The organism is Streptosporangium sp. NPDC006930 (assembly GCF_040635605.1).
Classification (GTDB): domain Bacteria; phylum Actinomycetota; class Actinomycetes; order Streptosporangiales; family Streptosporangiaceae; genus Streptosporangium.
The window spans coordinates 1-56,581 of the sequence record NZ_JBEYID010000028.1 but is presented as its reverse complement, the minus strand read 5'-3'; the positions used below and the strand labels follow the sequence as shown (position 1 = coordinate 56,581).

Here is a 56,581-nt window from a genome sequence, read left to right as displayed (position 1 = left end):
GTCACGATCGCCGAAGGGCCTGCCTCACCTCCATCAGGGCGAACCCCAGCAGGTTCAGCCCCGGCCACAGCTCCGGCCTCTCGGCTCGTTCGTCGTCGGCCGCCAGTCCGATCCCCCAGACACGATCGACAGGGCTCGCCTCCACCAGCACCCGCTCACCGGTGCCCAGCAGGAACTCCCGCAGATCGGCGTTCTGGCCGAACTTCGCGAAGTTGCCGCGAACTACCAGGTCAAAGCGGGCCGCCGTCCACTTCTCCTCGTCGAAGCCCCGCACACGCCGTCCGAGATCCTTGACCTGCCCCGGGTCATCGGCCACCACGATCGCCGCCGCGCTCTCCTCGTCACCGAACAGCCGCGCCTTGCCCGCCATCATGAAGTGCTCCGCCGTACGGTAGACCACGCCGTCCACCACGAAGTCCGCCGGCCACCACTGCGACAGGCACCCGGTCCCGACCCCTCCGGAACGCGGCGGCCGATGCCCCCAGAACATCAGGTACTTGATCCGCTCACCGCCCCGGGCCGCCTCGGCCAACCCCGCCACATCACGCGCCTCCACCGCCTTCACCATGCACGCACCCTCCCAAACCACCCAGGCCCGGCGCCAACCACTTTCCCAGGCGAAACCCCTCAGGCGACCGCAGCAGGGATGCGCACCGCGCTGATCAGGCGCGGCTCGTGGGGCGTGATTCAACAGGCCGCCCCGGACACCGAGCGCGTCCCTTCTCCTCGCATCGACTCGCTGAACGAACTGCCGGACAAGATACGCCGGCTCAACACCTCAGGACGGGGGTGGACGAGCCACGGTGCACCTCGCCCTCCAAAAGGTCGTTTCATACTGAGTCCCGCAAGTGGCGGAGGTAGATGATGCAGGCCAGGACATGCGGCCTTTGATGTAGATCGGTTCGGTCATGCCGGCATAGATCCACGCCCTGTCCTCGTCCTTGCTTGGTGACATCGCGAGGAGGACAGGTGGATCCAGGATTTGAGGCGGACTTCCGGGAGTTCGTCATCGATCGCTCAGGGGCGCTGTTCCGTACCGCGTATCTGCTGACCGGTGACCGGCACGCCGCCGAGGACCTGGTGCAGTCGGCGCTGGCGAAGACCGCCGCGAAGTGGCGCGGCCTGCGCGACACCGCGGCCATCGAGGGCTACGTCCGCCGCGTCATGTACCACGAGCAGGTGAGCTGGTGGCGGCGCCGTTCCCGCGTCGCGGAAGTGCCCACCGGATGGCTGCCCGACCAGATCGGCGGGGAGCACGCCGAGATGGTGAACCTTCGCCTGGTGATGCGTACGGCTCTCGCTCGGCTGACACCCCGGCAGCGGACCATTCTCGTGCTCCGTTACTTCGAGGACCTGTCCGAGACCGAGATCGCCCGGCTGCTCGACCTCAGGGTGGGATCGGTCCGCAGCCAGATTTACCGGTCGTTGGAGCGCCTGAAGAAGGCGGCGCCTGAGCTGAGCACCGTAAGGGAGTTGGGATGAACATCGAGGATCTGCTGCGCGAGACTCTCTCCGACATGGCCCGTGAGGAGCAGCCTCCCCCGCCTGGTCGGTTCCTCCACGTCAATGGGAGCCGATACCGTCGCCGCAGCCTCGCGCTGGTGGCGGCGGCAGCCGTCACCGTGCTGGCGATCGGGTCCACTCTTGCGGTTCAGGGCCTGTCCTCACGGACGACGGCCCCCGAGGTTCTCACCGGGCAGGGCTCCGGCGAGACACGTGCGGAGACCCGAATCACCGTGACAGTGAACGAAGGAGAGCGGCTCTCCCGTGTCTTGAAGGATCTGTCGACCGCCACCGGCAAGCCGCTGAAGGAGTTCGAGCGGGCCGCCGGGGACGGTGAGGCGCTCGGTCTTCCCGACTACGCCAAGGGCATGCTGGAAGGATTCGCCTTTCCCTCGACCTATGAGATCTCGCCCACGTCGAGCGCCGACGAGATCCTCGCCGCGATGGTGACACGCTTCAATCGCGCCGCCGAGGACGGCAACCTGGTGGACGGTGCCAGGCGTGTCGGCCGTACGCCACTGGAGATCCTGACCGTCGCCAGTATCGTCCAGGCCGAGTCGACCAGCAGGCGCGACATGCCCAAGATCGCGCAGGTCATCTACAACCGGCTGAACCACACGCCCGAGATGAATCTGCAGTTGGACAGCACGGTCCTGTACGGCCTGGACAAACTCGGCATCAGGACCTCGAACGAGGATCTCAAGAGCCGGTCGCCGTACAACACCTATGCGCACCGCGGCCTGCCGCCCGGTCCCATCGGAAACCCGGGCACCGACGCCATCGAAGCCGCCCTGAAGCCGGCAGCCGGCCCCTGGTTGTTCTTCGTGACGACCGACCCGAAGAAGGGCATCACGAAGTTCGCCGACTCCGAATCCGAGTTCTTCAAGCTGGTCGAGGAATACGACAAGAACCTCGGGACCGGGTAATGGATCGGCGCGCCGCAGTCCTCGGCTCACCGATCGGGCAAGCCGCCTCTCCTTGTACCTCCATCGGATCGCGACGACGGAGTCGCTGCTCGGCCTCGTCATCGAGGCTTTCGAAGGCACCGAACACGCCGAGCTCTATCCGAACATCATCGGTTTTCGCGAACCCTGGGACGGCTCGCACCTGCGGCCCGGTCGTCACACACTGACCATTCGCGGATCCTCTGGCGACTTCCACACGGGCGTTGATTACACACTCGTCGTCGAGGCCGGGCCACAAGCATGAGTGCACCCTGAGATTTCAACGAATGGCCGATGAAGCCCAGCGACTATCACCTCGCCTACAGGTGCCGTCCGGCAAAGTGATGTATGAGTTGCTCTCCGAGTAATCCTTTTCCGCAGGTTAAGCGGCAAGTAGCTGCGGTGTGCCACATCCCTTTGGCAAAGAGGGGAGCACTGAAAGTATCACGGCTCTTCGCAGATGAGGTGTAGTCGAGGTCTGTCGGTTTCCGAGGTCCGTCCGCACGGTTTTTCACGCTCGGGCGCACTCCTGTGCGCGCGACGAGACGTGCGCCGGGGAAGGAGCTATGAACCGTCGTTGCCATCGCGCAGGGAATGGATCATCCCCTGCAGGATCCGGAACGCGCCTGACTGCTCGGCCTCGGTCATGCCGGCCAGCATTCTGACCTCGACGGACCGGACCGCTACGGTCGCCTTCTCGAGGCTCCGTCGACCGCGAGGCGTGAGCCGCGTGGGAAGAACCTTCCCGACAGGTGCCTCCGCAGGCCTGGTCACGTAGCCTTCTCGTTCCAGGGCCTGGAGCAGCACGTTCATCGACTGCCGTGTCACAAACGCGCCCCGCGCGAGCTCTGAGTTCGACAAGCCCGGTCGTTGAGCCAGCAGCTCGAGGCAGGAGTAGCGCGTCACGCTCATCCCGAGCGGCCGCAGCACCTCCTCCATGGCTGCGCGCAGGGCGCTCGACGCCTCTTTCAGCAGGTAGCCCAGTGATTTGTCCAGGTCGACGCCTGCACCGTTTTGACTCATGTCAGCATTCTGACATAGATTGACGTGTGTCAGAATGCTGACACGCAAAGAAGGAGCGTCGTCATGCCCGCCACCGGCCCCGACTTCATCTCGCTGCAAGCGCGTGACCTCGACGCTTCGCAGGCGTTCTACGAGCAGTACCTCGGCCTCGTCCGCTCGCAGGCCGGACCTCCGCACGCCGTCGTCTTCGAGACGAAGCCGATCGCGTTCGCACTCCGCGACGTCGTTCCCGGCACCGATCTCACATCCGTTGCTCAACCCGGCATCGGTGCCGCGATCTGGCTCCACGCCACAGACGTCCAGGCCATTCACGATGCTCTCGTCGCCGACGGGCACACCATCGTCTCCGCGCCGATTGACGGCCCCTTCGGTCGAACATTCACCTTCGCCGACCCCGACGGCTACCAGATCACTCTCCACGACCGCACCTGACAGGCCGAACGCCACCCGCTCCCCGAAGACCGCGGTGGCACCTACAGATTCGAGAATCCGGGCGACACTCGTTGGCTCCTCGCAGTTGACGGCGTCGGCCAGTCAGGTGCGGTCGTGGAGAGTTCCTGTGCGGTCGTCCTTGGCGGCGTGAAGCAGGGCGTCGATTTCGGCATGGACGCCGTACCCGTTCGACCACGCCGATGATGCCCTGCGGACCTGGTGGCGGACCTGGTGGCGGACAGGGTGAACGGCGTGGCCGTGCTGCGGGTCGGTGCTTGGCCGGGGTTCGGCTAGGCCTTGCGGGCCAGGCCGCCGTAGTAGGTGTGGTACAGAAGGGCGCTCTTGTCGAAGAAGCTCGGCTCGGCACGCCACTCGGGGAGCGGGACGAGGCCCGGTTCGACCAACTCGAAGTCGCCGAAGTACTCCGTGATCTCGTCCGTGGTGCGCCAGCGGCCGGTGCCGAGGTTCTCGTTGAAGAGCTTCTCGACCGTCGTGGCCTGCTGGGACGCCGCCGGGTGCGCCTCACCGGGATTACAGAAGTGCGAGATCGCCACGAAGCTGCCGGACACCAGCGGGGCGCGCAGCGTGGCCGCCACTCCCGCGGGATCGTCGTCGTCGTGCAGATGGTGCAGGATGCTCAGCATCAGCAGCCCCACCGGCTCGCTGAAGTCGATGAACTTCTTGACCTGATCGTTCTCCAGGATCGACCGTGGGTCGCGAGCGTCCGCCTGGATGACCGTCGTGCTGTCGTCGGAGGCGAGCAGCGCTCGCCCGTGGACCAGCACCATGGGGTCGTTGTCCACGTAGACCACCCGGGCCGCCGGATCGACCTCCTGCGCCACCTGGTGCACGTTGCCCTGGGTGGGCAGGCCAGAGCCGATGTCGATGAACTGCCTGATCCCCGCCTCGGCCGCCATGTGGTGCACGACCCGCCGCAGAAAGGCCCGGTTGTCCTGCCCGGCCTGCTGGGCTCCCGGGGAGATCTTCATCGCCGCCTCGGCGACCTGCCGGTCGATGGCGAAATTGTCCTTCCCACCCAGGAACCAGTCGTAGACCCTCGCGATGCTGGGCTTCGTCGTGTCGATCTCCGCAGGCAGCTGACCCTTGTTCAGCGTCGCCTCGTTCACATCCTCGCCGCGTTCGGACACCTCGCCACCTTCGCTCCGCTCGGGGGCCCCACTTGATCGCGGGGGACTGGGCAGATAATAACCCCGAATCCCTCCAAGAGCAGGTATATAGCGACAAGCCCATCCATAAGCACTGGAATCATGATGCGCCGATAGCTCTAAGGAACCGCAAATCACCCAATCAGCCAGCTTTCCCTATACGTATCGTCAGCCTCGGCGCGATCAGGGTGGTGGCGTCACCCCCCGTCCACCACCTCCGTGGACGCGACCCCGGGGGCTGCCGCAGGGGCGGACAGGGCCGCGCGACATCCGGCGGTCGCCCCTCACCGGACGAGCCCGACGAGCCCGACGAGCCCGACGAGCCCGACGAGCCCGACGAGCCCGACGAGCCCGACGAGCCCGACGAGCCCGACGAGCCCGACGAGAGGGAGTGTGCCCCACCGCGGAAGGTGCCGTGACGGCGCCGAGCGGGTTGTGGGCCATCACAACGAACGTCCCCCCAGTGTTGGTGTGCGGGCCTAAGACACTCGTCGCACGCTCTGGCAGCCTCGATCTCAGCGGTTGAACGAACTTCGTCGAACGATCCGGCCGCGTCTTTTCCGGCCACGTCAACGATGGTTTCCGACCGCATATCCAGAAGGAGGAGATCGTGGGCTTCGACGAGCGGAACGCACGCGGCGGCGGATGGCCTCGCCCCGTGATCCCCCGAATCGGGGCTCGGCTCAGTTACGCCCTCCACCCTCTCCTCGTCGCGAATCCCCTGTACCGGAGGTTCGGAGCCTGGCTCGAACGCAGGCAGCGGGCCTATCGCTGGTTCACCCGCGCGGAGCGGGTGGCGAAGGAACAGCTGTACGGATGCCGCATGTGCGGTCAGTGCGCGTTGCCCGACACCGGCTACACCTGCCCGATGACCTGCCCGAAGCAACTGCGCAACGGCCCGTGTGGTGGGGTGTCCGCCTCCGGCCGCTGTGAGGTCCATCCCGATCTGGTCTGCGTCTGGGTGACCGCGATCGAGCGGGCGCAGGGCGGTGGGCACGGCGCCGACCTCGACCTGCTGCAGCGTCCGGTCGATCACCGCGAGTGGGACCGCAGCTCGTGGGTGAACTACTGGCAGGGCCGTGATGACGGACTGGGGGTGGCGCCCGGCGCGGATGATCCCCGCCCGCTGCTGCGACGCGAGCTGGGGTTGAGTCCGCGATGAGCGTCCAGCCACCTGGAGGTGGGCTGCGTGCCGCGTTCGCCGCCGGCAGGTTCGCCGTCACCGCCGAGATCGGCCCGCCCAGAGGGGCCGACGCGGAGGCGGTCACGCGTAAGGCGGAGCTCCTGCGGGGCTGGGTCGACGCCGCGAACGTCACCGACAACCAGGGGGCGAACGTCCGGATGTCGAGCTTGGCGGGCAGCCTGCTCGCCCAGCGCGCCGGGGTCGAGCCGGTGATGCAGCTGACCTGTCGCGACCGCAACCGCCTTGCCCTGCAGTCGGACCTCCTCGCGGCGGGTGCCCTCGGTATCCCGAACGTGTTGCTGCTCACCGGCGACCACCCCCGGTTCGGTGACCATCCCGAGGCCAAGCCGGTTTTCGACCTCGACGGTGTGCAGCTCGTCTGGACCGCGCGAACTCTGCGGGACGACGGCGTGCTCATCTCCGGCAGGACCGTCTCCTCCCGTCCTGCCTGGTCGATCGGCACGGTCGAGAACCCGTTCGCGCCTCCGCTGGGGTTCCGTGCCCGCCGGCTGGCCAAGAAGGTGGCCGCGGGTGCGGAGTTCGTCCAGACGCAGTACGTGTTCGACTTCGAGGTGTTCGAGCGGTGGATGGCCGAGCTGCGGGATCTCGGCGTCACCGAACGCTGCAAGATCATCGCCGGTGTCGGCCCCATCCGCTCGCTGCGTGCCCTGGAGTACATGCGCACCTCCGTTCCCGGCGTGCATGTTCCCGACCACGTCGACCGGAGGTTGCGCGGGGTACCCGCCGACCGGGTCGCCGAGGAGGGGATCCAGATGTGCGTGGAGACCGTGCAGCGGCTCGCCACGATCCCCGATGTCGCGGGCGTCCATCTCATGGCGCTCGGCTACGAGCACGGCGTGCCCGACATCCTGCGGCGGGCCGGTGTCCCCCGGCCGCCGACCGCGCTTTCCGATCACAACCGCCACCACTCCATGGAGGGCATCGGTCATGCTCGTTGACTTCCGGCCTCACTCCAAACTCAGCGGCACGAGTCCCCTGGACCTGATGACCTCGCTCGCGCCCGTCGTCGAGGCGTTGCGGGAGGGCTCCACGGACCTCGACAAGGTCCGGTTCGTGTGCGACTGGGTCCAGTACAAGTCGAACTTCCGCGAGGTGGTCGACGTCCGGCCGATCCTGCCGTGCCCGCAGCCGAGCGCGAGGCCCGGCCCCGCCATCGTTCCCCTGGGCACCAGGGACGACGCCGTGGAGATCGCCGTCGACGTACGGCGCAGTGCCGTCATCTCCCTTGAGGAGGTCACCGCGGCGCTGCGGCGGGGGAGCGCGAACGGCCGCGTCCTGCTGGAGGACTGGGGACCCGGCAGCCGCAGCTGCGTCTGGGACTTCAACGCCCGCTACTGGAAGGACCTGGACCTCTGGGAGAAGTCCACCGGGCGAGGGTACGAGCAGGCACTGCCGGGCGGTGAGAGTGACGCGCACAACCGCGACGCCGCGCGCGATGTGATCGGTGATCTCTTCGAGGTCTGGGATGTGCTGGCCGACGGCGACGCCCTGCCCGAGGAGCTCTATGTCGTCGAACTCGGGGTGGGCAACGGCAGCCAGGCGAAGGTCTTCCTGGACGAGTTTCGCGCCCTCGACGCCGAGCACGGGCGCGGCTACTACCGGCGCCTGCACTACATGATGTGCGACTACTCCCAGCATGTGCTCGATCTGGCCCGCGAGGCGGTCGGTGAGCATCGGGCGCGGATCAGCTCGTTCGTGCTCGACGCGACGATGCCGTGCACCTCGCTCGGCTTCCTGAAGTACAAGGTCTTCCTCGTCTACGTCTCCAACGTCTACGACAACCTGCCGACCGACGAGGTCGCCCAGCTGGGCGGCCGAACCTACCGGGTGGAGACCCGTGCCTACCTCGACGACGCCACCGTGGCCGAGCTCGCCGGGTCGGTGGGGGCCTCGGTGGGCGAACTGCCGGCCCTGGTGCACCGGCTGCTGCGGCTGGGGCCGGGGCTGCTGGCGGAGACCGACCCCACCCGTTTCGCCGACGTGGACGCCGCCGTCTCCTTCTGGCGGACGGTGTGGGGCATGGTCAGGCTGGAGGAGCGGTACGTCCCGCTGGCCGGCCTCGACCTCTACTCCCTCGCGCCGTCCATGAGCGGGGAGCTGCTGCGGCCCCTGCTCGAATCCGGCGCCGACATCCGCATGCACGTCAGCAACGGGGCGGTGGCGAGCTTCGCCGACAGCCTGCGACTCCTGCATCCGTTCGGCAGGCTCGTCTGTCATGACCTGTTCGTCACCGACGTACAGGCCTATCGAACCAACTTCCGGGGCCCGGGGAAGTACGAGGGGTCCGTCGTCAACTGGGTGAATGGACCGCTGCTGGCGCATGTGGGCCGGCGTAACGGCTTCGACGTGCACTACGCGCCCTTCGCCCATCGGGCGGGCGGGAACATCGTCACGATGACGGCGCAGGTGAGGGACTGATGTCCGCGCTCCACCACGCCGACCTCATGGGCCGCCTGCCCCTGCTCCCCACCAGCGTCGTGGGCTCCTACCCCGTTCCCGAGTGGATGGAGCGGTTGAAGACCGACTACTACCGCGGCCGGATGAGTTACGCGCAGCTCCAGGACCTGCACGACATGGCGATCAAGGCGGCACTTCGTGACCAGGAGATCGCCGGCATCGACATCGTGTCCGACGGCGAGCTGCGCCGCGACAACGACATCGACTACTTCCTCGCCAGGATGCCGGGCATCGACATCCCGCGGACGTCAAAGGACTTCTACTTCGACTACTACGAGGCCAGGGTCACCGAGCGGCTTCCGCTCGCGGTCACGGCACCGCTGATGCTGGCCGACGACTTCTCCTTCACCACCGAACAGACCTCGGATCCGGTCAAGTTCTCCTTCACCGGGCCGTTCTCGCTCTCGCGGCGGGTGCGGAACGAGGCGTACGACGATCCCGGCGATCTCGTGATGGCGATTGCGCGCGTGCTCAACGCCGAGGCGCGTGCCCTGGCCGAGCGCGGCGCGCGGCTGCTGCAGATCGACGAACCCTTCCTGGCCGGCTACCCCGGCGAGGTGGAAACGGCGATCAAGGCCGTCAACGTCGTCACCGAGGGTGTCGACGTCACCTGGGCACTGCACGTCTGTTACGGCAACCGCTACGCGCGCCCCTCGTGGGAGGGCCACTACGACTTCCTGTTCCCCGCCGTGCTCGACGCCGACGTGGACCAGCTCGTCCTGGAGTTCGCGCGCAAGGGGTACGCGGACCTGCCGGTGATCGACAAGTTCGGCTGGGACCGCACGATCGGGCTGGGCGTCATCGACGTCAAGTCCCCCGACGTGGAGACCCCGGAGGCGGTCGCGTCCAGGATCCGGAGCGCGCTCGACCTCGTTCCCGCCGACCGGCTGGTCGTCAATCCCGACTGCGGGCTACGGAACGTCTCCGCGCCTGTCGCCAGGGCGAAGCTCGCGGCCATGGTCGCCGGCGCCGCCATGGTGCGAACCGAACTGACCGGTGCCGCCACAGGGCGGACCGAACCGACCGGCGCCCCCACGGTGCGAACCGAACCCACCGGCGCCCCCACAGGGCGGACCGAGCTGACCGGCGCCGCCCACCACCTGAACCCGCTCGAACCATCGCCCGAGGAGCCTGAGCAATGACCCAGCTGGGAATCGACGACGACTACGTGTTCACCTCCGAGTCGGTGACCGAGGGACACCCCGACAAGATCGCCGACGCGGTGTCGGACGCCGTGCTGGACGCGGCGCTGACCCTTGATCCCCACTCCCGGGTCGCCTGCGAGACCCTGATCACCACCGGCATGGTCGTCCTGGCGGGAGAGATCACCGCCCCGCGATCGCTCGACTACACGCAGATCGTCCGGGACACCGTGAACGGGATCGGGTACGACGACGGGGCCTACGGCTTCGACGGCCACTCGTGCGCCGTTCTCGTGGCGCTGGACAAGCAGTCACCCGACATCGCGCAGGGCGTCGACCTGGCGCACGAGCATCGCCGCGACCGCTCCGGCGACGAGTTCGACCGAGCCGGCGCCGGTGACCAGGGAATGATGTTCGGCTACGCCACCGACGAGACCTCCGAGTTCATGCCGATGCCGATCGCGCTGGCGCACCGCCTGTCCCGCAGGCTCGCCGCGGTCCGTAAGAACGGGACCCTCGGCTACCTACGCCCGGACGGCAAGACGCAGGTGTCGGTGCGCTACCAGGGCGACGTCCCGGTCGGCGTGGAGCAGGTCCTGATCTCGACCCAGCATGCCGAGGAGGTCTCCCTGGAGCAGATCCGCGAGGATCTCTGGCGGCACGTCGTCACCCCTGAGCTGCCGGCCGAGCTGTACGACGCCGACGCGCTCCACCGGAGCCTGCTGGTCAACCCCACCGGCAGGTTCGTGATCGGCGGCCCGGTGGGTGACGCGGGACTCACCGGACGCAAGATCATCGTCGATACCTACGGGGGATTCGCCCGGCACGGCGGCGGCGCCTTCTCCGGCAAGGACCCCTCGAAGGTGGACCGGTCCGCCGCCTACGCGGCGCGTCACGTCGCCAAGAACGTGGTCGCCGCCGGTCTCGCCCGCCGGGCGGAGGTGCAGGTGGCGTACGCCATCGGGGTGGCCCGGCCGGTGTCGGTGCTCATCGAGACGTTCGGCACCGAGCGGGTGAGCCGTTCGCTGATCCGGACGCTGGTGGCCGAGCACTTCGACCTGCGGCCCGCCGCCTTCCGTAGATATCTCGGACTGCACAGTCCCATCTACCGCCAGACCGCCGCCTACGGACACTTCGGGCGTACGGACCTCGACCTGCCGTGGGAGCGGACCGATCGGGCCGACGCGCTCCGCCGGGCCGCCGCGCTGTCCGCCGACGCCGTCCCCGCGACGCTGTGACCGGGACGGACCCCGACGTCGGCCGGCTGGTCGTGTCCTGCACCGACCGGCCGGGCATCGTCGCCTGCGTCTCATCGTTCCTGTACCGGCGCGGAGCCAACATCGTGCAGTCCGACCAGGACTCCACCGGGCCCGCGGGCGGCCGGTTCTTTCTGCGCATCGTGTTCCACCTGCCCGGGCTGGACAAGGAACTGCCCCGGCTGGAGCGCGAGTTCCGGCAGGAGGTCGCGGCGCGGCTCGGCGCGGACTTCCGGTTCCGCGCCGCCTCCGTGCCGACCCGGGTGGCGCTCTTCGTCTCGCGGTACGACCACTGCCTGCTCGACCTGCTGTGGCGGGCCCGCCGGGGCGAGTTGCCCATCGAGGTGTGTCAGGTGGTCTCCAACCACCCGGACCTCGCCGACGAGGTGTCCTCGTTCGGGGTGGCGTTCGAGCACATACCGGTGACCAGGGCGACCAAACCGGAGGCCGAACGGCGCCAGCTCGACCTCCTGCGGGGCAACGTCGACCTGGTGGTCCTCGCCCGCTACATGCAGATCCTCTCGGGTGACTTCCTGGACCGGATCGGCGTACCGGTGATCAACATCCACCATTCCTTCCTGCCCGCCTTCGCCGGCGCCGGGCCGTACGAGCAGGCGAAGGAGCGCGGCGTGAAGATCATCGGGGCGACCGCGCACTACGCCACCGAGGAACTCGACGAGGGGCCGATCATCGAGCAGGACGTCGTCCGGGTCTCGCACCGCGAGAGCGCGCGCGAGCTGACGCGGCGCGGCGCCGACATCGAGCGGACCGTACTGGCCAGAGCCGTGACCTGGCACTGCGAGGACCGTGTCCTGGTGAACGACCGCACCACGATCGTCTTCTGACCTGGCCGGCCCGCAACAGAATCCACACACCGAGGAGTAACCGTGCCCCCAGGGACCATCGCCGTGGTCGGATCGATCGCCACCGATCATCTGATGCACTTTCCCGGCCGCTTCGCGGACCATCTCGTGGCCGACCGGCTCGACCGGGTGTCGCTGAGCTTCCTGGTCGACGATCTCGTCGTCCACCGTGGCGGGGTCGGCGCGAACATCGCCTTCGGGATGGGGGTCCTGGGGCAACGGCCGGTGCTGGTGGGAGCGGTGGGCGCCGACTTCGCCGACTACCGGGCGATCCTCGAACGACACGGCGTCGACTGCGGCGGTGTCCTCACCGTCGAGACGGCCCACACCCCGCGCTTCACCTGCACGACCGACGACGACCAGTGCCAGCTCGCGTCGTTCTACCCGGGGGCGATGACGGAGACGAAGAACATCTCACTCGCCCCGATCGTGGAGCGGTACGGCGTCGAGCTGGTGCTGGTGGGCGCGAGCGATCCGGACGCGATGGTCGCGCAGACCGAGGAGGCCAGGGCGCTGGGCGTACCGTTCGCCGCCGACCCGTCGCAGCAGCTCCCCCGCCTCGACGGTGACCGGTGCCGGGCCCTGGTCGACGGCGCCCGCTACCTGTTCACCAACGAGTACGAGCTGGAACTGCTGATCCGCAAGACCGGCTGGGACGCCGACGAGATCACCGGCCGGGTCGGCCTGCGGGTGACCACCCTGTCCGACCGGGGTGTGGAGATCGCCGGGCGCGACGGCACCGCGCTGCACGTCGGGGTGGTGCCGGCCAGGACGATCGCCGACCCGACCGGCGTCGGCGACGGGTTCCGTGCCGGTTTCCTCGCCGGTGGGAACGGCGGGCTGGGGCCGGAGCGGGCCGCTCAGCTGGGGGCGCTCGTCGCCACGCTGGTGCTGGAGACGAACGGCGCCCAGGAGTGGGTGATCGACGCCGACACCGACGTGGCCCGCCTGCGCGAAGCCTACGGTGAGGAGGCGGCGGCTGACATCGAGCCGGTGCTGCGTGCCGCCCTGACCTGAGACGGTGCCACGTTCTCCCCGCCGCGTAGTCTTGTCGTGGCGCACCCTGTGCGCCACGAAGTGCGAGGAGATGCGGCATGCGAAGCATCGGGTACGTCGGCGTGCGGTCCGCGTCGGCGGAGGACTGGCTGGATTTCGGCCCGCGCGTCTTCGGCTTCGAGACCTACCGGCTTCCTGACGGCACGGTCCGGGTGCGCTGGTGCGACCGCTCGCACCGCCTCGCGATCCACCCGGGTGACTCCGACCGGCTGCTCTATCTCGGCTGGGAGATCGGCGCCGAGGAGACGCTGGAGGACGTCGCGGCACACCTGACCGCCGCCGGGTTCGAGGTGACGGCGGGTTCGGCACGGCTGGCGGCGGCGCGCTCGGTCGAGCGGCTCATCTCCTTCGAGGACCCCTTCGGCCTGCGGCACGAGTTCTTCGTCGGCCAGGAGGAGACGGCGGGCTCCTACCGGGGGCACCGGCCGACGTCACGGACGGTCACCGGGGTGCTCGGCCTGGGCTTCGTCGTGCTGCGGTTACCGGACCTCCAGCGGGGGCTCGACTTCTATGCCGACGTGATGGGCATGAAGGTGTCCGACGCGATCAACCTCGGCGCGCACCTCGGCGAGATGTGGTTCCTCCGGTGCAATCCTCGCCACCACAGCATCGCCCTGCTCAACGGGGGCGAGACCCTCGGCCTGGAGCACCTGATGATCGAGGCGACCACGCTGGAGGAGGTGGAGATCGCCTGGGACCTGGCCAGGAGTGAGATGGACGCCTTCGTCAGCCCCGGACGCCGGCTGTCGGACAACATGTTCCTGTTCCGCGTGCGCACCTCCACCGGCTTCAACCTCTGTTACGGGTGGGGTGCGACCCAGGTCGACGACGAGGAGAGCTGGATCCCGCGTTACATCGACTCGTCGACCGGCGCCGGCATCGTCTATTCCGCCGCCGCCGCCGTGACGGCGGCCGATCCGTCCCCTGAGGCCGGGCGCCGGAGGCCCGGCACGGACCTCACATGATCTCCCCGCCGAGGGCCCGGAGGTCCGGCACGGACCTCACATGATCTCTCCGCCGAGGGCGTCGATGATCTCCAGGGCCACCTGCGCGGCGAGGCGGTCGCGATAGGTGTTCAGGTCCAGTCCGGTGATCTCCTCGATCCGGTGGATCCGGTAGGTGACCGTGTTGGGATGCACGTGCAGCAGCTTCGACGCGCGTTGCGGGCTGTTGTTCTCCCGGAAGTAGCACATCAGCGTGGAGATGAGCTCCGAGTGGTGCTTCTTCTCGTGGCGCAGCACCTCGCCGAGGATGTCCGCGGCGAACTCGTGCAGCGTCTCGATGTCGGGTACCTGGAGCAGCAGGCGGCTGATGCCGAGCTTGTCGAAGGCGACCACGGCGCCGCGCCGGCCGAGCCGCCGGATCACCTCGTTGGTCCGCCGCGCCTCCTCGTACGAGCGGGCGATGTGCGCCGGTTCGCGGAACGCTCCACCGACGCCGATGGAGACGCCGACGTCGGGGAAGAGCGCTCCGAGTCGTTGCACGCACAGGGTGCCGAGCTGCTCCGCCCGGGTGGTCGAGCCCGGCGTGGCACTCTCGGTCAACACCACGACCACCTCGTCCGTGCGTACGGAGGTGATCGCGCCCGGGGACTGGGCGACGAACAGGCGGGCGGTCGCGCCCGCGGCGCGGTCGGCGATGAGGACGCTGCGCTGGGGGTCGCCCGTGGGCGGTTCGAGGATGACCGACAGGACGCGGTGGTCACGCTCGGTGTCGTAGCCGAGGTGCTGCGCCCAGCGCACGACCTCGTCGTTGTCGCGGCCCGACCCGGACAGCAGCCCTTCGACGAGGTCGTCACGCACCTGGCTCGCCGCCGAGACGATGACGCGCTCGCGGGCGAGGATGACCCCGCAGATCGTCGCGGCGTGCTCGGCGACCAGCAGGTCGATGTCCTCGCCCTGGTCGGGAACCGCCTCGACGAGCGAGACGAGATAGGCGGGCACGGTGTCGCCGACGAAGATCGGGGCCACGACGCGGGCTCGGCCGCGCGCCGGATCGGGCAGCCGGAGCGGGTGGCGGGACTTGCCGGCGTTGGCGAGCATGTGCGCCAGCCGGGGGTGGATCAGGTGGTCGTGAACGTACTGGATGGCGCTGTCGTCGCTCTGGCCGGGTGAGGCCGCGGCGAGGATGCCCAGCTTCTGGCTGATGATGGCCACCGTCACGTCGGTCCGGTGGGCGACGAGGTGGGCGACCGTGCCGATGTCGGCGTCCTGGAGGACCAGGCCGGACAGCCGGCGGTAGATCTCCACCAGGTCACGCAGGGTCCGGTTCTCCTGGCTGATCTCGGTGGACCCGCTGGTGACACTGGTGAGGCCGGTTAACGACGAGTCTGCGGCCATGTGCGAATCCTAAGGTCGAACGCCGGGGTTGCCATGTGTGTGACGACAAAGAGTACGTCTCCATCCTGTGCTGCGGCACACAGTGCTACCTCGCCCTGTCGGCTATACGTGGTAACCGGCCCACACCTGCGGCCGTCCGACCGTGACGGCATTTCGGGTGGTCACCGCCTTGCGACGGGTGCCCGGTAACGATCCCGAAACCGCCCATTTACGCAACGGCTCCCTCTTGACGCCCAGGTAACCGCAGGGCAGCATGGCGTTTACAACTATTGCACATTTTGTCCCATTATCGGACAACAGCGCAGTGGATCGATGTTGCACGAACGGAGCCGGCGAGTGTTTCGCCCGGCTCCGCGCACCCTTCGTTCCACGTAGCGCTGGACGGAGGTGGCGGTGAGCGCAGGCATGGTAATTCGCCGGCTCGGCGGCGGTCTGCTGGTCTTGTGGCTTGTTTCGATTCTCACCTTCCTGCTGGTACAGCTGATTCCCGGCGACCCGGCGGAGGTGGTCGCCGGCGAGAACGCCACCGTGGCCGAAGTGGCCAGGATCCGCGTCGAACTCGGCTTGGACAAACCCGTCCTGGAGCGGTACTTCGACTGGTTCTCCGGCGTCCTGCAGGGAGATCTCGGCAACTCGTTGTTCACCAACAGATCCGTCGCGGACACGATCATCGAGGCGGCGCCGCCGACCGTGGTCATCACCCTGGTGGCGATCATGATCGCCGTCGTGCTCGGTGTGACGGTCGGCATCTTCGCGGGCCTCACCCAGGGAAGCTGGATCGACCGGACCGTCTCCGCCCTCGCCACCCTCGGCATCGCGATGCCGAGCTTCTGGCTCGCGATGGTGCTCGTGTCCGTGTTCGCGCTGGCCAACCCCTGGTTACCCGCGACCGGATACGTCGACTTCAGGGAGGGGTTCGGGGAGTGGCTCTCCTACGTGATCCTCCCGTCCACGGCGCTCGGGGTGGCCACGGCGGCGGAGCTCGCCAGGCACACCCGAGGCTGTGTGGCCGACGTGCTCACTCGCCCGTACGTGCGCACGGCACGGGCCAGAGGCGCCTCGGGCATGTGGCTGGTCCGGCGGCACATCCTGCGTAACGCGGCCATCCCCGTGGTGACCGTGCTCGGCCTGCAGGCCGGCCGGCTCCTCGGCGGAGTCATCGTGGTGGAGGCCGTGTTCGGCATCTCAGGACTCGGCTCCCTCGCCATCAACTCGGTGCTGCAACGGAACTATCCGATGATCCAGGGCTACGTCCTGTTCAGCGCCGTCATCGTGGTGGCGATCAACCTCATCGTGGACCTGGCCTACGGCTGGATCAACCCGAAGGTGCGTACGGCATGACCATGGCCACCCGGAGCGCCCGTCCGCGACATGTCCTCCGCTCGATCCTGCGCCGACCATCCAGCGCGGTCGCCGTCGGATTCGTCGTCATCCTCGTCTTCTTCGCGGTCGCCGGGCCTCTCGTCTACCCGCACGACCCGGAGGCCCAGGATCTCGGCAACAGGTTCGCCGACGTCAGCCTGACGCATCTGCTCGGCACCGACGAGTTCGGCCGTGACGTCGCGAGCCGGATCATCCAGGCGTCGCGCATCGCCGTCGTCGCCCCACTTATCTCGGTGGGCGTCGCGTTGCTCATCGGCCTGCCGCTCGGGCTGTGGGCCGGTGTGCGCCGCGGTGTCGTCGACAGCGTCACGGGCCGGCTCGCCGACACGATCCTCAGCCTCCCCGCCCTCGTCGGGGCGCTGGCCATCGTCGCCGTGCTCGGCCCGGGGCTGGTCAACGCGATGCTCGCGATCGGCATCATCTTCTCCCCCGGCCTGTTCCGCGTCGTACGCGGGGCGACGATGTCCGTGGCGGAGGAGACCTTCGTGGACTCGGCGGTGGCGATCGGCTCGTCCACCCGGCGAACCCTCTGGGTGCACATCCTGCCCAACATCGCCGCTCCGCTGCTGGTCCAGGTCACGATCCTGATGGGCGTCGCACTCCTGGTCGAGGCGAGCCTGAGCTTCATCGGTCTCGGAGTCCAGCCACCCGACGCGAGTTGGGGCTCGATGCTCAAGGCCGCGTACACCAACCAGTTCCACTCACCCTTCTCGGTGGTGCCGCCCGGAATCGCGATGGTGCTGACCGTACTCGCGTTCAACACGATCGGTGACTCGATCCGTGACGCCGTCGGACTCAGGAGGCGTACATGACAGCAGGACCGGCACAGCGAAGCGACGCCACCGAGCCGCTGCTCTCCGTCGAGGGCCTCACCATCGATCTGCCCGGCGGCTCCAGACAGCCCGGCCTGGTCGAGGACGTCACCTTCGAGGTGCGCAAGGGCCAGGCGGTCGCGCTGATCGGCGAGTCCGGCTGCGGCAAGTCGCTCACCTCCATGGCGATCCTGGGCCTGTTGCCCGCGGCCGTCCGGGTCTCGGCGGGCTCGATCCGCTTCGACGGGGTGGACCTGCTCACCTGCGACCGGCGGCAGCTTCGCCGGATCCGCGGCGGACCGGTCGGCATGGTCTTCCAGGAGCCGATGAGCAGCCTCAACCCCACGATGACCGTCGGCGACCAGATCGCCGAGGTGCGAAGGCTGCACCTGGGCGAGCGGCGGTCGGTCGCGCTCAAGCAGGCGGGACAGCTGCTGAGCCGGGTCGGCATCCCGAACGCCGAACGCAGGCTCAGGTCCTACCCGCACGAGATGAGCGGCGGCATGCAGCAACGCGTCATGATCGCGGCCGCCATCGCCTGCGACCCGAAGCTGCTGATCGCCGACGAACCGACCACCGCCCTCGATGTCACGATCCAGGCCGAGATCCTGGAGTTGCTGCGCGACCTGCGACGCGACCTCGATCTGGCCGTCCTGCTGGTCACGCACGATCTCGGCGTGGTCGCGGACTTCTGTGACGACGTGGTCGTCATGTACGCCGGTCACGTCGCCGAGCGAACCCCCGTCGACCGGCTCTTCTACGATCCTCGGCACCCGTACTCCAGCGCGCTGCTCGCCGCCGTACCGCAGGCGGGCCGGGCCAGGACCGGTCTGACGGTCATCCCGGGCAGGGTCCCGTCCGCCGGTCAGTTCCCCGAGGGCTGCCGGTTCGAGCCTCGCTGCGTGCACAGCGTCGAGGACTTCTGCCGACGACCACAGGCCGACACGATCATCGGCGACGAACGCCACACGCGATGCGGACGCGTCGCCTCCGGCGACCTGATTCTGAAGGGGGCCGTCCGTGGCTGAGGATCGTGTGGTTCTGCGCGTGCGCGACCTGAGCAAGTCGTTCCCGCTGCGCCGCGGCCTGCTGGGCCGGACGCTGGAGAGCGTCCAGGCCGTCGACGGAGTCAACCTGGAGGTACGGGCCGGTACCACGGTCGGCATCGTGGGCGAGTCCGGATCGGGCAAGACGACGGTGGGCCGGCTGATGGCCCGGCTGCTCAAGCCCGACCGGGGCACGGTCGAGGTGGAGGGCAAGGACGTCAGCAGGGCGCGCGGCAGCGAGCTCAAGGAGATGCGCGGCAAGCTCCAGGTCATCTTCCAGGATCCGTACGGCGCGCTCGACCCGACCAAGACGATCGGCCACGCCATCGCCGAACCGCTCCTGGTACACGGCCGGATCGGCCGGGGCCAGATGCGTGAGCACGCCGCCCAGCTGCTCGGCCGGGTCACCCTCGATCCGGCGTTCGTCGACAGGTATCCGGACGAGCTGTCCGGTGGGCAGCGGCAGCGGGTCTGCATCGCCCGCGCGCTGGCGCTCTCGCCGAGCGTTCTCGTCGCCGACGAGCCGACCTCCGCGCTGGACCTGTCCACCCGCTCGGAGATCCTCAACCTGCTGCTGTCCATCCAGGAGGACACCGGGCAGGCGGTGGTCCTCGTGTCCCACGACTTCGCCACGGTCAGACACCTGTCGCACCGGATCGCGGTGATGTACCTCGGCCGGATCGTCGAGGAGGGGACCGCGGAGCAGATCGCCACCGACCCGCGGCACCCGTACACCAAGGCGCTGCTGTCGGCGGTGCCGGTGCCCGATCCCGACGTGCAGCGCTCGCGGCGCCGCACCGTGCTGCGCGGCGAGCTTCCCGATCCGGCGAACCCCCCTTCGGGCTGCCGCTTTCGCACCCGCTGCCCGGTCGTCCAGGACGAGTGCTCTCGCCTGGACCCACCCCTGTTGCAGATCGGCGCCGAGCACAGGGTCGCGTGCATCCTGCACCGGCCACCGCCGAACGACGCGCCGGTCGGCGAGCCCCAGGAGACCTCGCGATGAGCGCCTCCCGAGTCTCAGGGGGCTCAGAAGCCTCAGGAGCCCTGCACGGGATCCGCGTCGTCGACTTCGGTCACCACGTCGCAGGACCGCTGGCCGCGCTCATGCTCGCCGACCAGGGGGCCGACGTCGTGCACGTCGACCGTCCGGGCGTCACTCCCCCGGTCGACGACGCGTTCTTCAACCGGGGCAAGCGGCGCATCAGCCTCGACCTGAAGGACGCGGCGGACCTGGGCGTCGCCCGCGACCTCGTCCGGCGGGCCGACGTCCTCGTCGAGAACTTCCGGCCAGGGGTGATGGACCGGCTCGGGCTCGGCTGGGAGGAGTCGCGCGCCGGCAACCCACGGCTCGTCTACTGCTCGATGCCCGGCTTCGCGGCCGACGATCCGCGCGCCGGTGTCCCCGGCTGGGAGGGTGTCGTCGCGGCCGCCACCGGCAACTGCCGGATCCGGGCCGGTCACGCGCCGGACGGCTGGGACGACACCCGGCCGACCTACACGGCGGTACCCGTCGCGTCCAACTTCGCGGCGTTCTGCGGCGCCTTCGCGATCGTGGCGAGCCTCACCACCCGGCACCGCACCGGACGGGGTGACCGCGTCGAGGTCCCGCTGTTCGACGCGATGTTCGAGGCCATCGGAGGGAGCGGCGCCTACCCGCTCGCGCAGGGGCTGCCGCCGGATCGGGCGATCAGTTCCAACGGCAGTGGCACGTACCGCTGCGCGGACGACAGGTATGTGCAGTTCAACCCGATCGGCGCGACGCCCCGCTTCCTCACCTGGTTCCTCGACGCGGCCGGGGTGACGGCCTGGACGGGCGAGGGCCTGACCGACCGCGCCCGGATGGATCGCGACCCCTCGCTACGCCGGCTGCTGCACGACCGGCTCACCGCGCTGTTCCAGACCCGCCCGGCGGGCGAATGGGAGGAGCTCGCCAACGCGGCGGGCGTCCCGCTCGCCGCGGTCAGGACGCTGGGCGAGTGGCTGGAGAGCGACCACGCGCTCGCCTCCGGGCAGGCCGTCGTGGTCGACGATCCGGAGCTCGGCGCGACGGTGATGCCCGGCTCCGCGGTGTGGCTGTCCGCCACCCCCGCGCTGCCCGGCAGGCCGCGGCACCTGCCCGGCGCGGACCGCGCGGAGATCCTCGCCGAACTCACGTCGCCGTCCGCCGGTTCGCCGCGCGACGAGCCGGCGGGCGGCGAGCCGATGGGGAGCGAGCCGGCGCACGACGAGCCGGCGGGGAGCGAGGACGAGCCGGTCTGTCTGCCCTACGAGGGACGGCGGGTCGTCGACCTCACCCAGATTCTGGCCGGGCCGAGCGCGGGACGGATCCTCGTCGAGTTCGGCGCCGACGTCGTCAAGATCAACTCACCGCAGCGGCGCGTCGGCGCGCACGGGTTCGTCAACCGTGGCAAGCGGACGGTCCTCGTGGATGTGAAGTCGAGCCAGGGCCAGCAGATCCTCTGGCGCCTCATCGACGACGCGGACGTGCTGACCCACAACTTCCCCGAGCGGACCGCCGAACGCTACGGCCTCGGCTACGAGCACGTCCGGGCCCGCCGCCCCGACATCGTCTACGTCTCCGTCAGCTGCTACGGCCACGGCGGGCCCTGGACCGGCCGCCGGGGGTACGAGACCCAGGGGCAGGCCGCGACCGGGATCATGGCCAGGACGGGCGGCGACGGCCGACCGGCCGTGCTGGGCCCGTACAACCTCCTGGACTACGGCACCGGCGCGATGGCCGCCTTCGCGAGCGCGGTGGGTCTCCACCATCGCGAGCTGACCGGAGAAGGCCAGCAGGTGCGCACCTCCCTCACCCAGACCGGCGGCTACCAGCAGGCGAGGTTCGCGGTGCGCCCCGCACCCGGGCTCCCGGCCGCGACGCGAGGCCGGCACCGCCCCGCGGCCGAGCCGTGCGGGCCGTCGGCTCTGGGGGTCGACCCGTGGCACCGGTTCTACCGGGCGGCCGACCGGTGGTTCTTCCTCGGGGCGACCCGGGGGAGCCTGCCGACGCTCCGCGAGGTCCCCGGCCTGGAGGAGGCCCTGTCCGGCCTGGACGGGTCCGACGAAGACGCGGTGGCCGAGGCCCTGGAGACCGCCTTCCACGCCGGCACCGCCCGCGAATGGACCGACCGCCTCACCGCGGCGGGGCTGGGCGCACACCCGGTCACGACCCTCGCGGAACTGATGACCGACCCGTGGGCCCGATCGAGAGGGCTCACCGTCAGCCAGATCTCCGAGGAGGTCGGCGAGGTGGTGATGCCCGGCATCGCCATCCGGGTGCACGGCAACCCGCCGCGCCTGGGCCACCCGGTACGCCGGCCAGGCGCCGACGCGCGCGAGGTGCTGGGCCGGATCGGGCTCGCCGACTCGGCCGAGGAACTCGAGGCGGGCTGGGCCGTGCAGATGACCGCGCTGCCCCCTGGCTGGGACCACTTCTGACCGCCGACCGGCAACCGAACAGCACATCCCAGGCCCGCTGAGCGGGACGTGCCGCGATCGCGCGGCACCGACAGGAGGACTCTGATGAGCGACGACCCGGTCACCCGGTACGACCTGTTGATCAAGGGCGGCCGGGTTCTGGACCCCGGGCAGGAACTCGACGGCGTCATGGACATCGCCGTCACCGGCGGCCGTATCACCAACATCGGCAGGGACATCCCCGCCGATTCGGCCCGCCGGGTGATCGACGCGAGCGGCTCCGGACGCTACGTCGTCCCCGGATTGATCGACATCCACACGCACGTCGCGCACGGCGCGATCACCCCGGGTGTGGGCATGGAAGGCTGCGACCCCGATGCCATCGGTGTGCGTTCCGGAGTCACCACGCTGGTCGACGCCGGATCCGTCGGCGTCGCCAACATCGGTGTCTTCTCCGCCTACATCCAGCCGAACGCCAGAACGCGGGTCATCCCGTACCTGAACATCGGCAGCTACGCGCACACCATGCCCACCATGATCGACGTCAACGACCTGGCCGAGATCGACCCGGTCGCCATCGCGAAGTGCGTCGCCGCCAATCCCGGGCTGGTCCAGGGCATCAAGCTGCGGCTGGTCGGGCCGCTCGTCGCCACGCGGGGCAAGGACATCGTGTCCGCGACCAAGGCGGTGGCGAGGGAGCACGGGCTCCCGCTCATGGTGCACATCGGCGACCTGTCCGCGCGGCGGCGCCCCGATCCGCACCTGCTCGAACCGGCCACCCGGTTCGCCATCGAGCAACTCGACGCGGGAGACATCCTCACCCATCTGTGCACGCCGAACCACGGCGGTGTGATGGACGCGGCGGATCGGATGATGCCCGCCCTGCTCGCCGCCCGCGAGCGCGGGATCACTCTCGACTCCGCGCTGGGCAGGGGCAACTTCGGCTACCGGGTCGCGAGCGAGCAACGCACGCTCGGGCTGCTCCCCGACACCATCAGCAGCGACCTGACCGCGGCGGGAGAGACCTTCCACTCGCTGCTGGAGTGCATGGCCAAGTTCATGGCCGTGGGCTACAGCCTGTCCGAGGTGGTCCGGATGACCACGGTGAACGCGGCGCGGGCGATCGGCGCGGAACACGAGCTCGGCGCCGTCGCGGTCGGCAGGGAGGCCGACCTCACGGTGCTCGACCTGGTCGAAGGCGACTTCGAGTTCGTCGACACCAAACAGGAGGTCTTCCACGGCGGCTTCGGCCTGCGGCCGGTGCAGACCGTAAGGGCCGGCGAGCTGATCGCGCCCGGGTGGGGCACCCACCCGTGGGGCTGGCTGCCGGCACCGCGTTCCACCTCAGGGGCGGCGTCATGACGGGCGGGCGGAGGTTCGAGGTCGACGCCGACTGGGAGCGGTTGCCCGACGACCTGCGGCACGCGGACGTGGCCGCGGTCGACGTGGACGCGGCCGACCGCGTCTACCTGTTCACCCGCTTCGACGGCCAGGTCATCGTGTACGAGCGGGACGGCACCTTCGTCAGGAGCTGGGGAAAGGGCCTGTTCACCACGCCGCACGGGTTGACCGTCGGGCCGGACGGCGGCGTCTACTGCGTCGACGCGGGCGACCACACGGTCCGCAAGTTCACCCCCGAGGGCGAGCCGCTCATGACGCTGGGCACCGCCGGGACGGCGTCGGACACCGGGTTCGTCTCCGGCCGGCCGGTGCACGTGCACAGCGTCGAGGGCGTTCGGTACGCGGGCGGGCCGTTCAACCGGCCCACCAACCTCGCCGTCGCCCCGAACGGCGACCTCTACGTGACCGACGGGTACGGAAACAGCCGGGTGCACAGGTTCACCGCGTCCGGTGACCTGATCGGCTCCTGGGGCGAGCCCGGTACCGGTCCCGGCCGGTTCCACCTGCCGCACTGCCTGGACATCGCGGCGGACGGGCGGGTGTTCGTCGGCGACCGCGAGAACGACCGGATCCAGATCTTCACCCCGGACGGGGAGTTCATCGAGGAGTGGACCGACATCCGGCGCCCGTGCGACCTCACCATCGCCCCGGACGGCTCGGTGTTCGTCGTCGAGCTGTGGCGGCCGGAAGGCAAGAGGTCCTTCGTACACGGCGAGGCGCTGGAGGACCAGCCGGCTCGGCTGACCGTGCTGGACCGGCACGGCGCCGTGGTCGAGCGGTGGGGAGACTCCACGACGGATCGCACGGCGGCCGGCAACTTCATCGCGCCGCACGGGGTCGCGCTGGACTCACACGGAGACCTGTACGTCGCGGAGGTGACGTACAGCTTCGCCATCAGACCCGGCTGGGTCGCTCCGTCGAGCGGCCGGCACCAACTGCAGAAGTTCCTGCGCGTCGGCGCGGGAGAAGACACCTTGGCTAGGAGACACGCATGAGGCGCGAAAACGGTCGGATTCTCACCACGCACGGCGGCAACCTGCCGCGTCCCAAGGACCTGGACGAGTTGATCGCCCAGGGCGATCAGGAGGCCGTCGACGCGCGTCTGCCGAGCGCGGTGGCCGAGGTCGTCGCCCGCCAGATGGAGTGCGGCCTCGACGTCGTCAACGACGGCGAGTACGTCAAGGCCGCGAACCTGTCCGCCTACAGCGGCTACATCCACGCCCGCGTGACCGGTTGGGAGACCCTGCCCATCGACCCGAACGTCCCGCCCAAGCGCGAGTACGTCGCCGCGCGCGACAAGGCGGACTTCCCCGGCACCTACGCCTCCGGCCTCTGGCTGGCCGGATCCGGAGGCCCGGTGAGGCCCGGCTTCTCGACCCCGGGCGCCGTGCCGAAGCCGCCGACGTCGGGCCGGGTGTGCACCTCCCCGATCACCTACATCGGCCAGGACGCCATCGCGGCCGACATCGCGGCGATGAAGACCGCGGTCGAAGGCAAGGAGGTGGACGGTTTCATCGCCGCGCTGGGACCGCTCAGCCTGGGCGCGGGTGCGAGGAACGAGCACTACGCGAGCGAGGAGGAGTACATGTTCGCGGTCGCCGAGGCGCTCCGCGAGGAGTATCGGGCGGTCACCGACGCCGGCCTGGTGCTGCAGATCGACGAGCCCGAGTTCGCGACCACCTGGCAGTTCCACCCCACCTGGACGGTCGAGGACCTGCGTCGTTACCTTGAGTTCGCGGTAGAGGTGATCAACCACAGCATCGACGGGCTGCCCTCCGAGCAGATCCGGATGCACACCTGCTGGGGCAGCGGTCACCGGCCGCACACGCAGGACATCGGCCTCGAACACATCGCGGACCTGCTGATCAAGGTCAACACCCAGGCCTACGCCATCGAGTCGGGCAACGTCCGGCACGCGCACGAGTGGCGGGTGTGGGAGGACGTGAAACTGCCCGAGGGCAAGATCCTCGCCCCCGGAGTGGTCAGCCACGCCACCGACCTGGTCGAACATCCCCTCCTCGTCGCCGAGCGGCTGACGAACTTCGCCGGCGTGGTGGGCAAGGAGAACCTGCAGGCGGGGACCGACTGCGGGATCGGATCGCGCGTGGGCCACGAGGAGATCGTGTGGGCGAAGCTCGCCGCACTCGCGGAGGGCGCCGCGATCGCCAGCAGCCGGTCCTAGGCCGGTCCACAGCTCACGTCCAGGACCTGGTGGGGGCGTGATTCAGCGTCACGGCTGAAGACGGGGCACCGAGAACCACAGGACACGCGGGATGCGGGCCGGCACGTCGATGACGGAGTCGGAGAGCGCCGCGGGTCGCCAGTCATACCAGTCAAGCTCGCTTCTGAAATATGGAGGCATAAGCCGTGAAACGAGCAGCAGTAAAAACGGCCGGCGCATTTCTCGCCACCGGTCTCGCCCTCTCCGGCTGTGGCGCCGGGACGACCGACCAGCCGACGTCGAACGCCTCCGGGGCTTCCGGTGATTCCGGCGCTTTCGACAATGCGGCCATCCTGCGGTGGGCCGTGCCGGGCAACCCGACCTCCTTCGATCCCCGCAAGGCCGCGCCGCTCGACCCGGTGTTCCTCGACGTGGTCTACGAGCACCTGGTCCGCCGGAGTGCGGCCGGTGAGATCGGGCCGGGTCTGGCGACCGAGTGGACGTTCTCCGACGAGAACAAGGTGATCACCCTCAAGCTGCGCGAAGGGGTGAAGTTCCACAACGGCGAGGAGTTCAACGCCGAGGCCGTCAAGGCGTCGCTGGAGGCGTACAAGAAGAGCGGTGCGCTCGTGACGACGCTGTCGGCGCTCGACAAGGTCGAGGTCACCGGCCCGTCCGAGGTGAAGCTCACCTTCTCCAAGCCGGCCGGTTACATGATCAATGTGCTCGCCGGTGAGGCCGGCATCGTGGTCGCGCCCGGTGCGCTCGACGCCGAGGACCTGCCGACCAAGCCGGTCGGCACCGGCGCCTTCGAGATCGACACGCTGCAGGTGGGCAAGGTCACCTTCAAGAAGTTCGAGGGCTACTGGAACGCCGCGGAGACGACCATCGGCGGCCTGGAGATGACGGTCTATTCCGACGAGACGACCCGCCTGCGCGCGGTGAAGTCGGGGCAGGCCGACGGCACCTCGATCACGCCCGGCCAGATCAAGGAGGCCGAGGCGGACGGCCTGACCGTGGTCAGGGGCCCCAACACCACCTTCAACGGAATCCTGCTGAACACCTCCGTCAAGGGGCTCGACAACCCCAAGGTGAGGCAGGCGTTGATGTACGCCATCGACCGCGACGCGATCAGCAAGAACCTGTACGAGGGTGCCTGCGTCTCGGCGGTGCAGCCGTACCAGGAGGGCTTCTGGGCCCACGTGCCCGAGCTGAGCGACGTGTCCTCCTACTACGACCCGGAGAAGGCCAAGAAGCTCCTCGCCGAGGCCGGCCTGCCGAACGGCATGGAGATAACGCTGGAGGTCGGCCCCAACACGTCGTACCAGATTCTCGCCCAGGCGCTGCAGGCACAGCTGCAGAAGGTGGGGATCAAGGCCACGATCAAGGTCCTGGAATTCCAGCAGATGATCACCGCTCGCCGGACCGGCCAGTTCACCGCCACGGTGGCGCTGGTACAGGCCGGTCGGCCCGACCCGAGCCAGTTCGTCGCGGACTTCTACACGAAGGGCGGCGCGTACAACCCGGGCGGCTTCTCCCAGGACGGGATCGGCGAACTGCTGGCGAAGGCGCGGGCCAGCGACGACGTCACGGAGCGTGCGGCGCCGATGCACCAGATCATCAAGGACGTCGTGGCGGCCGGGCCTCCGGTGATCCCGGTGTGCGGCGTGACCTACGTGGCGGCCTTCCGCAAGGGGGTGACCGGCCTCGACGTACCGGTGGTCGGTGACTACCACTACAACTCGGTGAAGATCAGCAACTGATAGGGAGAGGAAAGCCCATGCGGCTCAACGACAAGGTGGCCGTAGTCACCGGCTCAGGGCGTGGCCTCGGCCGCGCGTACGCCGAGGCGCTGGGCGCGGCCGGTGCCGCCGTGGTGGTCAACGACATCGACGCCGACGTCGCCAAGGAGACCGTCGAGGCGATCAACGCCGCCGGTGGGCGTGCCGTCGCCGAGGTGTGCGCCGTCGGCACCGCGGAGTCGGCCGACGCACTGGTCCAGCGGGCCGTCTCGGAGTTCGGCCGCCTGGACGTGATGTGCACGAACGCCGGCGCGCTGCGCGACCGTACGCTGGCCAAGGTCACGGACGAGGAGTTCGACCTCGTGGTGGACAGCCACGTACGTGGCACCTTCACCTGCGGTCGCGCCGCGGTGCGCCGGTTCCGCGAACAGGGCGGCGGTGGCCGGCTGATCCTGGTCGGCTCACCCGCCGGCCAGTACGGCGGCTTCGGACAGACGGCGTACGCCGCGTCCAAGGCGGCCATCATCGCCATGGTGCGGGTGTGGTCGACCGAGACGGCGAAGCTGGGCGTGACCGTGAACGCGATCGTGCCCACCGCGCTGACCAGGATGGCCGCGACCATCCCGGCGCTGACCGAGGTCGTCGCCGCGGTCGAGGCGGGCGGCCCGGTCCCCACCGACCTGCGTCGGCGCGGCATCGGCAAGGTCGAGGACGTGGCGCCGCTCGTCGTCTACCTCGCCTCGGACGAGGCGGCCGGCGTCACCGGGCAGTACATCGGCTTCGGCGGCGACAGGTTCGCGATCTGGGCGCACCCGAAGGAGGCGTTCGTCACGCATCGCGACGGCGGGTGGAGCGCGGAGCAACTCGCCGCCGACTTCGCCGGGTTCTCCGAGCACCTGCAGAGCCACCTGCCGCCCCCGAAGTGACCTGCGAGAGCCGTCCCAGCCTGGCTGGGACGGCTCGACGCGCGTACTCAGCCGAAGTAGAAGGCGTGCGAGGCGAGCGAGATCCGCCTGCGGAACGCGGGATCGGGGACGAGCCGCGCGAAGGAGTCGACGGCGTCACGGTAGGTGACCGGATGCCGGGCGCCGACGAACGGGGCGTCGCTCCCCCAGAAGACGTGTTCCGGTCCGGCGGCCCCGATCAGGGTCGCCGCGTGACCGGCCAGCGTGTCCTGGCCGACGTCGAAGCGGTAGCCCGCGGACAACTTCACCCACACCCTGCCGGTGTCGAGGGCGCGCAGGAGCGCCGCACCGCCGGCGCCCGCGTAGCCGGCGACCCGGTCCGGGTCGCCGAAATGGTCCACGACGACCTTCACCCCCGAGGCGGTCAGCCGCTCCAGCACCGGCGGCAACCGGTCGCCCTCGATGTTCAGCTCGACGTGCCAGTCGAGGTCCGCGACCCGGAACAGCAGCCGCCGGTACGCCGGGTCGGTGAGATCCGGCAGGTCGGCGAGCCGTCGCCACTGGAATCTGACGCCCACCACGCCGTCGGACTTCATCCGGTCCAGGACGTGTCGATCGACGGTGGGCTCGACGATGACGGTCCCGCGCAGTCGCTCGTGCGCCCGCAACGCCTCGATCGTGTAGTCGTTCAGGTCGCCGAGCAGGCTCATCGCCGACAGCACACCGTAGCCGACGCCGTGCTCGTCCATCATCGACACGAACGTGTCCGCCGTCAGCTCCCCCTCGGGCCGGGTCCAGGCCCGCGCCGCGAGAGGTAGCGCGCGGGTGAACAGGTGAACATGGGTGTCCACAAGAGGCGCCCCGCTTTCCGGCAGACCGTCGCCCGCCACGGCGTCGCCACGAGGCATCCCGCCCTCGGGCAGACCGTCACCCGTCACGGCGTCATGACGAGGCACCCCGCTCTCAGACAGGCTGTCGCCCGTCACGGCGTCGCGACGAGCCGCCCCACCTTCCGACAGACCGTCACCCGTCATGGCGTCGCGATCCGGTAGAGCGAGGCCGCCGTCCCGCCGAGGACCAGGGCGGCGTCCCCGGCGGACAGGCCGGAGACCGACTCGCGGGCGATCCCGACCATGTCCGCGTAGGCGCCGGCGGTCTGGGTGACGTCCGAGCCCCACAGCACCCGCTCCGCGCCGAACCGGGAGACGAGCCATTCGACCACGACCGACGGCGCGCCGCCCGCGGCGATGATCCTGGCGAAGTTGAGCGTCGTCACCTTGACGTGGACCTGCGGCAGGTCGGCGAGCGCGAGCAGCTCGTCGGCCCCCGGGTAGGGCGCGGGGCGATCCGTCTCGACACTCGCGATGTGGTCGAGCACGACCGGTGTGCCCGGGAACTCGCGGGCCACCGCGGCGAGCGCGCGCAGGCTCTCGTCGCGGTTCCATCGGTAGATGTGCAGGCACATCGACAGGCCGAGTTCGCTCGCCTGCCGCCACACCTCGCGCGCCCGTTCGCCGGCGAACCACTCGGTTCCGGGGGTGCCACCGTGCTGGTTTCCGCCCGGCGAGGTGAGGCGAACGGCCGCGGCGCCGCGCTCCGCCCAGTGGCGTACGGTCCGCGCCGCGTCCGGGGCCTGCGCGTCGAGGACGCACATGGCGGCGAGCCTGCCGGGGTGCCGGGCCGCCGAGTCCACCACATAGCTGTTGTCGTAGCCGAACACGTGGGCGCGCTGGACGGCGACCGCACCCGACAGCTCATGGTCGCGCATCGCGGCGAGCAGCCGTTCCGCGGTCATCGGATCGTCGCGTACGGCGTCGCTGACCGAGCCGCCGGGCGGGTTGAACGGGTAGGCCGGGTCGTTGGTCACCAGGTGCGCGTGTGCGTCGATCAGGGTGGGGGTCATCGGATGCGCTCCCAGGTGAGGATGGGGGTGGGCGGCCTGCCGGGGGTTCGCTCGGCGCGCAGGGTGAGCCGGTCACCGTCCACGACGGCGAGGCGGACCAGGGTGGCGCCGATCCAGTTGGGGTAGACGGCGGTCTCGACCTGGTGGATGACGCGGTCGCCGGACCATTCGTAGCGTCCGGCGTACGCGCCGAAGGTCCGTACGGCGGCGAGCTTCTCCTCGTCGGTGGTCCAGCGCCAGTTCTCCGTCCGCAGCAGCGGGCGGTCTCCGGCCATGTACTGCACCGACATGTAGCCGTCGGGGCCGTAGATGAGCAGGCCGAGCGGTTCGTCCCCGAGGGAGCGCGCGCCGTCGTCGGGCTCGCCCTCCATGACGTAGTCGACCAGCCGCCAGGTTCCGACGATCATGAGGCCGCGCCCATCTGCTCCCGGAACGCCCGCGTCATGGAGTGGGCCGTGCGGGCGAGCATGGTGGCGTCGTTGCCCATGATGAGGAACTGGTGGCCGAGGGCGGCGGTCCCGACGGCCGACGACGCGTCCACACACGCCGCGCCGCAGGGCTTGCCCGCCGCGGCGGCCGCGGCCCGCGCCCGGTCGAGCGACTCCTTGACCACGGGATCGTTCATGCGGACCCCGAGCGCGAGGGAGAGGTCGCCGGCGCCCAGGAACACCGCGTCGACCCCCGGCACGGCGAGAATGCCGGCGGCGGCGTCGATCGCCGCGGGGCTCTCCAACTGGGGGACGCAGACGACGTCCTCGTTGCCGCCCCGGACGTACTCGTCTCTGGACATCAGCCCCCACCTGCCCGCGCGGCTGGTGCCGCCCGCCCCCCTCCTGCCGAGGGGCGGGAAGCGGGTGGCCGCCACCACCCGCTCGGCGTCGGCGACCGAGTCGACGCGGGGGGCGAGGATGCCCCGGGCGCCGGCGTCGAGGACCCGCTGGATGGTGCCGGCCTGATGGTCGGGCACGCGTACCAGGGGATCGACGCCGTACGCCGAGGCGGCGCTGATCATCCGGGCGGCGAGGGTGAGGTCGATGGGGGAGTGTTCGAGGTCGATCACCACGAAGTCGAATCCGGCGTCGGCCATGATGTCGACGCTCTCGACGGTCGCCAGCTTGATCCAGGTACCCAGCCTCGGCGTCTGCGCGGAGGCTGTCGCGAAGAACGTCATGCGGTCGTGATGTGGTCGGGGGCCGGGTACTCGTCGGCGTTGAGCACCCATCCGGCCTTGGCGGAGAAGTCGGCACGCGGCGGGCTGAAGATGTCGATGAGCATGTGCACGCCGTCGCCGACCGCCTGGCTGGTGTGCACGGTGGGCGGCGGGATGATCGCGACGGCGGGGCTGCCGACGGCCGCGTGCTCGTCGGCGCGCCACTGGGAACGCTTCGACGTCCAGGGCGTCCGGACATGGTGGATGTAGTCACCGGCGACGGTGAGTGAGCACTGCTCGAAGTCGTCGTGGTGATGGGGGGAGAGCCGATCGGGGTCGCGCGGGCCGTCCTTGGGATCCCCGAAGTTGACCATGAAGGCGCTGGACCGGAAGATGCGGCCGAACCGGCCGGGTCGCAGCGGGAAGTCGGCGTTGCGGTAGACGCGCAGGCGGTGGCCGGCGGGCGGCTCCGGCCACGGCTCCAGCAGGGCGACGCGCGGGTGGGGCTCGGCGTACTCCGAGGCGTTGCCGCAGCGTGCGAGGAGGTCGGTGGTGCGGACGTCGAACAGGCGGACCAGGTCGGCGTCGCCGTGCGCGGTGAGCTCGCTGTCGCCGGGTGGCACGATGACCACGCCGCTCCCGGTCACCGTCCGGCTTTCCGCGCCGGCCGTCACGTCGATCGTGATGTCGTCGTGGGGGAGGACGACGACGTACTCCTCCCGCTGCGCGGACGCGTCGCGGCGGAGCGCGTCGCCGGGGACCAGGCGGGTGAAGGCGAGCACGAAGTTCTGGCCGCGGACGTACCAGGTCTTGCTGCCGAGCTCGGTGACCTCGTCGGGCGGCAGCGCGAGGAACTCGTAGGTGGCGAGCGCGGCGATGGGGTCGTTCGGATTCGTCGTGGCCGGCGCCGTGTTGAGCGCGGCGCGAGGGTCGTTGGGGCCGTACATGTGGTTCGTCCTTACAGTCAGTCGTCCAGGCCGAGCAGGTACGAGGGGTGCGGACTGTCAGTCGTCCAGGCCGAGCAGGTACGAGGGGTTGACGCGGACTATCTGCCGCAGGTCCTTCTCCGGCAGCCCGAGGTCGAGCAGCGCGGACCCGACCCGGATGAAGGAGTCGACCGGCATCGGGCGGCCGACCTGGCCGAGGTCGGAGGCGAGCACGGTGTGTTCGGGCCCGACCCGCTCGATCCAGTCCATCAGCACTTCCGGACCCCACCGCACGTTCGCCACCTCGGGGTCGTACATGCTGGTCTCATGCTCGATGTAGGCGCCGAGCATGACGAACTCCCGGCACTGCGCCGGGTCGGAGCCGATCACGAAGTTCGGATGGCTGACCACCAGCCGCCGGACTCCGGCGTCGCGCGCGGCGGTGAAGACCTCCCTGATGTCGTCGGGTGCCATGTGCCCGGCGGAGAGCAGCGCGCCGGTCTCGGCGACGACCGAGATGACCTGACCGACCTCGGGGATGAGCTCGCCGTCCGGGCCGCGTACGTCGACCTGGGTGGTGGTGAGGGGGATCGTCGGTTTGGGGAAGCCGCCGCCGGAGTTGTGGTGGTCGACGTGCGCGCCGGAGGAGATGGTGGGAAACCAGACGCACCGCCCGCCCATCCGCAGGCACATCTCCACCGCGTGCGGGTTGATGCCGCCGACCTGGTTGTTCAGCGCGATGCCGCCGTAGACGGCGGTGCTCACGCCTTTCAGCCGGTCGCCCATCGCGAGGAGGTCCATCACCGTGTTGTGGTGGTGGGACTTCGCCAGGAAGGCGCGCATGCCCAGCCGCGCGCCGTCCTCGGCGGCCTGGACGTGGTCGAACCTGCGCGGCAGCGGGTTGGGGCCGGAGTGGCAGTGCAGGTCGACGAGGCCGTGCAGGACTCGCTCGATCGCGGGTGGGGTCATCGTTGTCCCTCCTGCGCGGTAGCCACCGACGAGGGCATGGCGACCCTTGACAGAAACACCACCACGATAGCATTGTTACAAATTACGGACTTACTGTACGATAAATGCGACTCGCTGTTCTGACAAGCACTTGTCCCGGCGAGATGTTCCAGCGCGACGACCTGCGCTGTCGCTCAAACCCGATTGGGGGCCATGTGCCGGAGGCGACCTATACCTGGGCGGAGATGATGGCGATCTCCATTTCGCACGAGATGGCCGACGGGGCCTTCGGCTCCGTGGGCGCCGCATCGCACATTCCCGCCGCCGGACTGCGCCTGGCGCAGCTCACGCACGCGCCCAACCTGTCCTTCTTCTGCGGGGGCAGCGGCGCGATGAACCCGAAGATCCAGCGGTTGACCGAGTCTTCCGCCGACTACCGCAACCTCGTGACCAGCGAATACCACTTCAGTCTCGACGACGTCGTGGACTTCGAGACGGCGATGCGCTTCGACTTCGCGTTCCTCGGCGGAATGCAGATCGACAAGCACGGAAACCTGAACATGGCCATGATCGGCGACTGGGACAAGCCGAAGGTGCGCGGGCCGGGCACCATCGGCCTGATCTTCCTCGGCGGCTTCAAGACCAGCTACATCTACACCCAGCACCACACGCCGAAGATCTTCGTCGACAAGGTCGACTTCATCAGTGGCGCGGGCTGGCTCGACGGCGGCGACGCCCGCTCCAAGGTCTTCCGTCCGGAGTCCGACGGGCCCCGGCGGGTGTTCACCCCCCTGGGCGTGTTCGACTTCGAGCCGGAGAGCAAGCGGATGCGCCTGATCAAGGTGCACCCGTGGAGCAGCATCGAGAAGATCCAGGCCGCGACCGGATTCGAGCTGCTGATCGCCGACGACGTGCAGACCGTCGGCGCGCCCAGCGACGAGGAGCTCACCCTGCTCCGGACCCAGGTCGACCGTGACGGGGTGCTGCGCCGCTACCCGTCCGTGGCCTGAGCACCCATGAGCTTCCACGATCGCCACGTTGTCGTCGACGGCTGCACGACCCACTATCTGGAGGCCGGGGACGGTCCTGCGCTGATCCTCCTGCACGGCGGCGAGTACGGCGCCTCGGCACAGCTCGCCTGGGAGAACTGCATCCCGGCGCTCGCCGAGCGCCATCGCGTGCTGGCGCTCGACTTCGTCGGCTTCGGGCACAGCGACAAACTGCGCGACTTCGGCGGCCAGCGCCGGCTCATGCGACGGCAGGTCGCCGGCGTGCTGCGCACCCTGCGCGTCGACTCCGCGGACTTCATCGGTACGTCCCTCAGCGGGCGGCTGCTGCTCGACATCGCCAACCGGCCGTCACCCGAGTGGCCGATCCGGTCGATGGTCGTGGTGGGCACCGGTCTGGCCGCCCCGGCGGCCGAGGCCCGCGCCGTGCTCGAGGACTTCGACGGCACGCTCGACGGCCTGCGCCCGTCGATGGACGTCCTCTTCCACGACCCGCGCTGGAGGGACAGCGAAGACTACCTGCGCCGCCGCCACGAGTACTGCATGGTTCCCGGGGCGTGGGAGACCGCCGCGGCGGGCGGTCTGCGCGCACCGGGACGTGACGGCGGCGAGCGACGGCCGCATGTTCGCCCGCCCGCCCGCGACTACGGGGGCATCACCGTGCCCACCTGTCTCGTCCGAGGGCAGCACGACCGGCTGGTGCCGCCGCCGACCTGGCAGGAACTCGCGGCGCAGATCCCGTACGCGCGGACCGAGACGATCGACGGCAGCGGTCACTATCCGCAGATCGAGCGCTCGGAGGAGTTCGTCGAGGTGGCGCTCGGGTTCCTCGCGCGGACGAAGGCGGAGGCACGATGAGCGACCTCCACCTTGAGTCCGGCGGCGACGACGGCCCCGCGGTGCTCTTCCTGCACGGCTCCGGCGCCTCGGGAGCCGTCTGGAAACCGGTGCTGGAGCGGCTGCGCGAGAGCGGGACCCGATACCGGTGGCTCGTCGCCGACCTGCCGGGGCACGGCCGCTCGGGCCATCGCGAGGACTACTCGCCCGAGGGGTACGCCGACGCGGTGTCCGCCGCGCTTGTCGGCCTCCTGGGCGAGAACGCGTCGCTGAACGTCGTCGGTCACTCGCTCGGCGGGCTGGTCGGGATGACCATCGCGGACGGGACCCACGGCGTCACGGTCGAGTCCCTGGCGGTGATCGCGATGAAGGTCGCCTGGACCGAGGAGGAACTGGCCAGGCGGTCCGCGCTGGCCGACCGGCCGATCCGGATCCTCCCCGAGGAGAAAGAGGCCCGCGAGCTGTTCGGGCGGATATCGGGTCTGCGAGGACCCGCGTTCACCGACGAGGACCGCGCCGGTGGGGTAACGGCCCGCGACGGCGGCTACGCGCTCTCCGCCGATCCCGGTATCACCAGGGCCGCCCCGGCCACCGGCCCCGAACTGGCCGCGCGCATGCTCAAGGTGACCTGCCCGGTCGAACTGGCCTGCGGCGACCACGATCCCGGCATCGACCCGGCGGACATGGCCGAGGTGCTCGGGCATCCGGTCACCGTGCTGCCCGACGCGGGACACAACGTCCACATCGAGCGCCCCGACCTCATCGCCGACCTGGTCGAGCGGGCACTCGGCCGCTGACGAACGGACACCCATGCGAATCGAGAACCTCCTGCGGCAGAACGCGGTACGACGCGGCCCGCTGCCCGCAGTCATCTGTGACCAGGCCCAGCTGTCCTGGGCCGAGCTGGACATCGAGACCAACCGGTTGGCCAACGCGCTGATCGGGCTCGGATACCGCGCGCAGGAGAGGGTCGCGCTGGTGATGTCCAACTGCCACCACATCGTGACGGCCTTCCACGGCTCGTGGAAGGCGAACCTGATCACCGTGGGGATCAACACCCGGTTCACCGCACCCGAGATCGCCAGGATCCTCACCCACTCTGGCGCGTCCCTCGTCATCTGCGACACCCCCGCCGCGGTCGAGGCCGCGAGAGGGGTGCCGGGCATCCGCGGCGTCTACACCATCGGCCTGGGCGACGACGACCAAGGATCGTTCGTGAGCCTCGTCGCCTCGGGTGACCCGGGCGACGTGCCCGAGACCGGCACCGGCGGCGACCTGCGCTCGCTGCGCTACACCAGCGGCACCACCGGCGCGTCCAAGGGCTGCATGGCCACGCACGACCAGCAGCTCGCCAGCACGGCCAACTACCTGTGCGAGGTCAACGTGCCGCGCGGCGGCCCGACCTGGATCTCGGTGCCGCTGACGTTAGGGGTCGGCGCGTCCTTCGTGACGACCACCGCCTACCTCGGCGTCCCGCTGCTGCTGCGCCGGCGCTTCGACCCGGCCGCGTTCGTCGACGACATCGACAGGTTCGGGGTCGAGCACGCCTTCCTGGTGCCGACCATGCTGGTCGACCTGGTCCGGGCGCTGCCCGACCTCGACCTCCACCGCGCGGGCGCGCTCAAGCTGGTGGGGTACGGCGGCGCGTCGGTGTCCTGGAGCCTGATCCGGTCCCTGGCACAGGCGCTGGACCTGGAGTTCTACCACGCGTTCGGGGCGACGGAGGCGGGTGGTTTCGTGGCGTTGCTCACCCCGGACGACCACCGCAACTTCCTGCGCACCGAGGCCGCCTCCATCGTCCCGGTGGGCAGACCGGCCGCGTTCGCCGACGTCAAGATCTTCGACGCGGAGGACCGCGAGGTGGCCGTACGGGAGACCGGCGAGATGCGGATCCGCGCGACCAGCGTGTTCTCCGGCTACTGGAGCCAGCCGGAGGTGACCCGCGCGGTGCTCAAGGACGGCTGGCTCCGGCTCGGCGACATGGCCTGGCGGGACGAGCGCGGCTACATCTATCTCGCCGACCGGGCGCAGGGCGTCATCCGGTCTGGGGCGCAGAACGTGTACGCCGGCGAGGTCGAGGCGGTACTGCAGGCCTGCCCCGGCGTCGCCCGCGCCGCGGTGATCGGGGTGCCGCACGAGCGGTTCGGCGAGTCGGTCAAGGCGCTGGTGCAGCGGGCGCCGGGTGAGGAGCTGACGGAGCAGCAGGTCCTCGACTACTGCGCGGAACGGCTCGCCGGCTACAAGCGGCCCCGCGAGGTGGAGTTCGTGACCGACCTGCCGGTCGACGAGGGCGGCAAGATCAGGAGAGCCGAGCTGAAGCGCGTCACCGAGGTGCGCCTGCTCGGCGAGGTGACGACCGGTGGCGACACCGGTCCGGTTAAGGAGTTCAGGCGATGAGCGCGAACAAGGTGACGACCCCCGAGGAGGCGGTCGCCGGCATCCCCGACGGAGCCACGATCGCGCTGGGCGGCGTGCACTCCCACAACAGCCCGATGGCGCTGGTGAACGCGCTGATCCGGCGCGGGGTCAAGGATCTGGAGCTGATTCCGACGCCGAGCGGCGGCCCGCCGGTGGACATGCTGATCGCCGCCGGTTGCGTCCGGCGGCTGCACGTCTCCTACGTGGGGCTGGAGTTCCTCGGCATGGCGCCGAACTACCGCCGCGCCGCGGAGAGCCGGTCGATCGAGATCGTCGAGGCGGACGAGGCCTACATCGTCTACGGGTTCCGGGCCGGAGCCAGCCGGCTGCCGTTCCTGCCGCTGCCCGCGCTCTACGAGGGGACCGACCTGCCCAAGGTCAACAAGGACATCCGGTCCACGACCGACCCGTACACCGGAAAGACCGTGACCACCATCCCCGCCCTGCGCGCCGACTACGGGCTGTTCCACGCGCAGGTCACCGACCGTAAGGGCAACGCGCAGGTCTTCGGCCAGCGGCGGTTCGAGGACGTGATGGCGAAGGCGTGCGACCACGTCGTCATCAGCTCGGACGAGATTCTGGACGAGTACGCCCCGGCCCCGGATCCGCGCCTGGTGTCCATCCCCGGCGCGATCGTCGACAGCGTCGCGCACGCGCCCTACGGCTCGCACCCGCTGTCCTCGCCGGGGCACTACGCCTACGACCGGGAACAGCTGGTGGAGTACCGGGACCTCGCCGCCCAGGACCGGACCAAGGAATATCTGGAGAAGTACGTCTTCTCGATCAATGATCACCAGGAGTATCTGGACAAGCTGGGCGCCCGGCGCCTCCTGGGTCTCCAGCAGACGTTCCGCTGAGCCGGCCCCCGGGCCTCCGGCAGACGCTCCGCTGAACCGGACCCCGGGCCTCCGGCAGACGTTCCACTGAGCCGGGCCCGCCCGGAGGCCTACCAGGAGTAGGCCTCCGGCGCGGGTCCGGGGCCGGGGAAGATGGCGTCGAGGCGCTCGAGCGTCTTGTCGTCCAGGGACACCTCGAAGGCGCGGGTGGCGGCGTCGAGCTGGGCGAGGGTGCGCGGCCCGATGATCGGCGCGGTCACGCCGGGCCGGCCCAGCAGCCAGGCCATCGCCACGTCGGCGGGGCTCTCGCCGAGCTCGTCGCACAGGTCCTCGAATGCCTGGATGGCGGCGCGGTGCCGGTCCAGCTTGATCAGTCGCTTGCCCCGGTGGGTCGCCACCTTGGCTCCGGGGAGCGGCGTGCCCATCTGGTTCTCCCGCTCCTTGCGCAGGATCCCGCCGAGCAGGCCGGCGTCGAGCGGCGACCACGGCATCATGCCGACGCCGTAGTGCGCGCAGGCGGGCAGGACTTCCAGCTCGGCGGTGCGTTCGAGCAGGTTGTAGATGGTCTGCTCGCTCACCAGACCGGGGCGGCCGCGCCGGGCGGCGGCTTCCTGCCCGGCGGCGAGGTGCCAGCCGGGCTGGTTGGACGACCCCACGTAGACGATCTTGCCCTGGGTTTTGAGCACGTCCATCGCCTCCCAGATCTCCTCCCACGGAGTCGATCGGTCGATGTGGTGCATCTGGTAGATGTCGATGTAGTCCGTGCGCAGCCGCCGGAGCGACGCCTCGCAGGCGCGCCGGATGTGCAGGGCGGACAGGCCGGCGTGGTTGGGCCACTCGGACATGCGGCCGTACAGCTTGGTGCTGAGCACGGTGCGCTCACGGCGGCCTCCGCCGGTGGACAGCCACCGGCCGATGATCTGCTCGGTCAGTCCTTCGCCGAACCGCCAGCCGTACACGTCGGACGTGTCGATCAGGTTGATCCCCAGCTCGTGGGCGTGATCCATGATCTGGGACGCGTCCTCCTCGGTCGTCTGGGTGCCGAAGTTGTCGGTGCCGAGCACCAGTCGGCTGACCGTCAGACCGCTGCGGCCGAGGTTGGTGAACTCCACGAGATCTCCTGATTCCATTTATCGGACGACGAGTCCTATATTTGAATTTTGATGGTAGCGTTCGTGAGCAGATGAGGTAAAGAGCACTGGTCCGGCAGGTAGTCGCGCTTCTGACCGCACATGCACCTGGGCCACGCCACAGATCCGCCCAAGGAGTCTCCTCGATGAGCACAAACCTGTCCGAGCACCTCGCCGTCGCGGAGTTACCGGCGGCGCACAGCTTCGTCGGGGGGGCTCTGCGCGGTGGCGGCGGGGCGGTCTTCACGACCTGTCATCCGGGCGACGGCTCGCCGATCGCGGAGGTCGAGGCGGCGACGGCCGACTTCGTCGACGAGGCCGTGGCCGGCGCGGTCGCGGCCCAGCCCGCCTGGGCGCGCACCTCCCCGCACGAACGCGCGCGGATCCTGCGCATGGCCGCCGACCTGATCGAGGCGCGGGCCCCGCGACTCGCCCACCTGGTCGCGCTGGACAACGGCAAGACGCTGGCGGAGGCGCGCGGCGACGTCTTCGTGGCGGCGGCCCACCTGCGCGGTGCGGCGGGCTGGGCGTCCGGCCTCGAAGGCATCACCCTGCCGGCGGACGGATCCACGCTGCGGATGACCTTCCGGGAGCCGGTGGGAGTGGTGGCCGCGATCATCCCCTTCAACACCACCCTCATGTTCGCGGCACAGAAGGCCGGCCCGGCCCTGGCGGCGGGCAACGCGATCGTGATCAAGGCGCCCGAGCTCAGCCCGCTCGCGGCGCCGGTGTTCGCCAGGATCCTCACCGCCGCCGGACTCCCCGACGGTCTCGTCCAGGTGGTCCAGGGCGCGGGAGAGGTGGGCCGCCGGCTGGTCGAGCATCCCGGGGTGAGCATGGTGTCGTTCACCGGCAGCACCTCGGTCGGCCGGCAGGTGATGGGCTCGGCGGCGGACGGGGTGAAACGGGTGCTGCTGGAGCTCGGCGGAAAGTCCGCGAACATCGTCTACGCCGACGCGGACCTGGACGCCGCCCTGCACGCCACGGTCGGCGGCATCTTCCGCAACGCCGGTCAGCGATGTTTCTCCGGTTCCCGGCTCCTGGTCGAGGACCCGGTCGCGGACGCGTTCGTCGAACGGGTCGCCGACGTGGCGCGCTCGATCAGGGTCGGCGACCCGTTCGCGCCGGACACCCAGCTGGGCGCGCTGATCTCGGAGGGGGAGGCGGCCAGGGTCCGCGCGATGATCGACACGGCCGTGGACCAGGGCGCACGCGTGCTGGCGGGCGGTGGCCGGCCGCCCGGCGTCCATCCCGACGGCGCGTTCATCGCGCCCACCGTGCTGGAGATCCCCTCGGGACTGCCGCGCGTGCCCGACATCGTGTACGACGAGGTCTTCGGACCGGTCCTCACCGTCCAGCGGTTCAGCGGCGCGGAGCAGGCGATCACGCTCGCCAACGACTCCCCCTTCGGCCTGGTGGGCGGTTGCTGGACCCGTGACCTGGACCGGGCGCTCACGACCGCCAGAGCCGTGCGATCAGGCTATTTCTGGATCAACTCCTACGGGGCGCTGGCGCTGGACGCCCCGATCGGCGGCGTCGGCCTGTCAGGTGTCGGCCGAGAACTCGGCCGGGTGGGGCACGAGGCCTACACGGAGCTCAAGACGGTGATCGTGGACACCGCCCCGGCCGACGCGCCCCGCTGGTACTGACCTTCAGCCGCCCCGATCCGAGGAGTGATCCATGCCCGCTCACTACCGAGGCGCCGTCGTCCGAGAGGCGCACGGGCCACTGAACGTCGAGGACATCCCGCTGCGGGAACCGACCGGCGACGAGGTGCTGGTCAGGGTGACCGCCTGCGGGCTGTGCCACAGCGACGTGCACTTCATGCACGGCACGTCGGGGACCGACTTCCCCTACCTGGTCGGCCATGAGGTGGCCGGCGTCGTCGAGGCCCTGGGGCCGGACGCGACGGGCGTCTTGGAGGGCAGCAGCGTCGTCGTCGCGCCGATGGTGGCCTGCGGGACCTGCAAGCACTGCCACGCGGGACGGCCCTCGGCGTGCGCGTCGCGACTGCCCCGCCGGCCGAAGGTCGGTCTCGGTGACGGCGTCGCCGCGACCCCGGTGCTCGGCATCGGCGGCCTGGCCGAACGGGTCGTCGTGCCCGCCCGGCAGGCGATCGCGATCGACCCGAGGGTTCCGCCCCGGATAGCCGCGCTGCTCGGCTGTGGCGTGCCCAGCGGCTTCGGCGCGGCGGTCAACACCGCGGAGACCGGGCCGGCCGACGACGTGGTGGTGATCGGATGCGGTGGCGTGGGGATCGCGGCCGTCGCTGGGGCCGCGTACGCGCGGGCGCGGCGGATCATCGCGATCGATACCAATCCCGGCAAACTCGCCGTCGCCGAGCGGTTCGGCGCCACCCACCTGATCGACGCGTCCCGGGAGGAGCCCGGAGAACGCGTACGCCAACTCACCGACGGCATGGGCGCGGACGTCGTCCTGGACGCGGTCGGCGGGCCCGCCACCTTCGCGACGGCGGACGGCCTGCGGGCCCCCGGCTCACGGCTGGTGATCGTCGGCGCCCCGAAGCGGGGGGACCTGGCCGAGGTGCAGCTGAGACGGCTGTTCCTCACCGGAGGGTCGATCCGGGTCTCGATCTGGGGAGACTGCGTGGCGTCACGGGACCTGCCCCTGCTCGCGGGCCTCTATCTGGACGGCCGATTGCCGCTGGACGAGTACGTCTCGGGAACGTTCGGCCTCGCCGACGCGCAGGAGGGTTACGACCGGTTGCTGGCCGGAGAGGCGCTGCGCGGCGTGGTGATCCCTTCGGACCGCAGTTGACAAGTTGACATGCACGAACAGACAATCAATTCAAATTCCGGACTACTTGTCCGATAATTGACACACTGAGGATCAGATGATGGCGACAGCCGACCTCCGCGCACCGCGCTCGCTCAACCACATCGCCTATCCGACGTGGGACTCCCAGGCGACGCACGACTTCTACACCGAGGTCCTCAAGTGCGAGCTGCTCACCGCGATCCAACTGGACGAGGTGCCTTCCAGCGGAGCCCGCACTCCCTACCTGCACACCTTCTTCGGACTCGGCGACGGCAGTGCCATCGCCTTCTTCGAGGTCGACGACATGCCCAACCCCGGCCCCGACTCGGTGCCCTCCTGGGTGCGGCACATCGCACTCAACGTCGACTCCATGGAGGAGCTCCACGAGTGGAAGGCGCACTTCGCGGCCAAGGGCGTGGAGACGGTGGGCATCGTCGACCATGACGGGGTCTGGGAGTCCCTGTACCTCTTCGACCCGAACGGGGTCCGGATCGAGCTGACACTGCAGACCCGCCCTCTCGACGACGCCGACGCGCGCGCGGGCGCCGAGACGCTGCGGAAGTGGACCGCGCGCGGATAGCGCACGTCCACCGACCCCACCCCCGCCCCATCCGCGCTGATCAGGAGCCGCCTCGTGCTGTCCCGCGAACTACTCCCCATACCGATGACGCCCGGCGGACGCCTGGACATCAACTCCGGTGTCGCCCGGATGAGCGGGAAGATCTGGGCCACCCTCTGGAAAAACGATCTGCGGCCACCGTCGACCGCCGTGCTGATCGTGCATCCGGCGTCCAACTTCATCGGTCACTACGCCCTGGAAGAGCTCGCCCACCGCGGGGTGGCCGCGGTCGGGCTCGCCACCCGCTACGTCGGCAACGACTCCGCGCTCATCATGGAGAACTGCCTCCTGGACATCGGCGCGGCGATCCGGCACCTTCGCGAGCTGGGCTACCAGCGGATCGTCCTGGTCGGAAACTCCGGCGGCGGCGGCCTCGCCGCGCTCTACCAGGCGCAGGCGGAGAACCCGACCATCACCCACACTCCGGCCGGTGACCCCGTCGACCTCGCCGGCGCCGGGCTCATCCCGGCCGACAAGATCGTCATGGCCATGGCGCACCCCGGCCGGGCGGTCGTCTACACCGAAGGGCTCGACCCGGCCGTCACCGACGAGCAACGCCCCTTCGACCGGGACGACTCGCTCGACATGTTCAACCCCGCGAACGGGCCGGCCTACGGCGAGGAGTTCGTCGAGCGCTACCGCCGCGCCCAGATCGACCGCAACCGCAAGATCTCCGGCTGGGTCACCGAACAGCTCGAAGCGCTGCGCGGACACATCCGCGAGTCGGCGGACGGGGAGAAGGTCGCGCCCGACGACCTGCCCTTCGTCGTGCACGGCACGGCGGCCGACCCGCGCTTCCTCGACCTCGCCCTCGACCCCTCCGACCGGCGGACCGGCACCCTGTGGGGCAGCCCCTGGGCGGCCAACTTCCAGCCGGCGTCGCTGGGTCACCTCACCAGCCTGCGGTCCTGGCTGAGCCAGTGGAGCTACGACCACAGCCGGGCCAATGCCTACGTCGCCCTTCCCCAGGTGCAGGCGCCCGTCATGGTCGTGTACGGATCGGCCGACTGCGCCGCCTTCCCCAGCCACGCCCGCACCATGTACGAGGCCGTCGCGCACGACAGGCGCGAGCTGGTCGAGATCAAGGAGGCGGACCACTACTTCCAGGGCCGCCCCGACCTGGCCAGGATCATGTGCGACCACATCGCCGAGTGGAGCAACTGATGGGCATCCTCGACGTGGCCGTGGTCGGCGCCGGCCCGGTCGGGCTCACCGCGGCCCTCGCGCTGGCCAGGCGCGGTGCGTCCGTCACCGTCTTCGAGGAGAGCGACCGGCTCAGCACCGAGTGGCGGGCCTCGACCTTCCACCCGCCGACGATCGAGATCGCCCGTGACCTCGGCGTCGTCACGACGATGCTGGAGGCCGGCATCGTCGCGCGGAAGTACCAGGTGCACGATCGCCGCGACGGGCTGATCGCGGAGTTCGACTTCGGCACACTCGCCGACGAGACCGACTATCCCTTCAGACTGCAGCTCGAACAGTACAAGTACACCCAGATCCTCAAGGACGCGATCAACGAATGTCCCGCTCCGGTCGACCTGCGGCTGGCCACGGGCGTGGCGGACGTGCGTCAGGGCGAGGACGACGCGCTGCTGACCACCGCGTCAGGGGAACAGGTCGCGGCCCGCTGGGTACTCGCCGCCGACGGTGCGCGCAGCACCATCCGCAAGGCGCTCGGCAGCTCGTTCGAAGGGCTCACCTACGAGCATCGCTATCTCGTGCTGAGCATCGACTATCCGGTGGAGACGCTGCTGCCGGGGATCTGTGACGTCAACTACATCGCCGATCCCGTGGAGCACCTGCTGATCCTCCGGGTGCCGGACGTCTGGCGGCTCGTCGTCTCGGTGCCGCCCCACGTCACCGGCGAGGAGGCCGTCTCCGACCGGTACGTCGCCGACCGGCTGCGCGGCGTCTTCGGCGACCACCCCGAGCTGCCGCTGCGCGAACGGAAGGTCTACTCCGTGCACCAGCGGGTCGCCGACACCTTCCGCCGGGGCCGGGTGCTGCTGCTCGGCGACGCGGCGCACGTCAACAGCCCCATGGGCGGCATGGGTCTCAACGGCGGCATCCACGACGCGTTCGACCTGTCCGTCCAGCTCAGCGCGGTGCTCCGCGGCGAGGCCGCCCCGGACGTGCTGGACGCCTGGGCGCACCGCAGGCGCAAGGCCGCGGTCGAGGCGGTGCAGGAGATCACCCACCGCACGACCACCGCGATGGCGGAGCAGGACGAGTCCGAGCGGCGCAGGTTCCAGCTTCAGATGTCGGAGATCGTGGCGGATCCGCTGCGGGCCCACACCTGGATGATGGACGCCGCGATGATCTCCAACGTGCGCGCCCACGACCTGCCGCCTCGGGCCCGATGACCGGCGTACCGAAGGAGATCCGATGGACTTCGAGCTGAGTGACGAACAGCGGGACATCCGCGACACCGTGCGCGCCTTCGTCGCCAAGGAGCTCCTCCCGCTTGAGGAGGACTTCCTCAGGCTGGTGCGCGAGGGTGGCGCGAGGCTGCCCAGGGACGATGAGCGCCGGCTGCGGGCCAAGGCGCGCGAGTTCGGCTTCTGGGGGCTCAGCACGCCAGAGGAGTACGGCGGGATGGCGCTCCCCGCGGTCACCCAGTCGCTGATCCACATCGAGCTCGCGAAGACCTGCGTGCCCTTCCGCTTCGGCGGGGAGGCCGACAACATCCTGTACGGCGCGGACGCGGCCCAGCAGGAGGAGTACCTGAAGCCGACGATCGAGGGCGAGCGCCTCGGCTGCTTCGCGCTGACCGAGCCGGGCGCGGGATCGGACGCCGGGGCGATCAGCACGTACGCGCGGCGGGACGGCGACGACTGGCTGATCAGCGGCGAGAAGACCTTCATCAGCAACGGCCACGACGCCGACTACGCGATCGTCATCGCGCTGACCGACAGGGACAAGGGCGCCCGCCACGGGGCGACCGCGTTCCTCGTCGACCGGGAGGCGGGCTGGACCTCCTCGCCCATCAGCACGATGGGCAGCTGGCACCAGCCCGCCTCGCTCTCCTTCGACGACGTACGGGTGCCGGCCGGCAAGGTCCTCGGCGAGGTCGGCGGCGGCTTCCAGCTCGCCATGCGCTGGGTCGGCAAAGGACGCTACGTGATCTCCGCGCACTGCGTCGGCATCGCCGAGCGCTGCCTGACGATGGCGGTGGACTACGCCGGCCTGCGCGAGACCTTCGGCCGCAAGATCGGCAGGAACCAGGCGATCCAGTGGATGATCGCCGACTCCGAGACCGAGCTCGAAGCGGCCCGATGGCTCGCCCTCCGGGCCGCCTGGGACGTCGACCGGGGGGCCGACGCCAGACACGCGTCGGCGATGGCGAAGCTCTTCTGCACCGCGATGGTCGGCCGCGTCGTGGATCGGGCGCTGCAGATCCACGGCGGAATGGGCTACACCAAGGAGCTTCCCCTCGAAGGCTGGTATCGCGCCGTCCGGGCGATGCGCATCTTCGAAGGCACCGACGAGGTGCAGCGGCTCATCATCTCGCGCGATCTGCTACGCGGTCACACCCGAATCGGAGGCCACCTTGCCTGATCCCATCCCCACCTCCTCCCCCGCCGACTCCCCCACCGAGCGCAGGATGAGCATCGCCACGGCCCTGCGCGCCGCGGCGGAGGCCGCGGGGGAGCGGCCCGCGATGATCCAGGGCGACCGGTCGATCGGCTACACCGAACTGGAGGCCCGCGCGGCCCGCCTGGCCGGGGTGCTGTCGGAACGCGGGGTCGGCGTCGGCTCGACCGTCGCCATCTCCCTGTACAACTCGTTCGCGTATCTGGAGACCATCCTCGCCGCGTTCAAGCTGGGCGCGCAGCCGGTCAACATCAACTATCGCTATCTCGCCCCAGAGCTGCACTACGTGCTCGACTACACCGACGCGGCCGCCTTCGTCTACGACACCGGTCTGGCCGACCAGGTCCACCGGATGGACGACCTTCCCGGGCTGAACCTGCTTCTGGAGGTCGGATCGGAAGGCGAGCCGCTCGCGCCGGCGCTGCCCTTCGAGTGGGCGGCCGAGCACGGCCCGGTCCACCGGGAGACGGACACCGAATCGCCGCACGGCATCATCCTGCTCACCGGCGGAACGACCGGCCGGCCGAAGGGTGTCGTCTGGGACCGTGACGGGCTGCTGGGCATCATCGCGTCGGTCTTCCGCCAGCACGGTATGGACGCGCCGAAGACACCGGACGACGTGCGGGCGCGGGTACGCGAGCTACACGAGAGGTTCACCGCCCCCGTCGTGCTGCCGATGTCGCCGCTCATCCACGGCACCGGCCTGCTGCAGACGCTGCGCTCCCTGTACGGCGGCGGCACGATCTGCTTCTGCACCTCCAAATCCCTCGACGCGGACGAGGTGTGGCGGACCGTGCAGCAGAACGCGGTCACCGAGATGGTCATCGTCGGCGACGCGTTCGGCCGCCCGCTGGTGGACTCCCTCGCCGCCGCCCAGAGCGCGGGCAAGCCGTACGACATCGGCAGCCTGCGCAAGATGACCAGCTCCGGCGTCGTGTGGAGCGTCGGCATCAAGCGGGAACTGCTGCGGCACGGCGGCGACCTCACCCTGATCGACAACATCTCGGCCTCGGAGGGCGGGCCCTTCGGGATGGCCATGGCACGCTCGGAGGCCGACCTGGTGGACGGGCGGTTCACGCTCGCCCCCGTGGCCCGGGTTCTCGACGAGAACGACCAGGACATCACGCCGGGCACCGGACAGATCGGCATCCTGGCCAGCGCCGGACCGCAGCCGGTCGGGTATCTCAAGGACCCGGAACGGACGGCGAGGGTCTGGCGGGTCATCGACGGCGTCCGCTACTCGGCGCCCGGTGACCTCGCCTCGCTGGACGCCGACGGCAGGCTGATCCTGCTCGGCCGGGGCGACGGCGTGATCAACACCGGCGGCGAGAAGGTCTTCCCCGAGGAGGTCGAAGAGGCGCTGCTCACCCACCCGAAGATCACCGACGCCGTCGTCGTCGGCGTTCCCGATCCCCGCTGGGGCCAGATCGTGACCGCCGTCGTCGCCCCGGCGAGCGCGCTCGGCGACATCGAGGACGAGACACTGAGCCGGCACGTGGCCGAGCGGCTCGCCGGTTACAAGCGCCCGCGCCGGATCGTCAGGGTGGACTCGCTCCCCAGGAGTCCGGCCGGAAAGATCAACCGCGCGTCGGCCCGTGACGTGGCGACCCGCCACCTGCAAGCAGAGGAGACAGCGTCGTGACCGGCATACCGTTCCCGATCGAACAGGGCCATGTGCGGGCCTTCGCCCGCGCCCTGGGTGAGGACGCCGATGTGGTCCCGCCCACCTTCCCGATCGCCTTCGCCCAGTTCGACCCGGACTGGGGGCTGCGGATGCGCCCCGACCGGCCCTGGAACGGCTCCGGGTCCGGGCCTGGCGTGTCATCCGGCGGAGGCGGCGGCCTGCACGCCGAGCAGGAGTTCGAGTACTTCCGCCCGCTCCGGATCGGCGAGACGCTGACGGCCCGCAAGCGGGAGGGAAGGACGTGGCAGAAGACCGGCGGGAAGGGCGTGCTCAACTTCGCCGAGCGGCACGTCGACTTCTTCGACACCGAGGAAGAGCTGGTCGCCCGCTCGACCACGGTCTCCGTTACGGTCACCCCCAAGAGCGACGACACCCCGGAGGCGGGCCGATGACCGTGACCACCGACCAGGAAGTGCGCCAGGTCGTCGTGACGGACCTCAAGCGGACACAGATCGTGATGTACGCCGGCGCCGGCGGCGACTTCAATCCGCTGCACACCGACGAGCCGTTCGCCACCCAGATCGCCGGCAACCCGACCGTCATGGCGCACGGGATGCTCACCATGGGTCTGGCCGGCCGCGTGCTGACCGACTGGTTCGGGCACGAGAACATCCGGCGCTACCGGGCCCGGTTCAAGGCGCCCGTCTGGCCCGGCGACACGATCACCGCGACGGCGACCGTGACCTCGGTGGACACGGTCGACGGGCAGCGACGCGCCGAGCTCACCGTCTCGGCGGTGAACGCGGCGGGCGTGGAAGTGCTGTCCGGCACCGCCACCGCGATCGTCACCGACGAAGGTGAGGCGACGTGATGGACATCGCCGCGCTCGACGCGATCGACGTGCACACCCACGTGCAGCTCTCCGTCCACGAGGCGCCGAAGCCGGGAAACGACAACTTCGCGGCGATGGCCGACTACTTCAAGGCCGGTGCGGTCAAGAGGTTCACCGTCCCCATGATCGCCGAGTACTACCGCGAGCGGAACATGGCGGCGATCGTCTTCGGCGTCGACTCGATGTACGTCAGCGGCCGGGAGCAGACGCCCACCAACGAGGAGATCGCGGAGCAGGCGGCACTGCACGGCGACGTGCTCATCCCGTTCGCGAGCGTCGATCCGCATCGGGGCGCGGCGGGCGTGCGGGCGGCCCGGCGGCTGATCGAGGAGTACGGCGTCCGCGGATTCAAGTTCCATCCCACCACTCAGGGCTTCTTCCCGAACGACCGGATGGCCTACCCGCTCTACGAGGTCATCGCCGAGCACCGGCTCACCGCGCTGTTCCACACCGGCCAGACCGGCGCCGGTGCGGGCACCCCGGGCGGCGGCGGGCTGCGGCTGAAGTACTCCAACCCGATGCACGTCGACGATGTGGCCGCCGACTTCCCCGACCTGCAGATCATCCTCGCGCACCCGTCGTTCCCCTGGCAGGACGAGGCGCTCTCGGTCGCCATGCACAAGCCGAAGGTGTACATCGACCTGTCCGGGTGGTCGCCGAAATACTTCCCGCCCCAGTTGGTGCAGTACGCGAACACACTGCTCAAGGACAAGGTGCTCTTCGGATCGGACTTCCCGATGATCACTCCGGAGCGCTGGCTGGCCGACTTCGCCAAGATCGACATCCGGGACGAGATCCGCCCGAAGATCCTCAAGGAGAACGCGGCCAAGCTGTTCGGACTCACCGGACAGTCGTGATGACAGCCCTCGGCCAAGGAGGTCGCGATGCACCACACCGGTTCCTTTGATCGGACCGTCGACGTCGTCGTACTCGGTCTGGGCGACGCCGGCGCGGTCGCCGCGGTGACCGCTCACGACGAGGGCGCGGAAGTACTCGTCATCGAGAAGCAGCCGGCCGACGATCACCGGCCCAACAGCCGCTACGCCGCCGGCTTCTTCCTCGTGCCCGAGGACGTCGACGGCGCGGTGGAGTATCTGTCCGCGCTGTACGCGGTCAACGGCGAGCTGGCCATGATCGATCCCGATCTGATCCGCACCTGGGCGGAGGAGACGGCGGCCACCCCGGCCTGGCTCGACCGGCACGGCGGCAAGTACCAGAAGCTGAACATCCGCGGCGAGCACCCCTCCCTGCCCGGCCACGAGTCGATCCGCGTCTACAAGGCGCAGCCCACGAGCGGGCCCGACGGCTACACCGGCTGCCCGATGCACGGCTTCCTGCGGAGCCTGGTCACCGAGCGTGGAATCGAGGTCCGGTACGCGACGGCGGCCAAGTGGCTGCTCACCGACGCGCGAGGCGCGGTCGTCGGGGTGGAGACCGACGGCGCCGACGGGGTCCAGCGGATCGGCGTACGCCGCGGCGTCGTGCTGGCGGTCGGCGGCTACGAGGCCAGTGAACGGCTCAAAACGCACTACCTGCCGGTCACTCCGGTGCATTTCTACGGCACCGAGCACAACACCGGAGACGGCATCACCATGGCGACGGAAATCGGCGCCGAACTGTGGCACATGAATGTTTGGCCAGGGCATTTCGTAGCGAGATTCCCCGGCGACGGATACACCGGCGGAACGGCCGTCGATCTGTGGGGATCAGGCCGGTTCGGGCCGGCCGAAGGCGAGCCGGCACCGGGTTCGATCTTCGTCGACGGGTCGGGCCGGCGATTCATCCGCGAACCGGGAAAGCAGCACGCCGCCCATCTGGCGCTTTTGGCGATGGACGCCGATCAGCTCACTTACCCGAGGATTCCGACGTGGTGGATATTCGATCAAGCCCGTTTCGAGCGGGCGACGCTGGTCCCGACCTACTCGGGCCCCGCGGGACCGGTGCGAGACTACGCCTGGAGTGAGGACAACGAGGCGGAACTGCGGCGTGGCTGGATACATTCGGCCAGGTCAATACCGGATCTGGCCCGATCCTGCGGACTTGATCCGGCCGTGCTGGAGCAGACGGTCTCCCGCTACAACCAGCACTGCGCGGCGGGCGTCGACGCCGACTTCGGCCGCGACCCCGTCACGCTGGCCCCCATCGGCGGCGACCGCTATTTCGCGGTTCAGCTATGGCCGGGTGGCTCGCATACGGTCGGCGGTCCGCGACGCGACGCGAAAGCACGCGTGGCCGCGATTCGCGGAGGTTCGATAGACAATCTCTACTCCGCCGGTGAGCTAGGATCATTACACGGCCTGCTTTATCCGACAGGTGGCGGTAGCATCGCCGAATGTCTCGCGTTCGGCCGGATCGCCGGGCGTAATGCCGCAGCCGATCGGACTGTCAGAAGTTGACTCTCATGCGACAAGTTACATCAGGTTTGTTCAATATAGATACAGTGCGCATTAGGAATGCTAACAGCGGTGGGGGTGGCTTGGCGTGAACGCTGATGATCGCGCCGGAGACGGCGCCAATCAGGGCAACGGATCCCAGACCTTGGATCGCGGCCTGAGACTGTTGGAGTTGCTCGCCGTAGAAGACCGCGACATGACCGTCGCGGAGCTGGCCACGGCGCTGGGCATGCACCGGCAGGCGGTCTATCGGCTGCTCACCACGCTCCGCAATCACCGCCTCGCCGCCGAGGGCAGTTCGGGGCGCTACCGGCTCGGGCTGGGCGTGATCCAGCTCGCCCGGCAGGCCAACCCGCAGCTCCAGCGCGCGGTCATCCCCTACCTGCGCACGCTGGCCGAAGAGCTCGGCGTCACCACGCAGTGCGTCATGTCGGAGGGGGCCGATGCCGTGGTGCTGGCGGTCGTCGAGCCGTCCGACGCGATCTTCCACCTGTCCCAGCGCAGCGGTGCCCGGCATCCGCTCGACCAGGGGGCGAGCGGCCTCGCCATCATGCTCGCCCGGCCGCCCAGGGCCGACGACCCGGCCGCGGTCGTCGAGGCACGAAAGTGCGGATACGCGGTCTCGCGCGGAAACCTGACACCGGGCGCGGTCGGCATCGCCGTGCCGCTCTACGACGGTGAGGGGCGCTCACTCGAGGCGAGCCTCGGCATCGTGTCGATGGTCGACCTGGACATCGAGCACACCGCCAAACGCCTCCTCGCCACCGCGAAGGAGATCACCACCCGGGAGTGACGAAGCACCTGCCGGGTTTCCGATCCGCCCAGGGCGTCAAGGGCTCCCGCGACCGAGCGGTGTGCCCACGCCGCCCACCGGTTCGCTCATGACGACGCGTCTTCACTCATGACGACGCGTCTTCACTCACGACGACGCGTCTTCACTCACGACGACGCGTCTTCACTCACGACGACGCGTCTTCACTCATGGCGACGCATCGCGAAGCAGGTGTCCCCTAACCGTCGAGGAATCCGTCGATCGCCTCGGCGAAGGTCTCCGGGGCGGTGACCCAGGGGTAGTGGGCTCCGGGCAGCACGATGCCGGTCCCGCGCGGGAAGATCCCGGCCGCCTTCTCCCACGAGACGGTCGACCGGACGGCCGACCCCGAGAGGCTGATCGCGGTACGGGATTCATGCTGTCGCCGGTCGTCCCGGCACCCGAAGAAAGGTCAGGACGCGGTGGCGGCACGCTCGGCGGCACTGCGCTCGACGCAGAACTCGTTGCCCTCGACGTCGGCGAGGGTGACCCAGCCGGAGCCGTCGGGACGGCGGCGGTCGGCGACCAGAGTGGCACCGAGGGAGAGCAGACGCTCGACTTCCTCTTCGCGAGTGCGGTCTGTGGGCTGGATGTCGAAGTGGATCCGGTTCTTGACCGTCTTGCCCTCGGGGACGGCGATGAACAGGATCGAGATGCCCTCCGCCTCGACCAGTGCCTCGGGGTCACCAGGGTGATCGTCTTCGCTGATCTTGGTGTTCAGCACCTCGGCCCAGAAGGTCCCGAGCCGGTAGGTGTCCGCGCAGTCGATGCTCACGTGGTGCACAAGAGAAGCCATGGCCGACAGTATGCCTGTCCCACTTCGTGAGCAGGCTCCGGTGATCTTGAGGCTGTAACGGCCGCTCGGGCGCCTCGCCGGACTCCGTGGCGCGTTTCCAGGTAGTGGTGTCCGAGCTTCGCCGGTCGTGCGGTGGCCGTCCGGACGACGAAGGCCTCCTCGTCGTGAGTGGCCATGGAGATTCCGGCTGCCAAGCACCGAAGAGGGCTGAACAGGCGATATAGCCACCTCCGGTCCGGAGACCGGCATCGCCACCGCCGCAGAATGCCGACTGCATGGGGATGAATTTCTGGTAGCGAGATATTGACATCCCGCCTTGCGAACCCTGACACTTTGCGGAAATGCAATAGAAACATGAATGCGACCCGATCGTCGGGCCTTCATCGAGAACCGATCGCCCCATCGCCAAGCCCACAGGGACGAGATGCACGCAGAAATGTTATCGCTAACAATTCTCCGTGCGTCCGTCGATGCGCCCCCCTTCCCCCTCAGGCCCAGCCGTGAGCGCGCAGCTGTGATGTCGCCCCTCGCCGTCTCCTTACTGATTCCCGGGAAGGGCACCCGCGGCGTCCCTCCCTCCCCAGTGATTGGACATTTATGGCACTGATCATGGCGTCTGATGGTTACTCATCAGGACCGTCGCGGCGCACTCGGTCGTTGCGCCGACTACTGATCGCCCTTGTGGTGGCCGCGCTCACCGCAGCGACAGGCCTCGTCGTCTCCGCGCCGCCGGCCAATGCCGAGACCAGCCAGTTCCGAGGCATGAACTGGGCCGTGCTGGGTGACAACTTCAGCACCGGCACGCTCGTCGTGCAGGGACTGAGCCAGTCCGACAGCAACGCGACGGTTCGCGCCAAGGCCAACTCGCTCTACGACCACATGGAATACATCATGGGCATCAACACCATCCGGTTGCCCATCAACACTCACACCGTGGCCAACACGACCTGGTGGAACTCCTACCGCGGCGCCATCGACGCCGCCGCCGAGCGTGGATTCAAGGTCATCCTGGCCTACTGGGAGGACGGCGCCGCCTCCAACGGCAGGATCACGAATCTCACCGCCTGGAACACGATGTGGTCCAGCGTGATCAACACGTACGGCTCGAACAGCAACGTCTACTTCGAGCCGATGAACGAGCCGCACGGCTACTCGTCGGCGGAGTGGCGCAACGTCGCGGCGAACTGGCTCGGCTATCACACCTCGGCGGTGCCCGGCCGGGTGCTCATCGGCGGCACCGGCTTCAGCCAGGACCTGCGGGACATCTGCAACGACAGCCGCTTCAACTCGACGCTGCTGTCCTTCCACTACTACGCCTTCTTCTACGGCCCGATGACCTACGACGGCTTCCGGAGCCACATTCAGACGCGTCTGGGCAACTGCGCCCACCGCGCGGTCGCGACCGAGTTCGGCGCGCCGATGTCCACCGGCCTCAACTACAGCGACCCGACCAGCACCGACAACTTCGTGCGCTACCTCCGCGCCATGGCCCAGGTCATGCGGGACAACCAGATGGGCGGCACCTACTGGCCCGCCCTCGGCGGCAAGCCGGGCAACATCGGCTACGACTGGTACTCGATGTACGCCCTGAGCGGCAGCGGCACCAACCTCAGCGTGACCGTCCGCAACGGCCACGGCGCCAACCGGGTCCGGTACGCCTGGGGCGACGCCGTTGGCGACGTCACCCCTCCGCCGACGGTGACCTACAGGATCAACGCGCGCCACAGCGGCAAGGCCATGGACGTCCAAGGAGCGAGCACCAACGACAGTGCGCGCGTCGGCCAGTACACCTACAACGGCAACGCGTGGCAGCAGTGGCAGTTCCAGGACGTCGGCAGCGGCTACTGGCGCATCGTCAGCCGCCACAGCGGAAAGTGTCTTGACGTGGTGGGCGCCTCGACCGCCGACGGCGCCGAGCTCGTCCAGTACACCTGCGGCCTCGGCAGCAACCAGCACTTCCAGATGGTCAGCAACGGCAGCTACTTCCAGCTCCGGGCACGACACAGCAACAAATGCGTGGACGTACCGGCCGCGTCGACCGCGGACGGCGTGATCCTCAAGCAGTATCCGTGCAACAGCGGCACCAACCAGCAGTGGTCGCGCACGGCCGTCTGACGATCGTCTCGACGTGACCGACCGCGGATCCGCGGTGCAGACCTGCGGATCCGCGGCACAAACCCTCACCCCCGGTGCCGATCTCGTGCCGTGTGCTCGGCGCCGGGGGACCGGTACCAACCGGTGAGCCGCTTCCAGCTCGTCGACGACCGTAGGGACGCCTTCGGCGTAAAGCTCAAAGCGGCTGTGCCGAACCCTGAAGATGTCCCGCCCGAGATTCCACCGGTGGATCAAGGCCGGCCTCGGCAAACGTCGGCCTCAGCAGGTACGGAACATGTTGGGCTCGGCCTCAGCAGGTGCGGAGCATGTTGAGCAGGGCCACCTTCTCCTTGCGGGTCACGAAGAGCCGGTAGTGGCGCTTCACCGTGATCCACGAGGTCGCGTACTGACACCAGTGGGCGCGACGTTGCGGGCGCCAGCTCTGCGGGCCTTTGCCGCCTTTGGCGATGTTGGCGGAGTGGCTGACGGTGAGCAGTTCGGGGCGGACCAGGTCGTTGGCGAACGCGCGCCGCTTGGCCTGGCTCCATCGTTTGGCACCCGAACGCCAGGCGTAGGCGAGCGGCACCAGGTGGTCGACGTCCACGTACTTCTCGCTCTTCAGCCACTTGCCGTCGTACGGGCTGTACCAGCGCCCCTTCACCGGGTGGCAGGCCGCGTTGCGGCGTACGTTCCGCCCGTCGCGGGCCAGGACCATCTCCCGCGTGTTGCACCTGCCCTTGCGGTGCGCCGATCGGGAGTGGAACCGCTCGCGGCTGTAGCCCCGGATGGACAGGGGCCTGGCGACCTTGAGCTGAGCCAGCATGCGCCGGGCGAGGGCCGCGGACTCCACCTGTGATCGCTTACGCGGTTCGGCCGCCGCCTGCGGGGTGGTGAGGACGGCGGTGATCGGGACGAGCACGAAGGTGAGTACGGCGGCGTGCGCTGCCCGCCTCAGGAAGATCATGACTTTACCTATACCCGACGACCTCCCCGACCCGGCAATCGGCAGGAGTGGCCGGGCCTGGTCGGGGCGGCTGACGTATTGCGACACGTCGTTCAGTTCTGATGTGCGACCTCCGGCGTGAGTTCCTCCTCCGGACGGTAGCCAAGGCGGCCGCGAGTCGCGACGAGTACCACGATCGCTGCCACGGTGCCCGCGAGCAGGGTGACCCGGGAGGCGTCCACGGCGCTGTCGATCGACGGGAACATCTCCGAGTAGGCGATCGACATGAAGTTGTTGACCCCGACGTGCAGCAGCATGATCAGCGGCAGGCTCTGGCCGGTCCGGTTGAACACCCAGGTGACGACCACGCCGAAGACGCAGCAGAAGACGAAGAACTCGCCGACCCTCATCCAGGTGACGTCCGGCCACCCGCCCCACTCGCTCATGAAGAGCGGCAGGTGCCAGAGAGCCCACAGCGGGCCGAGGATGAAAGTGCCGCCCAGCGGGCCGAACCTGCGCTGCAGGCGGGGCAGGGCGAAGTCACGCCAGCCCGGCTCCTCGGCCAGACCCGTGGTGACCATCTGGATCAGCAGACCCGGCAGGTAGGCCACCAGCACGACGACGGGCGGC

General features: G+C 69.5%; 55 protein-coding genes. 41 read left to right on the top strand and 14 right to left on the bottom strand.

Annotation, left to right across the window (positions count from 1 at the left end; genetic code table 11):
• Nucleotide 1: 1 nt before the first annotated feature.
• Nucleotides 2-490, bottom strand: coding sequence for an NADAR family protein (locus tag ABZ664_RS34585; RefSeq protein ID WP_362519994.1), 489 nt, complete (start codon nt 488-490; stop codon nt 2-4).
• A gap of 479 nt (nt 491-969) precedes the next feature.
• Here ABZ664_RS34585 and ABZ664_RS34580 point away from each other — a divergent pair, with 479 nt between their 5' ends.
• The 3 genes from ABZ664_RS34580 to ABZ664_RS34570 are packed head-to-tail and all read left to right on the top strand — an operon-like array spanning nt 970 to nt 2,712.
• Nucleotides 970-1,482 carry a SigE family RNA polymerase sigma factor gene (locus ABZ664_RS34580; RefSeq protein ID WP_362519815.1) on the top strand — a complete coding sequence of 171 codons (513 nt, stop codon included), beginning with the start codon at nt 970-972 and terminating at the stop codon, nt 1,480-1,482.
• Nucleotides 1,479-2,429 carry an endolytic transglycosylase MltG gene (mltG, locus tag ABZ664_RS34575; RefSeq protein ID WP_362519812.1) on the top strand — a complete coding sequence of 317 codons (951 nt, stop codon included), beginning with the start codon at nt 1,479-1,481 and terminating at the stop codon, nt 2,427-2,429. The genes ABZ664_RS34580 and mltG overlap by 4 nt, the downstream gene beginning before the upstream one ends.
• 52 nt (nt 2,430-2,481) lie before the next feature.
• Nucleotides 2,482-2,712 carry a hypothetical protein gene (locus ABZ664_RS34570; protein ID WP_362519809.1) on the top strand — a complete coding sequence of 77 codons (231 nt, stop codon included), beginning with the start codon at nt 2,482-2,484 and terminating at the stop codon, nt 2,710-2,712.
• Nucleotides 2,713-3,011: 299 nt separating this feature from the next.
• On the opposite strand, the gene ABZ664_RS34565 is transcribed toward ABZ664_RS34570, so the two are convergent.
• Nucleotides 3,012-3,470: a MarR family transcriptional regulator gene (locus tag ABZ664_RS34565; RefSeq protein ID WP_362519806.1), complete on the bottom strand. Its 459-nt coding sequence runs from the start codon at nt 3,468-3,470 to the stop codon at nt 3,012-3,014.
• A gap of 63 nt (nt 3,471-3,533) precedes the next feature.
• On the opposite strand from ABZ664_RS34565, the gene ABZ664_RS34560 reads away from it, so the two are divergent.
• Nucleotides 3,534-3,902, top strand: a complete 369-nt coding sequence (locus ABZ664_RS34560) for a VOC family protein (RefSeq protein WP_362519803.1) — start codon at nt 3,534-3,536, stop codon at nt 3,900-3,902.
• A 290-nt stretch (nt 3,903-4,192) separates the two neighbouring features.
• On the opposite strand, the gene ABZ664_RS34555 is transcribed toward ABZ664_RS34560, so the two are convergent.
• A complete protein-coding gene (locus ABZ664_RS34555; protein WP_362519800.1) occupies nt 4,193-5,050 on the bottom strand; it encodes an SAM-dependent methyltransferase in 858 nt (285 codons plus the stop codon).
• A 209-nt stretch (nt 5,051-5,259) separates the two neighbouring features.
• Here ABZ664_RS34555 and ABZ664_RS34550 point away from each other — a divergent pair, with 209 nt between their 5' ends.
• The 9 genes from ABZ664_RS34550 to ABZ664_RS34510 all read left to right on the top strand — a co-directional run bounded on the left by ABZ664_RS34550 (nt 5,260) and on the right by ABZ664_RS34510 (nt 14,011).
• A complete protein-coding gene (locus ABZ664_RS34550) occupies nt 5,260-5,487 on the top strand; it encodes a hypothetical protein (protein ID WP_362519797.1) in 228 nt (75 codons plus the stop codon).
• A gap of 239 nt (nt 5,488-5,726) precedes the next feature.
• Nucleotides 5,727-6,230 carry a methylenetetrahydrofolate reductase C-terminal domain-containing protein gene (locus ABZ664_RS34545; protein ID WP_362519794.1) on the top strand — a complete coding sequence of 168 codons (504 nt, stop codon included), beginning with the start codon at nt 5,727-5,729 and terminating at the stop codon, nt 6,228-6,230.
• The gene (locus tag ABZ664_RS34540) at nt 6,227-7,210 is read left to right on the top strand and encodes a methylenetetrahydrofolate reductase (RefSeq protein ID WP_362519791.1); all 984 of its coding nucleotides are present in this window, start codon (nt 6,227-6,229) and stop codon (nt 7,208-7,210) included. Before ABZ664_RS34545 ends, ABZ664_RS34540 begins: the two co-directional genes overlap by 4 nt.
• Nucleotides 7,200-8,690: a hypothetical protein gene (locus ABZ664_RS34535; RefSeq protein WP_362519788.1), complete on the top strand. Its 1,491-nt coding sequence runs from the start codon at nt 7,200-7,202 to the stop codon at nt 8,688-8,690. The genes ABZ664_RS34540 and ABZ664_RS34535 overlap by 11 nt, the downstream gene beginning before the upstream one ends.
• Nucleotides 8,690-9,871 carry a hypothetical protein gene (locus tag ABZ664_RS34530; protein WP_362519785.1) on the top strand — a complete coding sequence of 394 codons (1,182 nt, stop codon included), beginning with the start codon at nt 8,690-8,692 and terminating at the stop codon, nt 9,869-9,871. Before ABZ664_RS34535 ends, ABZ664_RS34530 begins: the two co-directional genes overlap by 1 nt.
• Nucleotides 9,868-11,109 carry a methionine adenosyltransferase gene (gene metK, locus ABZ664_RS34525; protein ID WP_362519782.1) on the top strand — a complete coding sequence of 414 codons (1,242 nt, stop codon included), beginning with the start codon at nt 9,868-9,870 and terminating at the stop codon, nt 11,107-11,109. Before ABZ664_RS34530 ends, metK begins: the two co-directional genes overlap by 4 nt.
• Entirely contained in the window at nt 11,106-11,972 is an 867-nt protein-coding gene (gene purU, locus ABZ664_RS34520; RefSeq protein ID WP_362519778.1) for a formyltetrahydrofolate deformylase, read from the top strand. The genes metK and purU overlap by 4 nt, the downstream gene beginning before the upstream one ends.
• Before the next feature lie 42 nt (nt 11,973-12,014).
• Nucleotides 12,015-13,007, top strand: coding sequence for a carbohydrate kinase family protein (locus ABZ664_RS34515; protein ID WP_362519775.1), 993 nt, complete (start codon nt 12,015-12,017; stop codon nt 13,005-13,007).
• A 77-nt stretch (nt 13,008-13,084) separates the two neighbouring features.
• A complete protein-coding gene (locus ABZ664_RS34510) occupies nt 13,085-14,011 on the top strand; it encodes a VOC family protein (protein ID WP_362519772.1) in 927 nt (308 codons plus the stop codon).
• 36 nt (nt 14,012-14,047) lie between these two features.
• Here the strand turns inward: ABZ664_RS34510 and ABZ664_RS34505 are convergent, their stop codons facing one another.
• Entirely contained in the window at nt 14,048-15,385 is a 1,338-nt protein-coding gene (locus ABZ664_RS34505; RefSeq protein WP_362519769.1) for a helix-turn-helix domain-containing protein, read from the bottom strand.
• A 393-nt stretch (nt 15,386-15,778) separates the two neighbouring features.
• Here ABZ664_RS34505 and ABZ664_RS34500 point away from each other — a divergent pair, with 393 nt between their 5' ends.
• From ABZ664_RS34500 to ABZ664_RS34455, 10 genes are all read left to right on the top strand, one after another.
• On the top strand, nt 15,779-16,726 hold the full coding sequence (locus tag ABZ664_RS34500) for an ABC transporter permease (RefSeq protein ID WP_362519766.1): 948 nt from the start codon (nt 15,779-15,781) through the stop codon (nt 16,724-16,726).
• A complete protein-coding gene (locus ABZ664_RS34495; RefSeq protein ID WP_362519763.1) occupies nt 16,723-17,580 on the top strand; it encodes an ABC transporter permease in 858 nt (285 codons plus the stop codon). Before ABZ664_RS34500 ends, ABZ664_RS34495 begins: the two co-directional genes overlap by 4 nt.
• Nucleotides 17,577-18,608 carry an ABC transporter ATP-binding protein gene (locus ABZ664_RS34490; protein WP_362519760.1) on the top strand — a complete coding sequence of 344 codons (1,032 nt, stop codon included), beginning with the start codon at nt 17,577-17,579 and terminating at the stop codon, nt 18,606-18,608. The genes ABZ664_RS34495 and ABZ664_RS34490 overlap by 4 nt, the downstream gene beginning before the upstream one ends.
• Nucleotides 18,601-19,629, top strand: coding sequence for an ABC transporter ATP-binding protein (locus tag ABZ664_RS34485; protein ID WP_362519757.1), 1,029 nt, complete (start codon nt 18,601-18,603; stop codon nt 19,627-19,629). Before ABZ664_RS34490 ends, ABZ664_RS34485 begins: the two co-directional genes overlap by 8 nt.
• Nucleotides 19,626-22,064 (top strand): CoA transferase, encoded by a 2,439-nt coding sequence (locus ABZ664_RS34480; protein WP_362519754.1) that lies wholly within the window; start codon nt 19,626-19,628, stop codon nt 22,062-22,064. Before ABZ664_RS34485 ends, ABZ664_RS34480 begins: the two co-directional genes overlap by 4 nt.
• An 84-nt stretch (nt 22,065-22,148) precedes the next feature.
• Nucleotides 22,149-23,405: an amidohydrolase family protein gene (locus tag ABZ664_RS34475; protein WP_362519752.1), complete on the top strand. Its 1,257-nt coding sequence runs from the start codon at nt 22,149-22,151 to the stop codon at nt 23,403-23,405.
• Nucleotides 23,402-24,439, top strand: coding sequence for a peptidyl-alpha-hydroxyglycine alpha-amidating lyase family protein (locus ABZ664_RS34470; protein WP_362519749.1), 1,038 nt, complete (start codon nt 23,402-23,404; stop codon nt 24,437-24,439). Before ABZ664_RS34475 ends, ABZ664_RS34470 begins: the two co-directional genes overlap by 4 nt.
• A complete protein-coding gene (locus ABZ664_RS34465; RefSeq protein WP_362519747.1) occupies nt 24,436-25,626 on the top strand; it encodes an epoxyalkane--coenzyme M transferase in 1,191 nt (396 codons plus the stop codon). Before ABZ664_RS34470 ends, ABZ664_RS34465 begins: the two co-directional genes overlap by 4 nt.
• Before the next feature lie 185 nt (nt 25,627-25,811).
• A complete protein-coding gene (locus tag ABZ664_RS34460; RefSeq protein WP_362519744.1) occupies nt 25,812-27,368 on the top strand; it encodes an ABC transporter substrate-binding protein in 1,557 nt (518 codons plus the stop codon).
• A gap of 17 nt (nt 27,369-27,385) precedes the next feature.
• Nucleotides 27,386-28,273, top strand: coding sequence for an SDR family oxidoreductase (locus ABZ664_RS34455; protein ID WP_362519741.1), 888 nt, complete (start codon nt 27,386-27,388; stop codon nt 28,271-28,273).
• 47 nt (nt 28,274-28,320) lie between these two features.
• Here the strand turns inward: ABZ664_RS34455 and ABZ664_RS34450 are convergent, their stop codons facing one another.
• The 6 genes from ABZ664_RS34450 to ABZ664_RS34425 form a co-directional block, all read right to left on the bottom strand.
• A complete protein-coding gene (locus ABZ664_RS34450) occupies nt 28,321-29,190 on the bottom strand; it encodes an amidohydrolase family protein (protein ID WP_362519739.1) in 870 nt (289 codons plus the stop codon).
• Between the two features lie 92 nt (nt 29,191-29,282).
• Nucleotides 29,283-30,155 carry an amidohydrolase family protein gene (locus ABZ664_RS34445; protein ID WP_362519736.1) on the bottom strand — a complete coding sequence of 291 codons (873 nt, stop codon included), beginning with the start codon at nt 30,153-30,155 and terminating at the stop codon, nt 29,283-29,285.
• Nucleotides 30,152-30,562: a lipocalin-like domain-containing protein gene (locus ABZ664_RS34440; protein ID WP_362519733.1), complete on the bottom strand. Its 411-nt coding sequence runs from the start codon at nt 30,560-30,562 to the stop codon at nt 30,152-30,154. Before ABZ664_RS34440 ends, ABZ664_RS34445 begins: the two co-directional genes overlap by 4 nt.
• The gene (locus tag ABZ664_RS34435) at nt 30,559-31,326 is read right to left on the bottom strand and encodes an aldolase/citrate lyase family protein (protein WP_362519730.1); all 768 of its coding nucleotides are present in this window, start codon (nt 31,324-31,326) and stop codon (nt 30,559-30,561) included. Before ABZ664_RS34435 ends, ABZ664_RS34440 begins: the two co-directional genes overlap by 4 nt.
• Nucleotides 31,323-32,252 carry a hypothetical protein gene (locus tag ABZ664_RS34430; protein WP_362519727.1) on the bottom strand — a complete coding sequence of 310 codons (930 nt, stop codon included), beginning with the start codon at nt 32,250-32,252 and terminating at the stop codon, nt 31,323-31,325. Before ABZ664_RS34430 ends, ABZ664_RS34435 begins: the two co-directional genes overlap by 4 nt.
• A 57-nt stretch (nt 32,253-32,309) precedes the next feature.
• Nucleotides 32,310-33,200: a DUF6282 family protein gene (locus tag ABZ664_RS34425; RefSeq protein ID WP_362519724.1), complete on the bottom strand. Its 891-nt coding sequence runs from the start codon at nt 33,198-33,200 to the stop codon at nt 32,310-32,312.
• Nucleotides 33,201-33,304: 104 nt separating this feature from the next.
• Between ABZ664_RS34425 and ABZ664_RS34420 the strand changes: the two genes are divergently transcribed.
• The 5 genes from ABZ664_RS34420 to ABZ664_RS34400 are packed head-to-tail and all read left to right on the top strand — an operon-like array spanning nt 33,305 to nt 38,298.
• Nucleotides 33,305-34,189 (top strand): CoA-transferase, encoded by an 885-nt coding sequence (locus ABZ664_RS34420; protein ID WP_362519721.1) that lies wholly within the window; start codon nt 33,305-33,307, stop codon nt 34,187-34,189.
• A 6-nt stretch (nt 34,190-34,195) separates the two neighbouring features.
• Entirely contained in the window at nt 34,196-35,044 is an 849-nt protein-coding gene (locus tag ABZ664_RS34415; protein WP_362519718.1) for an alpha/beta hydrolase, read from the top strand.
• The gene (locus ABZ664_RS34410) at nt 35,041-35,820 is read left to right on the top strand and encodes an alpha/beta hydrolase (RefSeq protein WP_362519714.1); all 780 of its coding nucleotides are present in this window, start codon (nt 35,041-35,043) and stop codon (nt 35,818-35,820) included. Before ABZ664_RS34415 ends, ABZ664_RS34410 begins: the two co-directional genes overlap by 4 nt.
• Nucleotides 35,821-35,833: 13 nt before the next feature.
• The gene (locus ABZ664_RS34405; RefSeq protein WP_362519711.1) at nt 35,834-37,420 is read left to right on the top strand and encodes an AMP-binding protein; all 1,587 of its coding nucleotides are present in this window, start codon (nt 35,834-35,836) and stop codon (nt 37,418-37,420) included.
• Nucleotides 37,417-38,298 carry a CoA-transferase gene (locus ABZ664_RS34400; protein ID WP_362519708.1) on the top strand — a complete coding sequence of 294 codons (882 nt, stop codon included), beginning with the start codon at nt 37,417-37,419 and terminating at the stop codon, nt 38,296-38,298. Before ABZ664_RS34405 ends, ABZ664_RS34400 begins: the two co-directional genes overlap by 4 nt.
• Before the next feature lie 89 nt (nt 38,299-38,387).
• Here ABZ664_RS34400 and ABZ664_RS34395 read toward each other — a convergent pair whose 3' ends face one another.
• Entirely contained in the window at nt 38,388-39,389 is a 1,002-nt protein-coding gene (locus ABZ664_RS34395) for an aldo/keto reductase (RefSeq protein WP_362519705.1), read from the bottom strand.
• Between the two features lie 164 nt (nt 39,390-39,553).
• Here ABZ664_RS34395 and ABZ664_RS34390 point away from each other — a divergent pair, with 164 nt between their 5' ends.
• The 12 genes from ABZ664_RS34390 (at nt 39,554) to ABZ664_RS34335 (ending at nt 52,100) form a co-directional block, all read left to right on the top strand.
• The gene (locus tag ABZ664_RS34390; RefSeq protein WP_362519702.1) at nt 39,554-41,056 is read left to right on the top strand and encodes an aldehyde dehydrogenase family protein; all 1,503 of its coding nucleotides are present in this window, start codon (nt 39,554-39,556) and stop codon (nt 41,054-41,056) included.
• Nucleotides 41,057-41,087: 31 nt separating this feature from the next.
• On the top strand, nt 41,088-42,185 hold the full coding sequence (locus tag ABZ664_RS34385; protein WP_362519699.1) for an alcohol dehydrogenase catalytic domain-containing protein: 1,098 nt from the start codon (nt 41,088-41,090) through the stop codon (nt 42,183-42,185).
• Nucleotides 42,186-42,264: 79 nt separating this feature from the next.
• Entirely contained in the window at nt 42,265-42,765 is a 501-nt protein-coding gene (locus ABZ664_RS34380) for a VOC family protein (RefSeq protein ID WP_362519696.1), read from the top strand.
• Between the two features lie 54 nt (nt 42,766-42,819).
• Nucleotides 42,820-43,968: an alpha/beta hydrolase gene (locus ABZ664_RS34375; RefSeq protein WP_362519693.1), complete on the top strand. Its 1,149-nt coding sequence runs from the start codon at nt 42,820-42,822 to the stop codon at nt 43,966-43,968.
• Complete coding sequence (locus ABZ664_RS34370) at nt 43,968-45,167, top strand: FAD-dependent oxidoreductase (RefSeq protein ID WP_362519689.1); 1,200 nt, start codon at nt 43,968-43,970, stop codon at nt 45,165-45,167. Before ABZ664_RS34375 ends, ABZ664_RS34370 begins: the two co-directional genes overlap by 1 nt.
• Nucleotides 45,168-45,189: 22 nt before the next feature.
• Nucleotides 45,190-46,362 carry an acyl-CoA dehydrogenase family protein gene (locus tag ABZ664_RS34365; protein ID WP_362519686.1) on the top strand — a complete coding sequence of 391 codons (1,173 nt, stop codon included), beginning with the start codon at nt 45,190-45,192 and terminating at the stop codon, nt 46,360-46,362.
• Entirely contained in the window at nt 46,355-48,040 is a 1,686-nt protein-coding gene (locus ABZ664_RS34360; protein ID WP_362519683.1) for an AMP-binding protein, read from the top strand. Before ABZ664_RS34365 ends, ABZ664_RS34360 begins: the two co-directional genes overlap by 8 nt.
• Nucleotides 48,037-48,474 (top strand): MaoC family dehydratase N-terminal domain-containing protein, encoded by a 438-nt coding sequence (locus ABZ664_RS34355; protein WP_362519680.1) that lies wholly within the window; start codon nt 48,037-48,039, stop codon nt 48,472-48,474. The genes ABZ664_RS34360 and ABZ664_RS34355 overlap by 4 nt, the downstream gene beginning before the upstream one ends.
• Complete coding sequence (locus ABZ664_RS34350; RefSeq protein ID WP_362519677.1) at nt 48,471-48,893, top strand: MaoC/PaaZ C-terminal domain-containing protein; 423 nt, start codon at nt 48,471-48,473, stop codon at nt 48,891-48,893. The genes ABZ664_RS34355 and ABZ664_RS34350 overlap by 4 nt, the downstream gene beginning before the upstream one ends.
• Nucleotides 48,893-49,771: an amidohydrolase family protein gene (locus ABZ664_RS34345; protein ID WP_362519991.1), complete on the top strand. Its 879-nt coding sequence runs from the start codon at nt 48,893-48,895 to the stop codon at nt 49,769-49,771. The genes ABZ664_RS34350 and ABZ664_RS34345 overlap by 1 nt, the downstream gene beginning before the upstream one ends.
• Nucleotides 49,772-49,798: 27 nt before the next feature.
• Nucleotides 49,799-51,310 carry an FAD-binding protein gene (locus ABZ664_RS34340; RefSeq protein ID WP_362519674.1) on the top strand — a complete coding sequence of 504 codons (1,512 nt, stop codon included), beginning with the start codon at nt 49,799-49,801 and terminating at the stop codon, nt 51,308-51,310.
• 85 nt (nt 51,311-51,395) lie between these two features.
• Nucleotides 51,396-52,100, top strand: a complete 705-nt coding sequence (locus tag ABZ664_RS34335; protein ID WP_362519671.1) for an IclR family transcriptional regulator — start codon at nt 51,396-51,398, stop codon at nt 52,098-52,100.
• Between the two features lie 430 nt (nt 52,101-52,530).
• Here the strand turns inward: ABZ664_RS34335 and ABZ664_RS34330 are convergent, their stop codons facing one another.
• Nucleotides 52,531-52,914: a VOC family protein gene (locus tag ABZ664_RS34330; RefSeq protein WP_362519668.1), complete on the bottom strand. Its 384-nt coding sequence runs from the start codon at nt 52,912-52,914 to the stop codon at nt 52,531-52,533.
• Nucleotides 52,915-53,571: 657 nt separating this feature from the next.
• Here ABZ664_RS34330 and ABZ664_RS34325 point away from each other — a divergent pair.
• Nucleotides 53,572-55,029, top strand: coding sequence for an RICIN domain-containing protein (locus ABZ664_RS34325; protein WP_362519665.1), 1,458 nt, complete (start codon nt 53,572-53,574; stop codon nt 55,027-55,029).
• Nucleotides 55,030-55,318: 289 nt separating this feature from the next.
• On the opposite strand, the gene ABZ664_RS34320 is transcribed toward ABZ664_RS34325, so the two are convergent.
• Entirely contained in the window at nt 55,319-55,972 is a 654-nt protein-coding gene (locus tag ABZ664_RS34320; RefSeq protein ID WP_362519662.1) for an HNH endonuclease family protein, read from the bottom strand.
• Between the two features lie 92 nt (nt 55,973-56,064).
• Nucleotides 56,065-56,581, bottom strand: a 517-nt coding sequence (locus ABZ664_RS34315; protein ID WP_362519659.1) for a CPBP family intramembrane glutamic endopeptidase, incomplete at its 5' end; no start/stop codon positions are given.

What these genes read in the sequence shown, in the direction of transcription:
- ABZ664_RS34440 (WP_362519733.1), bottom strand. Translation starts at nt 30,562, where the DNA reads ATGATCGTCGGAACCTGGCGGCTGGTCGACTACGTCATGGAGGGCGAG.
- ABZ664_RS34330 (WP_362519668.1), bottom strand. Translation starts at nt 52,914, where the DNA reads ATGGCTTCTCTTGTGCACCACGTGAGCATCGACTGCGCGGACACCTAC.
- ABZ664_RS34350 (WP_362519677.1), top strand. Translation starts at nt 48,471, where the DNA reads ATGACCGTGACCACCGACCAGGAAGTGCGCCAGGTCGTCGTGACGGAC.
- ABZ664_RS34510 (WP_362519772.1), top strand. Translation starts at nt 13,085, where the DNA reads ATGCGAAGCATCGGGTACGTCGGCGTGCGGTCCGCGTCGGCGGAGGAC.
- ABZ664_RS34585 (WP_362519994.1), bottom strand. Translation starts at nt 490, where the DNA reads ATGTTCTGGGGGCATCGGCCGCCGCGTTCCGGAGGGGTCGGGACCGGG.
- ABZ664_RS34465 (WP_362519747.1), top strand. Translation starts at nt 24,436, where the DNA reads ATGAGGCGCGAAAACGGTCGGATTCTCACCACGCACGGCGGCAACCTG.
- ABZ664_RS34540 (WP_362519791.1), top strand. Translation starts at nt 6,227, where the DNA reads ATGAGCGTCCAGCCACCTGGAGGTGGGCTGCGTGCCGCGTTCGCCGCC.
- ABZ664_RS34505 (WP_362519769.1), bottom strand. Translation starts at nt 15,385, where the DNA reads ATGGCCGCAGACTCGTCGTTAACCGGCCTCACCAGTGTCACCAGCGGG.
- ABZ664_RS34565 (WP_362519806.1), bottom strand. Translation starts at nt 3,470, where the DNA reads ATGAGTCAAAACGGTGCAGGCGTCGACCTGGACAAATCACTGGGCTAC.
- ABZ664_RS34470 (WP_362519749.1), top strand. Translation starts at nt 23,402, where the DNA reads ATGACGGGCGGGCGGAGGTTCGAGGTCGACGCCGACTGGGAGCGGTTG.
- ABZ664_RS34405 (WP_362519711.1), top strand. Translation starts at nt 35,834, where the DNA reads ATGCGAATCGAGAACCTCCTGCGGCAGAACGCGGTACGACGCGGCCCG.
- ABZ664_RS34560 (WP_362519803.1), top strand. Translation starts at nt 3,534, where the DNA reads ATGCCCGCCACCGGCCCCGACTTCATCTCGCTGCAAGCGCGTGACCTC.
- ABZ664_RS34340 (WP_362519674.1), top strand. Translation starts at nt 49,799, where the DNA reads ATGCACCACACCGGTTCCTTTGATCGGACCGTCGACGTCGTCGTACTC.
- ABZ664_RS34480 (WP_362519754.1), top strand. Translation starts at nt 19,626, where the DNA reads ATGAGCGCCTCCCGAGTCTCAGGGGGCTCAGAAGCCTCAGGAGCCCTG.
- ABZ664_RS34435 (WP_362519730.1), bottom strand. Translation starts at nt 31,326, where the DNA reads ATGACGTTCTTCGCGACAGCCTCCGCGCAGACGCCGAGGCTGGGTACC.
- ABZ664_RS34420 (WP_362519721.1), top strand. Translation starts at nt 33,305, where the DNA reads ATGCGACTCGCTGTTCTGACAAGCACTTGTCCCGGCGAGATGTTCCAG.
- ABZ664_RS34320 (WP_362519662.1), bottom strand. Translation starts at nt 55,972, where the DNA reads ATGATCTTCCTGAGGCGGGCAGCGCACGCCGCCGTACTCACCTTCGTG.
- ABZ664_RS34415 (WP_362519718.1), top strand. Translation starts at nt 34,196, where the DNA reads ATGAGCTTCCACGATCGCCACGTTGTCGTCGACGGCTGCACGACCCAC.
- ABZ664_RS34530 (WP_362519785.1), top strand. Translation starts at nt 8,690, where the DNA reads ATGTCCGCGCTCCACCACGCCGACCTCATGGGCCGCCTGCCCCTGCTC.
- ABZ664_RS34380 (WP_362519696.1), top strand. Translation starts at nt 42,265, where the DNA reads ATGGCGACAGCCGACCTCCGCGCACCGCGCTCGCTCAACCACATCGCC.
- ABZ664_RS34455 (WP_362519741.1), top strand. Translation starts at nt 27,386, where the DNA reads ATGCGGCTCAACGACAAGGTGGCCGTAGTCACCGGCTCAGGGCGTGGC.
- ABZ664_RS34365 (WP_362519686.1), top strand. Translation starts at nt 45,190, where the DNA reads ATGGACTTCGAGCTGAGTGACGAACAGCGGGACATCCGCGACACCGTG.
- ABZ664_RS34410 (WP_362519714.1), top strand. Translation starts at nt 35,041, where the DNA reads ATGAGCGACCTCCACCTTGAGTCCGGCGGCGACGACGGCCCCGCGGTG.
- ABZ664_RS34490 (WP_362519760.1), top strand. Translation starts at nt 17,577, where the DNA reads ATGACAGCAGGACCGGCACAGCGAAGCGACGCCACCGAGCCGCTGCTC.
- ABZ664_RS34390 (WP_362519702.1), top strand. Translation starts at nt 39,554, where the DNA reads ATGAGCACAAACCTGTCCGAGCACCTCGCCGTCGCGGAGTTACCGGCG.
- ABZ664_RS34370 (WP_362519689.1), top strand. Translation starts at nt 43,968, where the DNA reads ATGGGCATCCTCGACGTGGCCGTGGTCGGCGCCGGCCCGGTCGGGCTC.
- ABZ664_RS34385 (WP_362519699.1), top strand. Translation starts at nt 41,088, where the DNA reads ATGCCCGCTCACTACCGAGGCGCCGTCGTCCGAGAGGCGCACGGGCCA.
- ABZ664_RS34425 (WP_362519724.1), bottom strand. Translation starts at nt 33,200, where the DNA reads ATGACCCCACCCGCGATCGAGCGAGTCCTGCACGGCCTCGTCGACCTG.
- ABZ664_RS34400 (WP_362519708.1), top strand. Translation starts at nt 37,417, where the DNA reads ATGAGCGCGAACAAGGTGACGACCCCCGAGGAGGCGGTCGCCGGCATC.
- ABZ664_RS34445 (WP_362519736.1), bottom strand. Translation starts at nt 30,155, where the DNA reads ATGACCCCCACCCTGATCGACGCACACGCGCACCTGGTGACCAACGAC.
- metK (WP_362519782.1), top strand. Translation starts at nt 9,868, where the DNA reads ATGACCCAGCTGGGAATCGACGACGACTACGTGTTCACCTCCGAGTCG.
- ABZ664_RS34535 (WP_362519788.1), top strand. Translation starts at nt 7,200, where the DNA reads ATGCTCGTTGACTTCCGGCCTCACTCCAAACTCAGCGGCACGAGTCCC.
- ABZ664_RS34345 (WP_362519991.1), top strand. Translation starts at nt 48,893, where the DNA reads ATGGACATCGCCGCGCTCGACGCGATCGACGTGCACACCCACGTGCAG.
- ABZ664_RS34475 (WP_362519752.1), top strand. Translation starts at nt 22,149, where the DNA reads ATGAGCGACGACCCGGTCACCCGGTACGACCTGTTGATCAAGGGCGGC.
- ABZ664_RS34495 (WP_362519763.1), top strand. Translation starts at nt 16,723, where the DNA reads ATGACCATGGCCACCCGGAGCGCCCGTCCGCGACATGTCCTCCGCTCG.
- ABZ664_RS34430 (WP_362519727.1), bottom strand. Translation starts at nt 32,252, where the DNA reads ATGTACGGCCCCAACGACCCTCGCGCCGCGCTCAACACGGCGCCGGCC.
- mltG (WP_362519812.1), top strand. Translation starts at nt 1,479, where the DNA reads ATGAACATCGAGGATCTGCTGCGCGAGACTCTCTCCGACATGGCCCGT.